Origin of the sequence: Pedobacter sp. Hv1, from assembly GCF_001412215.1 — a bacterium.
In the GTDB taxonomy this organism is placed as follows: Bacteria; Bacteroidota; Bacteroidia; order Sphingobacteriales; family Sphingobacteriaceae; genus Pedobacter.
The window spans coordinates 346,029-403,699 of sequence record NZ_LLWP01000008.1; the positions used below are offsets into that span (position 1 = coordinate 346,029).

Consider the following 57,671-nt stretch of genomic DNA (forward strand, 5'->3'; position numbering starts at 1 on the left):
TATCTTCACCTGTTACTGCATTTCTATAGGTTTCCAGATCAACATCGGTGGTTTTGCCTACGTTAACCAAGTCTTCCCAATAATCTACACCTTCAATTTTATTGAGTGTATAAATTTTAATAGGGTGGTTTAAGTCTTTGGCCACCGTTTTTACTTTATTGTAAATGGCCTCATCGCTCACAAAAACAATAGTGATCTCCGCATTTTCGATGATAAACTTTATATCGTGCTCTCCCAAGGTTGGGTACAGTGGAATTTGATAGGCTCCTAATTGCATAATGGCATAGTCGCAGATATTCCATTCTGGCCTATTGTGCGACATGACGGCAATTCTTGAACCTTTGCCAATACCCAATGTGGTTAAACCTTTGCTCAATTGATCGGTTACCTCACAAAATTCTTGTGTGCTGTATTTTTTCCATTCGCCATTTACCTTACCACTGATAAATTCTGTTTTCGGAAATTGCTCGAGATTGTATTTTAGAAGATCGAATACTCTGCTGATGGTTGTAGACATGGCTTAACTATTTAATTTGGCTGGGCAATGATACAACGATATAGCTTTTGCCATAATTGTTGTTTCTCAAATCTAACAAATTATCTTTTCTACTCAAACCAAAATTAAATTTATTCTGCATGCATAGTAATTTATTGCTTTATGATGAAGGAGTTGAAAGCGCAAAGCTGAAGGCAGAAAGCCGAAAGCTGAAAACGCAAAACTTAAGGCGGGAAGCGAAGAAGTTTAAAGCTGAAAGCAGAAGGCTCAAAGCACAAAGCGAAAAAGTGTACAACTTGTGCGAATCAATAAAAACTTTACTTTTGTTACAACCGGTAAAATATTTTCTGTTGTTATGTTTGATTCTCTAAAAAAAAGCATCAATGCAATTCAGCCCCTAACTGATGAAGAATTGGCTATTCTTTATGCAGCATTGTCTTTTAAAACACTTAAAAAGTATGAGCTTTTTTTACAGGAAGGCGAAGTTTGTAACCATGTAGTTTTCATTAAAAAGGGGGTATTGAGAATCTACCATCAAAGAGATGGAAAGCAACATACCACTCATTTTTGTTTGGATGGGCAATGGACCAGCAATTATGCCAGCTTTTTACAAAAGATTCCTTCTAATTATATCATTGAGGCACACCAAGAGACAGAACTTTTTTTAATTAGTCATGATAGTCTACAGAAACTTTATGCCCAAATTCCGTCTTTAGAACGTTTCGGCAGGCTCTTGGCCGAACGCCTATTTATCACGATCGTTAACCGTAACGAATCGTTAATTTTACTTACTCCAGAACAACGTTACCTCCGTTTATTAAAAGAGCAACCACAGATTTTTCAGATCGCTCCCTTGAAACAAATTGCCTCTTTACTTTGCATTGAACCCGAAAGCCTCAGTCGCATCAGGAAAAGATTGAGCACGGTTTCTTAACCCAAGTCAAGAAAAAAAAAGTATTTCATAACCGAAGTCAAGTGCTATCGGTAAATGTAATTGCAGATTTGCCTACCTAAAATCGAATTACCATATGAAGTTTTTATTTGCTTTTTTATTTGCATCAATTACAGGCAATATGCTGTACGCACAATCGCCATCAACACAAACCGTTAGAGGCCAGGTATTGGATGATATTACCAAATCTCCTATACGTTCTGTTTCTGTTTATCTGGGCACTAATCTGGCCAACATTGGCACCACAACAGATAGCTTAGGCTATTTTATTTTAAGAAACGTACCTATTGGTCGTCAAACCATCTATATCCGTAGTGTAGGTTATGAAGAACAGCTCCTACAAGAAGTATTGGTAACTCAAGGCAAAGAAGTAGTACTGAATATTGCCTTAGTAGAAAAAGTAGGGAGTTTAAAAGAAGTGATTGTTAAAGCCCCGAACCGTCAAACTGCCAATAATGAAATGGCAACGGTAAGCATGCGCTCTTTTAATCCGGATGACACCAGAAAGTTCGCAGGTACATTTGGAGACCCCTCCAGAATGATTGCCAGTGGTGCTGGGGTGGTAAGTGGCAACGATTCGCGAAACGACATTGTTGTTCGTGGAAACTCGCCCAGCGGTGTACTATGGCAAATGGAAGGGATTGATATTCCTAACCCTAATCATTATGGCTCTTTGGCAAGTACAGGCGGCCCCATTAGTATGTTAAATAACAATAACCTAGGGAGATCTGATTTCTTTACGGGTGCATTTGCAGCTCAATATGGGAATGCACTATCTAGCGTTTTTGATCTGCGCTTGAGAAATGGCAATACAGAAAAATCGGAATATATAGCAGAAATGAGCTTTACAGGTTTTGAATTGGGGGCAGAAGGGCCCTTATCTAAAAAATCGAAGGCTTCTTATATCTTTAATTACCGTTATTCTACGGTGGGCATTTTGAGTTCTTTAGGCTTAGATGTTGGTGTAGGCACCGCTGTTCCAAAATACCAAGACCTCAATTTTAAGTTCAACATCCCTGTTTCCAGAAAAAGCAAATTAGCGATATGGGGCTTGGGCGGGCCTAGTAAAATTAACCTGATGGGCAATGATGTAGATACCACCAATATTGTAGCTGCAGATGGTGACGAGAATGAGAACGTAAGAACCAATTTTTTTAAAGGCACCGGTGGTGTTACCTACGAAACCAATTTTTCTGCAAAGACCTACGGAAAACTAAGTCTCGGTTACAGCTATACCTCAGAAAAGGTAAGTACCGATTCGATTAGCAACCCTCAAAGGATAGCCTTTGCCAAAGAGACACGCCGTTATCGCTCTGAAAGAACAGCCTTAGCTTATAATTTATCGCATAAATTTAATGCAAAAAATAGCCTCGCAACGGGTGTAAATATCGCAGCTATTGATTTTGACCTCTACAACAAAGAATTTTTTGGAGCCGGGAGTAGTGAAAAAATCAACATTAATCAACAAGAAAGTACCATTTTGACACAGGCATATGCTCAATGGAAACATCGTTTTACAGACAAACTTTCCTTAAATACAGGTCTGCACTTTCAAACCTTAAGTTTAAATTCTTCTACCGCTGTTGAACCTCGAATTGGATTAAAATATAGTGCCAGTAACAAGCATAGCTTTTCTTTTGGCTATGGGATCCATTCGCAAATGCAAAGCCCATTGGTGTATTTTTACCAGACCCATCAAAACAACCAAACCATTTACACCAATAAAGAACTCGATTTTACCAAAAGTCATCATTTAGTACTTGGCTATAATTATGCCATGAGCAATACCTGGAATCTAAAAACTGAAGTGTATTACCAACATATTTTCAATGTACCTATAGAAACGAAAGCCTCAGGTTTTTCATTGTTGAATGAGGGAGCCGACTTTAGCATGCTTTACCGCGACAGTTTGGTAAACAAAGGAACAGGTAGAAATTATGGATTGGAACTGACTTTAGAAAAAAGTTTTAGCAAGGGGTATTATATGATGATCAATACCAGTTTTTTCCAATCAAAATATAAAGGAAGCGACAAAGTGGAAAGAAATACAGCCTTCAACAATAAATATGTAGTGAATATCCTTGCTGGTAAAGAATTTAAGATCAAAGACAAAAACACACTTTCTATCAACTTCAAATTGGCTACTATGGGTGGAAGATATAGCTCACCAATAGACATCGCGGCTTCACGATCAAATTATACTACTGTTTATGATGAGATTGTTGATCCTTATTCCATTAAACAAAAGGCTTATTTTAGGGCAGATCTCAAAGTAGGTTATCGAGCTAACTTTAAGAGATCGACCTTAGAATTTGGAGTTGACCTTCAAAATATCAGCAACAACAAAAACATATTTATTCAAAAATACAATCACAGAACCAATGCTTTGACCTATGAGTACCAACAGGAATTTTTACCTATCCCCTACTTAAGGTTTACTTTTTAGGTTGATTTTAAACGGGAAGAATGTTTAGGCAAATAGACTGAATTGTTATTGCTTAGCTTCTTTCCGTTTTAGCTTGCTTATATTACAGCTTGTTATTTTGACAATAAAGCATCAAGAAAAAGATGGATTTTGTTCGCCAAGAAGATTGATTCATTTACTATAATTAAGCTTAATTTAATGGTGTAATCTTTTTAGCTTGGCCTTGACTTGCAACCATTGGCTTCTCCGCAATATCATAACGAACAATCTTTAGTGGCTCACCATTAACAGACTGCAGCAATAACCTTTCGTAACTAGTTTGTAATGATCTTTTAACCGTATAAAATATTACTGCTGTTAGGGTGCTGTTATTGCTGTTTACTGCTTTGGTTTCGCATTTTAAAAATTCGACAGCATCGATCGTACCCATTCTATCTTCATAGGTTTTATAAAACCTGTTCAGCTTACTGGTATCTGTTACTTTTAAAAAAGTATCGGCCAAAAAAGGATACGTTTTAGCATATGTTTTTGTTTTTAACGCTTTGTAAAATGATTCGGCAACCTGCCTAGTCTGATCTTGGTCTTTTTTGTCATTTAATCTGGTGGTGCTAAAGGTGCAGGCACCTAAACAGAGTGAAAAAAGGAATATATAGATAGCAGTACGATTCATTAACTTAAAATTATTTGTGATCATTTTCAAAAACAATAGATTATTCTTTTAACTCACTCTCTTAGTCTGCATCAACAAATTCAATGCTTCTTTAAACGAGCCTGCCCTAATTACCTCACCTGCGTTAACAAAAAAGATTTCATCTGCATTTTCGATGGTATTTAAACGGTGTGCAATAATGACCAAGGTTGTTTCTTGAGGCAATTTTTCTAAAATTTTCTCTAACAACTGTTCGGTTATGGTATCTATGTTCGCCGTGGCTTCGTCTAAGATGAGTAATGCGGGCTTACGTAAAAAGGCACGCATAAAAGCGATCAGTTGTTTTTGACCCAAGCTCAATTGTGCACCACCTGCTTTTACCTCAGTCTCCAGACCCTCATCAAATACATATAATAGTTCAGCCAAACCAGCTTGGTTGATCTCTGCTAAAAACTCATCGCTTGTTAAACCTACATACAAGTCGTTCCCATACAGGATATTTTCTTTTACCGTACCTGTAAAAAGCAAAGGTTCTTGTAAAATGAATCCGATCTGTTGGCTCCGTTCTGCTGCGCTATAAGTTCTGATGTCTCTACCATTCAAAAACACCTCTCCCTGCAGCGGATCATATAACCTGGCCATTAAAGAAGCGGTAGTGGTTTTACCACCACCAGTTGGCCCCACAAAAGCATAGATTTTACCGGGTTGTAAAGAAAAACTGATGCGGTGTAAAATCTCTTTCCCATTAGGATAACCAAAATGAACATCACGAAACTCCAATAATGGAGCTGAAGGATTGTCTTTTACTTTCGATTCTAAAATGGTGAGGTTGTTCTCTTGTGCCAACATTTGCGAGATTCTATCCCATGAGGCCAAAGCAGTTTGTAAACTTGTCCACAAGGTGGCCAATTGCCTGATAGGATTGTAAAAATTGGTGGCATAGGCAATGTAACTGATCAATAGCCCTACGGTTAAATTACCCTGCCCAATTAAATACACTCCATAACTTAGTACCAACAACTGGGCAATATTAGAGAAAAGACTAAATACAGGCATGAATATCGTGCCCGCTATACCTGCACCAATTGCGGTTTGATAGTTCTGCTGGTTGGCTGTTTCAAAGCGTTTCCTAAAATAATCGCGACGGTTAAAAGCCACTACCACCTTAAAATTATTGAGACTCTCTTGGATCTCTGCACTTAACAAGCCTACACTTTTTAAACTGGCTGCATTTTTTTTGCGTACCCAAGGCGAAAGCCTATTCACAAACAGCCAAATGACCAATGCAGGCAAAATGGTAACCACACCCAGTTTAAAGTTAATGATCAACATGAAAGAGCCTGCTGCCAACAACATAAAAATACTGCTCAAAAACTGCAATAAAGCTTGAGAAAAGAATTGGTTCAAACGATCGGTATCTGAGTTGATCCTAGAGATCAAATCGCCAGCCTTGTTCTGGTTAAAAAAGGCTACTGGCAACTGTTGCACTTTATGAAATACAGCATTGCGCAAACCAAATACAATGCGTTGGGCTACCCCACCCATTAAACGGGTCTGGGTATAACCTCCCACAAAAACCACTGCATACATGGCCAACAAAATACCCGAAAACAAGAGCACCCCATTAAACTGCTTGGTGACGATATAATGGTCAATGGTATAACCAATAATTAATGGCCCTGATAAGTTGATCCCCGTATTTAACAGCATGATCAATAAAGCCAGTACCAGATTACGTTTTTCGGCCCCAGCTACCGCCAACAAGGTTTTCAGCTCTTGCCAAATTGGCTTTTTCTCTGCCGACTTGCCTGTGTTATTGAGGTTATAATTCATAACTGCTGGTACTCAATTGAGATTGATATAATTGGATATATTCTGGACTTCTACTCATCAATTCTTGATGTGTTCCTTTGTCCAATAGTTCGCCCTGCATCATTAAAATGATCTGATCATAATCTTCAACAGCGGCTATTTTCTGGGTAACCGAAATCAAGGTCAATGCAGGGTAATTATGCTGAATATTTTCTAGAATTTTCTTTTCTGTTTGTTGGTCTACCCGAGCGGTAAAATCGTCTAACAACAAAATTTTTGGATCAATGGCCAATGCCCTTGCCAACATGATCCGTTGTTGCTGACCACCAGAGAGGTTGAGACCTCGTTCAGAAACATCGGTATTTAGCCCTTCGGGCAAGGTAGCAATAAATTCCGTTAAGGCTGCACTTGCAATTGCTTTTTGCAACGATTCGTCGGTTACCAAAGTAGAGAAAGCCATGTTCTCTTTAAGGCTCATGTTAAACATTACGCTGTCTTGAAATACAAAAGCTAGCTGTCTGTAAAAAGCATCTTGTTTAAGGTCTTGGATCAAATGTCCATCAAACCTGATCTCTCCACTATCGGCCTTTGCCATACCTGCCAATAAACTTAACAAAGTTGTTTTGCCCGCTACGGTTGGTCCTACAATAGCTACTTTGGAACCTGCTTGTACTTCGAAACTGATATTTTTGAGTACATTTTTTCCTCCATAGCTCAAGTTCACCTCAGCTACCGTTAGTGCTCCGCTCAATGCAACATCAACTGTGCCTAGATCTAAACTATCGGGCGCATCCAATACCTTTGCAATACGCCCATAAGAAACTGTGGCTTGTACAATCACATTGCTCATGAAACCGATCACCAGAATTGGGAAGATGAGCATAGCGAGATAACTGTTAAATGCGGCCAGATCGCCGATACTCATTTGGCCATAAATTACCAAATGACCACCATAAGCCAAAATAACCAATGCAGCTATACTTGCCGTAAAAGTAATGATAGGAATGAGCCAGGCAAATAGTCTAAGAATCGACAAGCCTAGGTCTCTTCCTTTGATGCTTGATTCTAGAAATTTATCATATTCTAAACTTTGTGAGTTGACCACCCTGACCAAAAAGGCGGCAAGAATGCTTTCGCTAATCACCTTATTTAAGCGATCTATCACTTCTCTACTTTTCTTGTACAGTGCTTTTACTTGTTTAAGTACCAAGTAAAAAGTAACACCAATGGTAGCCGTAATACAAATCACGATGAGACCCAACTCCCAATCGATGCTGAATAACAAAATAGCAGCCCCGATAATAATCACCAGAGAAGAAACGATGGAAACAATAGCCTGCGATACAAAGGTTCTAATGGCGTCTACATCTGAAGTAAGATTAGTCAATAATTTTGCGGGGTCTTGTTGGGCAATAAAACCAGTACTTTGTTTAGAGATTTTAGTAGCCAATTGAGTACGCAGGTCTCTTGCCACCTTCTCTGATGCGTAGATTTGAATAATACTCTGAAAATAGCCTAATATAAATACCATTGCGGTAATTCCCGAAAATTGCCACATGGCTTTTTCTAGTGTAAACTGCTGATGGGATAGGCCATCTATTACCCCACCAATAATTTTGGGCAGGAGCAAACTTAGTCCATTACCTACAAGGGCCAAAAGCAGCAATAAGACGATAAGACCAGCATAAGGTCTAAGTAGTTTAAGCATAAAGCTAAGGTATCAACAAAGCTGCATCTTCAAAAGATTTTTTTGATTTAAAATGGAAAGCGGAAAGCTCAAAGCTTAAAGTGGAAAGCACAAGGCTTAAAGCATGGCATCCACTTAACAAAAAAAGGTTCCGATAGTAAGCTACCGGAACCTTTTTAAAAGTTTGAATTGATAAGTTAATTTAATTTACACCCATCCATTTTTTACGAACAGTCATTTGCAATGGAGTTGCATCTTCTTTTAATGTCGCTTTTAAGCGAAGGCTAGGGTTTGCCGTTAAGGTTAAAGAAAGTTCCTTTTCTAAACCATCACGTTTAACTTTAACCACCAATACTTCGCCAATTTGTTTTTTAGCAAACACTGGTAAAGTTTCGAAAGACAAGGCAGGAGTTACCCTAATGTCTTTCATCGCGTCGGCAGTGCTGACCCCATCAATACTCAAAATTTCATCATTTACATTTAATCCACCAACCCAAGCAGCAGAATTTCTGCTTACCGAACTTACAGTTAAGCCCTTGGCAAATGCCAATGCAGCCCCTACTGATGGTTTATTTGGTGTTGCATTTTCCGTAGAGATGTTGATACCTGCATAATCGAAATATTTAGCATATTCTACATCATTAGTACCATTTACATATTTAGCCCAGAAATTGGTAAAGCTAATGCCACTGATCTTTTCTACCATTGCTTTAAATTCTGCATCGGTATAACCACGTTTCAATGTTTTGCACTGCAAGTACATGGCTCTCATTACATCATCTAAGCTTTTGGCTCCTTTGGTAGCATTGGTAATTTCTAAATCCATCAATAAACCCACTACTTCACCTTTGCTGTAATAAGAGATGAAAGTATTTTTTGAGTTTTCGTTAGGACGATAAGCACCGTTAATCCAAGCATCGAAACTTGAGGCCGCTGCCGAATTGATCTTGGCACCTTGCGAATTCACAATCGTACCTACTGCTCCTGTTAAGTCGGTTGCAAAACCCTCTGGAGTTACAAAACCTGCTCTTAACATGAACTTATTTTCATAGTATGAAGTAAAACCTTCAGCAATCCATAAGTTAGTGGTGTAATTTTCATTATCGTAATCGAATGGACCTAAAGCAATTGGACGCAATCTTTTCACATTCCATAAGTGGTGATACTCATGTGCTACCAAGCTTAAAAAGCCTTTGTAACCTCTTTCTGTACCATAGGCATTACGAGAAGCACCTAAAACTGTAGAGTTTAAATGCTCCAAACCACCACCACCTTGTGCGTAGTTGTGTACAATGAAAGTATAATGTTTGTTAGGGTTTTCGCCATATACAGCAGTTGCCTGCTCTACAATCTTAGCCATGTCAACCTTTAAACGTTCTTTATCGTAATTGCCACCACCATACATGGCCACTTCATGTTTTACACCAGCAGCCATAAAGTCAAATACCTCTTGGGTACCTACTTCAATTGGGCTATCGAATAAAATATCAAAATCGGCTGCTCTATAGGTAAATTTTTGTCCAGCAACTGGCTCTAAACCTGTGCTTACTTGGTTCCATGTTCCGAAAGGCACAATCTTTACCGTACTTGGCGTTTTAATCATCCCAGCTGGATACATAAAGATATTGGCCGATGATAAAAATGCATGAGAAGCATCGATAAATGCTGTACGTACCGAAATTTCGAAAGCATATACCCTATAATTTACTTTAATGGCATTCGCTTTGGCATTGTACACCCTCCAAGTATTTTTGGTTACTTTTTCTACTTTCACTGCTTTTCCACCAGCAGTAGCACTAAAGCTCTCCACACTTTTGGCAAACTCACGTACCAAGTAAGAACCTGGTGTCCAAACTGGCATTTTTAGATCGACATAGTTTTTGGTGGCAATGCCGGCCATGTTCATTTCTACTTCTGCATAATGAGCCTGAGGTTCTTTAAAGCTAATTTCGAAATCTATTTTAACTTGAGATTTTGCTGCCATAGTAACTGATAGTAGAATTACTAATCCTAAAATTGTTTTTTTCATTCGTATAATTATTTTTTGGTTATTCAAAGCTTATCAAAGCGTTGTTTATGATCAAGTTGTAGTTGATTTTACAAACATAACCATAAATGTTTTGTGGCAAATTTATAATTTCTAACTTTTCTTTGGCCGTAATTTATTAAATATGCTGTAACATACTTAGTACATCAAAAGATAAGACAAACAAATAAATAATTTTGTGCGTTAACCTAATCATATTCACTCTAATGAAAATCAGGTATATTGTTTACATACTACTTCTTATAGGTATTGCCTATTTAGTTTACTATAGAATTTCTGAAAACAAAAAAATAGAGGCCGAAGGAGCCGGAGGCAAAGGCGGCCCAGGTGCTAAAGGCGCAAAGGGTGGTAAAGATGGCAAGGGTGGAGCACCCGGCATGACTGTAGAAGGTATTGTAGTAGAAACTACTTCTTTTAATAGCGACCTAGAAATTTCTGGCAGCATAGAGGCTAACGAATCGGTAGTTTTAAGAAGCGAAGTTTCTGGCTTGGTTACAGGCATCTTTTTTAAAGAAGGCAGCAATGTAAACAAAGGAGCAGTACTGGTTAAAATAAATGATAGAGATATACAGGCACAATTACGAGATGCCTTAACCAAACAAGAATTATCAGCCACCAACGAAAATAGAGCTAAACAACTTTTACAAAAAGATGCCATTAGCCAAGAAGAATACGATACCGCTTTAGCAGGGCTCAAATCTTTACAGGCACAAGCAGCCTTGATCAGGGCACAATTGGCAAAAACATCGTTAATTGCTCCGTTTAGTGGCAAAATTGGACTAAGATCAATTTCTGTGGGCGATTACCTCACTTCATCAACTGTAATTGCAAACTTGTTAAGTACCAACCCTATCAAAGTGAACTTCTCCGTACCTGAAAGATATGTTGGGCAGATTAAAATGAACTCTGAAATCTCCTTTACTACTGATGCTTCGGGAAAAGTTTATAAGGGAAAAGTTTTTGCCATAGAACCCGGCATTAACCAACAGACCCGTACCTTACAAATTAAAGCGCTGGCTCCAAATGCAAGTGGCGAACTGATCCCTGGTTCTTTTGCCAAGATCAAATTGGCTTTAAGCACTTTGCCTAATGCTATACTCATCCCTACACAAGCGATCATTCCTGTGCTTAAAGGTAAAATGGTTTACATTAGCAAGGATGGGAAAGCCAAACAGGTTAAAGTAGAGGCTGGCACGAGAACAGCTGACCGGATTGTGATTACTTCGGGTTTAAGTGTAGGCGATACGGTTTTAACCACTGGCGCCATGTCATTAAAACCTGATGCTCCTGTAAAAGTAAAATTGCCAAAAACTAAGGAATGAGCATTTCAACCACCAGTATTAAACGCCCGGTTCTTGCCATTGTAATGAACCTTGTGATTATCCTTTTTGGGGTAATTGGCTATAACTTTTTAGGCATCCGCGAATATCCATCCATCGATCCGACTGTGGTATCGGTACGGACTTCGTATCCTGGGGCCAACTCAGATATCATCGAATCGCAGATTACAGAACCGCTAGAGAAATCGATCAACTCTATCGATGGGATCAGAAATATTTCCTCGTCAAGTAACCAGGGAACAAGTAACATCACCATCGAGTTTAACTTGGATAAAAATATTGATGAAGCTGCAAACGATGTTCGTGATAAAGTATCGCAAGCTGCACGTAGTTTACCTAAAGATATTGATGGTTTACCCACGGTAAGCAAGGCCGATGCCAACTCTGATGCGATTATCTCCATGACCATCCAGAGTGATAAAAGAGGGGTAACCGATTTAAGTGATTTTGCCGAAAACGTAATTGCCGATCGAATCCAGACCATTCCGGGAGTAAGTAGCGTACAAATTCAAGGGCAAAGAAAATATGCCATGCGTATCCGTATCGACCCTAATAAATTGGCTGCTTACGGTTTAACTTCACAAGACATTGTCTCTGCACTAAATACAGAAAACGTAGAGCTTCCTTCGGGTAAATTAACTGGAGCCGCTACAGAATTGACCGTTAAAACCTTAGGAAAACTAAGCACTTCCGAACAATTCAATAACCTGATCATTAAAAGCGACAGCAATAATGTAGTTAAACTTCAAGATGTTGCGCTAACCGAAATGGGTTCTGAGAACGAAGAAACGGTATTGAGAGAATCTGGAAAACCAATGGTAGCCGTGGGCATTATTCCACAACCTGGTGCCAATTACCTAGATATTAGCAAAGAGTTTTACAAACGTTATGATAAGTTGGTGGCCGATATGCCGCAAGACATTAAACTGAACGTTTCGTTAGATAGCACCCTATTTATTAAAAAATCGGTTACCGAGGTGGCAGAAACCATTCTCCTTTCTTTGGTATTGGTAATTTTGATCATCTACCTTTTCTTTAGAGATTGGGCCATTGCTTTTAGACCCTTGATCGATATTCCGGTATCATTGATTGCCACATTTTTTATCATGTACATTTTTGGGTTTTCTATCAATGTATTGACCTTATTGGCTATTGTACTGGCTACTGGTTTGGTGGTAGATGATGGAATTGTAGTAACCGAAAATATCTTTAAAAAAGTAGAGGAAGGTTATTCTCCTATTGAGGCTGCAATTAAAGGATCAAACGAAATCTTTTTTGCGGTAATCTCCATTTCCATTACGCTTGCGGCTGTATTTTTACCCGTTATTTTCTTACAAGGATTTGTTGGACGGCTCTTTCGAGAGTTTGGGGTAGTAATCGGTGCCGCCGTACTCATTTCGGCATTTGTGTCGTTAACCTTAACGCCAATGTTGAATGCCTATTTGATGAAAAAAGGCGGACACACTCCTTCTAGGTTCTACAATTTTACAGAGCCTTATTTCGTAAAGCTGAACGAATCTTACAAAGAAAACCTGAATAAATTCTTAGGCAGAAGATGGCTGGCTGCACCTATTATTATTATTTGCGTAGGCTTAATTGTGCTCTTTTGGAAACTCTTACCCAAAGAAACGGCTCCTTACGATGATAGAAGTGCCATTAACATGAACGTAAGTACACCAGAAGGTTCGTCGTTTACGTATACTGATGGTTTTATTTCTACACTGAACAAAATGATCATCGATTCGGTGCCCGAAAAAAATGTATTGATTACCATTACCTCGCCAGGTTTTGGTGGTGCCGGCGCTACCAATTCGGGCTTTTTACGAATGGGGTTAACTGATCCTAGTCAACGTGAACGCAGTCAAAAACAGATTGCGGATAAACTGACCAAGATCACCAAAAAATATTCTGAAGGAAAAGTAACCGTTACCCAACAACCTACTATTTCTGTGGGCAGACGTGGTGGCTTACCGATCAGTTACATTCTACAAGCACAAAACTTTGAGAAACTGAGAGAAAAAGTGCCTTTGTTTATGGACGAGGTATCGAAAGATCCTACTTTCACTACTTCTGATGTGAACCTTAAGTTTAACAAACCAGAGATCAACCTTACCATTGATAGAGACAAGGCTAAAAACCTAGGCGTGTCTATTGTAGACATTGCCCAAACCTTACAATTAGGGCTAAGTGGACAGCGTTTCTCTTATTTCTTTATGAATGGTAAACAGTACCAAGTAATTGGACAGTATGATGTGAGCGACCGTAAAGATCCTTTAGACCTCAGTTCTGTTTATGTAAGGAACAATAAAAATCAATTGATCCAATTAGACAATCTGGTTTCGGCCAAAGAAGAAAGTAGTCCGCCACAGCTCTATCGAAATAACCGTTTCATTTCTGCTACCGTTTCTGCAGGTTTGGCTCCGGGTAAAAGTATTGGCGATGGGATTAAAGCTATGGACGACATTGCCGCCAAAGTTTTGGACGAAAGTTTCTCAACCGATCTTAGTGGTGAGTCGAGAGATTTTCAAGAAAGTTCTTCTAATACCATGTTTGCTTTTGGTTTAGCGTTACTATTAGTTTATCTGATCTTATCGGCGCAGTTCGAAAGTTTTAAAGACCCTATCATTATCATTTTAACTGTACCAATGGCGGTAGCCGGTGCCTTTTTATCGCTCTGGTTATGTGGTCAAAGCTGGAATATCTTTAGCCAAATTGGAACGATTATGTTAATTGGTTTGGTAACGAAGAATGGTATCTTGATTGTAGAATTTGCCAATCAATTGAAAGAACAAGGGAAACCTGTACAAGAAGCCATTAGAGAGGCGGCTGTTTCTAGGCTTCGTCCAATTTTAATGACAAGTATGGCCATTGCCATTGGTGCATTACCTATTGCCATGGCTTTAGGTGCAGCAGCAAAAAGTAGGATGAGTATGGGTACCGTAATTATTGGAGGTACATTGTTCTCATTGGTATTAACCTTGTTTGTAATTCCTGCCATCTACTCTTATTGGAGTAAAGAACACAAAGAGAATAAGGATTTAAAAGAATCATTAGCGGCAGCAGAAGCTGATGAAGCGCAGTCAAAAAAATTAAATGATTAAGATGAAGACCAAGTACATGATATGCTTTATCGCCCTATGGCTGGCAGCTACAAACCAGCTAGCCTTTGCGCAAGAAAGATTAAGCCTACAAGATGCCATTGGTATTGCTTTAAAAAACAATTACGATATCAAACTGGTAAACAATGAGGTTGCCATTGCTAAGAACAATGTAAACCTGGGCAATTCGGGTATGCTACCTGTTGCAGTAGGTAGTTTTAGTACTGGCGGAAGCAGACAGAACACTGTACAAACCCAGTCTACAGGTACAGAAAGAGTAACAGATGGTGCCAGAAGTACCAACATGTCTTATGGGCTAGGTTTAGATTGGACAGTTTTTGATGGTTTTAGGATGTTTGCCAATTACGACCGACTAAAGGCGCTAGAACAACAGGGCAAAACAGTTGCCAAAGCACAAATATTAACCACCATCTCTGATGTAGTTACCGCTTATTACAACTTGGCCAAGCAACAGCAGTTAGTAGCCGCAGCAGATAGTGCCATTGATATTTCTAATTTGAGGTTAAGAATTGCCAATAACAAATTAGACTTAGGTCGCGGTTCTAAACTCGATGTGCTTTCTGCCAAAGTAGATTACAATACAGATACTTCTGCTTATTTACAACAGAAAAACCTACTGGCTACCTACGCGGTTACCTTAAACCAATTATTGGCCAGAGATGTGAATACCAAGTTTGTGGTAGCAGACCAGATTGATGTTGATCAGGCCCTTAATTATGCTACACTAACTGAGCAAATGGCTTCGTTAAATCCAGATCTACAAAATGCTTTCATCAGTAAAAAAATTGCCGACTTAAATTTAAAACAGGTAAAAGCCGGTCGTTATCCTCAAATTAGTTTAAACAGCGGATACGATTTTAACAGAAGCACCAGTCCTACTGGCTTTAACACCAAGTTTAGAGCCAATGGTTTAACGTATGGAGTAACGGCAAGCATCAATATCTTTAATGGCTTTTTACAGCGCCAGAATGAGCGAAATGCTAAAATCGCCATTAACTCGTCTGAAATAACCTATGATAAAGTAAAACAAGATATCAGTGCCCAGTTGGCGAGTGCCTATCAAAACTACAGCACTTATCTAGAACTGGTAAAATTGGAAAGAGGCAATGTTGATATTGCCAAACAGAACTTAGACATTACTTTAGAAAAATATCGTTTGGGAAGCATTGCCCCATTAGAACTCAGAGAGGCGCAAAGAAATGCCATCAATGCCAATAACAGGTATTTAGAAGTGCAATACCAATCTAAATTGTCAGAAATTATATTAAAAGAGCTTAGCGGAACGCTAAATATTCAATAAATTCCTATTTTTAGTCCATGATTTTAGTTGCAGATAGCGGGTCGTCCAAAACAGACTGGATGGCATACAGTCCAAACCATACACTTTCTTTTAGCACGCAAGGCATTAATCCATATTTTGTAAACGCACATGATGTGGTGAGGATTCTAAGTAAAAACCGAGATCTTTCTGCCTATGCCACTGCCATTAAAGAAGTTTATTTCTTTGGTTCGGGCTGCTCCACTCCTGATAAACATGAAATCATTTCTAATGGACTTTCTTCTTTTTTTACCAATGCCTTTATCAGTGTAGACCACGATCTAATTGGTTCGGCTTATGCTACCTGTGGCGATAAAAAAGGGTTGACCTGTATTTTAGGTACTGGCTCTAACATTTCTTATTTTGATGGGGTAAATGTGCACAGTGGTAAACATGGCTTAGGTTATGTGTTGGGCGATGAAGGTTCTGGTACCTTTTTTGGCAGAAAGGTATTAACCTCCTATTTATACCACACCATGCCTGCTGAGTTGAGCGAAGTTTTTGCCAAAACTTTTGAAGTGAACAAAGATATCGTGATCAATAACATTTATCAAAAGCCTTTCCCTAACTCATACTTGGCTACTTTTAGCCGTTTCATGATTGCCCATAAAGCACATCCATTTATTCAACAAATGCTCAAAGAAGGCTTTCAAGAATTTATAGACACCAATGTAAAAGATTATAAGGCCTATAAAACTTTAGAATGCAATTTTGTAGGCTCTATTGCCTACTATTATCGCGATGAATTGAGAGCTGTATTTGCCGAAAACAACATTAAAGTGGGTAAAATCTTACAAAAACCCATCGAAGGCATTTATGATTATATTCTCAAAAGAGAAGGCATAACTGCCTAATCTGAGCTTAAAAACTCCCTTTTAACTACTCCTTAAATCAACTGAAAACAGTTGGTTTTCAGCTCCATTTTAACACGGTCAATTTTGGCTATTCCTAGCCTTTTGCTGCGTTCAAAACACCTTCCATCATCTTACTAATAGATACGTAATAAAATTGGTTTTTTCTTGACCATTTTATTCATTTTACGCTCTTAGCACAACTATAATGAATAAAATGAATGGGCATTAGGGCCTAAACAATAATTAGTTTTACTGATAACAATAGCGGTTTAAACCCGCCTGCGTTGCTTTAAATTAAATTTTCGCTCCCTCTTGTTCACGATTAAAGCTCCATATCGCCTGTTCATTTTGATACTGTTCACAGTATTGATGTTCGCTCTGAACAAGGAGGTGAATGGGCAGACTAAGACCTACCTTACTGGGCAAAAAACTGGGAATAAAGTACAAGCAGGTAGTTTGATCGGACTGGGTACTGGCAGTGCTGGCTTATCGGCACCAATGTCAACAGAAGCATGGGGCTGTGGCCTATTAGGTGCTCAAACAAATGAATTCAGGTTTTATTATGCTGATCAAACTATTTTAACAGGTTCAACCTCAAATTCTACGACAATTACCGCATCTCGAAATTTTGGTTTAGCGGGGCTACTTGGCTCTGGAGCAGACACTTACCTGCAATTCAGAAATACAGCCAATGCAACAATTACAGCAAATACTCCAACTTATTTCAAACTGGGAGGACGCCCAACTAATACTGGAATAACTTTGGCCGTTGGCGGATTACTTGGTATTGTAGAGTTAAACAGCATTACAGGTACAGCTTATTCAGGTGCCAGCAATTATAAATTGAATACGGCAACCACCAACGCACTTTGCAGCAATCCTTATAATGGTCTTGAAAATAACGGTTCGGTGGCGGGCACTTCAACTACAAAATTATTGTTAGATGCTGCTGGTGATTGGTATGCGAAGGTAACACCTAATGCAGCCTATAATGCCGTAAGGTTAAATGTAGCCTTTCCAACAGATTTAAGCCTTGCCAATGTTGCTGCAGAAATCAATGTCAATGTATATCATGCATTTACCGAAACAGATGGCGGCATTTGTAATACCAGTCCACAATTTACCAGCCCAGGAGAAGCCCTTGGAGGCATTACCCTGAACACAGCCGGAGTAGGCGGTCTACAATTAAGTCAGTTGGTGGCCAACCCACAACAGGCCATTAATGGAAACGCTGGCGACTATTCTTCATTTTCTTCTGGATTAGCCAGCGTTGGGGTAGCCAACCAAGTAGCTCAAAGTTTCTATTTTGACCATAAGGCGACTACAGAAGATGGGGTAAGACTGCAACTCGGTATCCAAGGTAGTTTGATCAATTTAGGTCTCCTTAAGCTCACTACCATTAAATTTAATGCCTACAACGGTACTTCAACTACACCCGTTTACCAAAGCAACTTAAATGATTTGGCCACCTTGTTACAATTAAACCTGTTAAACCTGGTCGTAATCAACGGAAGTCCAAGTCATAAAAAACTGGACTTTGTCTTTAAACCAGGTGTTCAGTTTGATCGACTGGAAGTTGTATTTGATCAAGGAGTAGCTGCTGTTGGGGTATTGGGCGATGCCTTGCGCATCTATGAAGTTAATTTGGCTCCTGCCCTTCCCACAATTACACTTCAACCTACCACTGCCAATTCTACCAATATCTGCGAGGGAAGTAACGCAGGTTTTAATGTTACGGCAACAGCTGCTACCAGCGGTGTAATTACGGGTTACCAATGGCAATACCTTAATGCAGCAGACAGTACCTGGGTTGATGCTCCTTCTGGTACTACCAGCGCTTTAACTGTTACGGCAGTAACCAATGCCATGAACAACAGGTGGTATCGGGCTAAAATACTTGGCGGCAATGCTTCCTGTCCGGGAGAAATCTACTCTAATGAAGTTAAATTGACAGTAACCCCAAGAGCTGTAGCAAGCGATATTACAGCTTTAGGAACCACCGTTTGCCCCGGCATTTCATCAACCTTAACGGCCAGTACATTAACAGTAGCCAGTCCTTCCTTTAAATGGTACAGCAATGCGGCATTAACCGGAAGTCCCTTATCCTCAACCAATCAGCTCACCGCTGCCCCCACCATAACCACATCTTATTGGGTTACCGTGCAGGGCACAGGCAAGTGCGAGAATGCCCCCAATACGGCAAAACAGGTTACAATAACAGTTAATTCGCTACAACCGCCACCAGTTTTAACCATCTCTTCGAACTAATTAATCTCTAAATATCTAACACTTAAAAAACAAACAACATGGAAACAAAATCTACTCTTTTAAAATCAAGCTTGTTAGCTTTGCTTTTATTCATTTCAACTTCTGCCTTTTCAGCAACTTATTATGTGTGTGTTGGAGCCACCTTAAATTTAAGTGCACCTGTTGTAGGTGGTACAACTTACATGTGGGATGTTAAACAAGGAGGGGTATCACTTGGTGGATATCCGAGTGCCACTGCCCCAACAAGTTTACCAGCTGTGGGTACTTATCAGGTTATTTTATTAACCACATTGGCTGATCCATTGCTTTGTGCGCCTAATAACGTAGTGAACGATTTTATTGTGCTACCTGCCTTAACGCTTACCATTGCTGCACCAAGCAACCCTAGTTATTGCGGCTCTTCGTCTACTGTTAACACTTCGGTAATTACACCAACTTTAGGGGCATTTCCAACTGGAGCACCATATACTACAGATTTAGATGCAGATTATACTTACAGTGTAGTTAAAGATGGTGGTGCCCCTGTAAACGGGACAACTATTGGTACTATTAATGCTACTACTGGTGCATATACCCTTACAACTGCAGTAGCAGGTACTTATGTAATTACCGGCACAGTAAAGTACAAACAAAAAGTAGGTTTTACAGGAACGCTATTAGGTACTTCAGGCTGTCCAACAACTTCTACATCTCGAACAGTGATTGTAACCGGCGCACCAGCAGCACCAGTAATTACCATCAGTGCGAGTTAGTTAACTATTGATCATCCATGTTTAGCATAAGAATAAGTATTGTAGCAGGTCTGCTGTCGCTTTTAGCGGCAGCATGCTTTGCGCAATCTGGTTCTTCGCAAACGGTAACGATCACACCAGGCTCGTCCATAAAATTTAAGGCCAATGCTGTGAATGTGAGCACTTACCAATGGCTCAAAGATGGAGTGATGATGCCAGATGGCAAATCTGCAACCTATATCGTTTCAACCGCAGGCAAATACACCGTAATTACCTATAACAATGAAGGTTGTGCATCACCGCCTTCAGATCCGGTGATTGTAGTTGTAGACCAACCAAACTCTTCTATTACTGCCGATATGGCCATTACCAAAGTGTCAGAATTGAGAGCTGTAAGCACCAATGACCCATTTGAATACACCTTGAATGTCAAAAACTATGGACCAAAAACAGCCAACATGGTGAAGGTTCAAGATATACTACCCATTGGTTTAACATTTGAGAGTCTAATCAATCCATTGGTAGGTACAGCAACCTACAATCTCGATACCAGAACAGTTACCTGGAACATTCTACAAATGGATAGCAGTGCCACTGCTGATCTAAAAATCAAAGTCAAAACCAATAAATATGGGATCTATAGAAATACAGCTACAGTTGCTGCAAATGAGATTGACCCCAATTTGGCCAATAATACGGCTACTGATGTGAAACCCGTACTTGGCATTACCATACCCAATGTTTTTACACCAAACGGCGATGGTAAGAACGATACCTTCGAAATTGTTGGCCTAAATCTTTATGAAACCAACGAAATTAAGATCATCAACCGTTGGCAAAGTCCCGTTTATGAGAAAAAAGGGTACCAAAATGATTGGAGAGCCGATGGGTTAAGTGATGGCACCTACTTCTATGTGCTTAAAATAAAAACACCTACTAACACTTGGCAAGAATTTAAGGGTTACGTTACTGTAATTCGTTAATGATCGGCCAATTTTAACCTGGGAATTATGAAAAGGATTGTTTTAACTTGTCTATTTTACCTGCTGCTGCTCCCCTTATTCGGGCAGCAAAATGCACAATATGGTCAATACATTTTTAATGGGTTATATATCAATCCGGCTTATGCAGGTTATAAGGATGAAATCTATATACAAGCGTTTTTCAGGTCGCAATGGACAGGCATAAAGGGTGGTCCACAAAGTTTGTCGGTTTCTATGGATGCTCCAGCACATAAAGGGAAAATTGGACTGGGCGTTATTGTAACTAAAGATAAAATAGGTGCTCAAAGCTCACTCAATGCCGTGGGCAGTTTTGCCTACCGGATCAAACTTGACCGCGAAGAGACCAAGACACTTGCCTTTGGACTGGGCGTGGGGGTAACACAAATCGGCTTAAATGGCGAACTACTTGACCCAACTGATATTGGTGATCTCCGCATTCCTATTGGCTATGAGAAAAGAACTGCACCCGATGTAAGGATAGGCGTCCAATATACCTCAGACCGCTTTTTCTTAGGTTTTTCTGCTAACAACCTCGTTTCGCAATATTTAAATGCGGCCAAAGACTTCAATATTTTGAACATGAAGATCCAACCTCATTTTTACCTCACTTCTTCTACTTTCTTTAAACTCAATGCAGACCTGATCTTCAAACCTGCTGTTTTGATCAAAGACGATCTGCATGGACCAACTTCTATGGACCTGAATGCCTTTTTATTGTTTAAAGAAAAGGTATGGGTGGGAGCTTTGTACCGTACTTCTGTTAAACTCTATCCTAAAAAGAACCTTCAAAATGACTTGTCGAACCAAAGTGCCGTTGGCTTTATTACAGAGTTTTTCGTCAAACGGAACTTTAGGATTGGCTATGGCTACGATTACAGTTTGAACAAATTGGCCAATTACGACAATGGCTCTCATGAAATTTCTATAGGTTATTATTTGAATACCATCAGAAGCCAAAAGAAATTGTGCAACTGTTTTTAAGCTAATAAAAAGCCTTATAATTAATGGTAATCGGGAAGGTTACAACTTGAGCAGTTTTCACTTCAAAAGCGTTAATTTCACCATTGCCCTCAAACAGATTTGCAAATAACTTCCCTTCCTCTTCTACTGTAAAAACGGAATATTTACCAGGTTTTAATTTGCACTGGAAATAACCTTCTTTATTGGTTTTTATAGTAGCTATTAACTTTGTTTTGATATGGGTAAACAAAGGAGCTTGTCCTTCGGCCTCATTTAAATGTGTAATTTCATAAATATGAAGGGTTTGTTCTATAGGTTTACCAGTACCTCTATTAGGTGCATCGGGTGATGGCATCACATTGCCTTGAACCCATAAAACTCGTCCAAAAACACCTTGTTTAATACTTGGTTTTCCATCTTTAATGGTTAAGCAAGCGGTTAAAAACAAACTAAGCCCTGCAAATAAAAATATTATTGTATATTTCATATCAAATTATAATGCCATCTACTTAATCCTAAACGCACTCTATGGTAAAAAACATCTACCTAAAGCTATGTTTTCTTACATTTCTCTCTCTATTCTTTATAGCGTACTCCAATTCTTATGCCCAAATTGTTAACAAAGAAACCAATGTAAGTTTTTTAAGCCAAAATGCACTTAGCTTACAGCAAAAATTAGACAACAACAGGCAAATGGCCTTTTCTGTTGCAAAAGACAAGGGCTGGGAAACTTTAAGAGTGACCAAAAAGGGTGATATCATTGCCCTACAAGGAATTGACGATTTAGGCCTTCCGATTTATTACATTACCTACAACAACAGTATAGCCGCTGCTACCACTGGAACCAACAAATTATATGCAGGTGGCTCATTGGGTTTAAATTTAAGTGGCAGCACTATTGGCAATGGTAAGGTTGCCATTTGGGATGGTGGTGCTGTGCTTCTGACCCATGTTGAGCTGATCAATCGTGTAGTTACCAAAGACAATGCCACCACTACCTCTACACACTCAACCCATGTGGCGGGTACCGTAATGGCTACCGGACTTTATGCTGCTGCTAAAGGAATGGCTTTTGCCCTACCTCAATTGTATTCTTTTGAATTTAATAACGATGCTGCCGAGATGTCGGCCAATGCCGCTACTTTACTCATTTCCAACCACTCTTATGGGTCAATTTCTGGTTGGAACTACAACGACGATGTTACCCCTGCCCGCTGGGAGTTTTGGGGCGCTGCCGATGCCAATGAAGATTATAAATTTGGCTATTATAGCAACTCTGCTAAAGATTGGGATCTGATCTGTTACAATGCCCCTTATTACTTACCTGTAAAATCTGCCGGGAACAATAGAAACGAGAATGGCCCAGCAGTTGGCTCTCCTTATTACCGTTACAACACCTCTGGAGTTATGGCCGATGCCGGAAATAGACCTGCAGGCATCAGTTCTAACAATGGTTATGATATTATTGCAACCACAGGTACTGCTAAAAATATTTTAACCGTTGGCGCTGTTAATCCATTACCTTTCGGACCAACTTCTCCTTCCAGCATTCAAATCTCCTCTTTTAGCAGTTGGGGTCCAACAGACGATGGAAGAATTAAACCAGACATTGTTGGCGATGGCGTAAGCGTAACTTCTACCAGCAATGCCAGTACTACCGCTTATACTACCTTATCCGGAACATCAATGGCTGCTCCAAATGTAAGTGGTTCTTTAGTGTTGTTACAGGAGTTATATAGTCAGAAAAATAGTGGGGCTTACATGAAATCGGCTACTTTAAAAGCATTGGTTATAGGTACGGCTACAGAAGCAGGCAATAATCCAGGCCCAGATTACATTTATGGATGGGGGCTACTGAACATGGAAGATGCCGCTAAAGCCATCTTAAATAAAGGCGATAAAAGTATCATTGCCGAAAATACCATTGCGCAGGGAACCACTCAAACAATTAGTATAGTGGCTTCTGGTAATGGCCCATTGATCGCTACTATCTGTTGGACAGATCCTGAGGCTACACCAGTTCCAACTTCGGCAGCTTTAAACAACAATGCCGCTCGTTTGGTTAACGATCTTGATCTGAAGGCCACTCAAGGTGCTACAACCTATAGACCTTGGGTACTTAACCCTGCCAATCCTGCTGCTGCTGCAACCACAGGAGACAATTTTAGAGACAATGTAGAACAAGTATATATTGCCAATGCAACACCAGGCAAAAGTTATACTTTTACCGTAACACACAAGGGCACTTTACAACGTGGTCCACAGGCTTTTTCTTTGGTAGTAACTGGTACTGGAGGCACTGCTTATTGTACATCTGCTCCAAACAGCACAGCTGATTCTAAAATCAATAATTTTAAATTGGCCAATATAGACAATACTACGCCAAATACAACTTGCACCAGTTATTCTGATTTTACGGCACAAACCATCGAACTAGAAAAAGGGAAAACTTACCCACTTAACCTGATACTGGGCACTTGTGGTGCCAATGCCGATAAAATTGCCAAAGTATTTATAGACTGGAACAATGATGGCACTTTTAATACTACCGACGAATTGGTTGCCACTAGCAATGTGATTAATGGCACAGGAAATTTCACAACCAATATTACAGTTCCGCAAACGGTTACCATTAATAATTTCTCTTTATTGAGAGTGGTTTTAACAGAAACAAATGTAGCCGCCAATGTATTGGCTTGCGGATCTTATGCAAAAGGTGAAACACAAGATTATAGGGTTAAGTTTTTGAATCCTTCAATTGATGTCGCACTGAAAGCCATTGTAGATCCAACTGCCATGGGCTGCGCAAACCCAACACAAAACGTAAAGGTTACCATTAAGAACCTGGGTACACAAAGTATTACCAATGTACCTATTACAGTAACCATTACCGAAAATACCACTACTGTAGCTACCTTAAATACTATTTATACTGGCACACTTAGCGCATTAGGCGAAACAGATGTAATGTTATCGGGCAGCTTTAATGCCCAAGCTGGAAAAACCTACACCATGGTGGCCAAAACAACGCTTAGTACCGACCCCATATCGGCCAATGACCAATTGAGTGCTACACTACAAACCAGCACGCCTCCTGTAGTAACCGAAAGTAATGCCTATTTATGTAGTACCTTAAATACTTATGGCTTAAAAGCCAGCACTAGTGGCACTGCGTTTTGGTATAAAAACAATACAGACCTCAACCCTGTGGCATTTGGCAATGCAGCTATTGCAACAACGCAACCAGATAACAATACTTATGCTGTTGGCGTAAATGACTTTAGGGCTAATATTGGAGCTAAAAACAAAAATGACATTGGCGATGGTGGATACAATCAGTTCTCTCCGGGCATTATGGTAAATGTACTTGCTCCCATGACCATTGAAAGCGCCAAGCTTTATGTAGGCAATTCGGGACAGGTGAGGTTTACCGTAGTCAATGCCTCTGGGATTGCCCTTTCCTCAACTTTATTAAGTGTAACAGCTACCAAAGCGGTTCCAGGTCCTGATGCTACCGCTAATGATCTTGCCGACCAGGGACAAACCTACCCACTCAACCTTAATTTTCCGAGTGCCGGGGCTTATACCATTAACGTTGAATATCTAGGAGGAGCAACACTTTTTAGAAACAATGTATCCAATACCACCTATCCTTATCAAACCGCATTAAATATTTTCAGCATTACTGGAAATACGGCTACACAAGATGGCAATGCCAATTATTTTAAAACTTTCTATTATTACCTGTATGATATCAAAGTGAAATCTGGAGGATGTTTAGGTGGGGCAAGGGTACCTGTACCATTGAGTAGTGCTGTAATTACACAAAATGGGAACCAATTGTCATCAAGCGCAACAAGTAATAACCAATGGTACCTCAATGGAAAAGCAATTACTGGGGCTACCAACCCATTATATACTGCTGTTCAGAATGGCACCTATTATGTAGAAATTACCCTTGCAAGTGGTTGCACCTTAAAGTCGCAAGAAATTAGCATCTTCAACATCACTGTACCTACAGGTGACAATGAAATTAACCTCAAGACCTATCCTGTACCTACAAATGGCGAGTTAAATGTCTATTTCGAGGTGACACAAAAAAACAATGTGTCTATTATCTTGAGCAATTTATTGGGGCAAGTTGCCTTTAAAGAAGAAAAGGTAAACTATAGTGGCATTTACACCAACAAAATCAATCTTAATTCGTTTGCCCCTGGAGTATATGTATTAAAAGTGAAGGTTGGCAACAAGGTTTATAACAGAAAAGTATCCTTAATTAAGTAAGCTAAAACGGATACTTTAAAAGATACGAGTGCACAAAAAAGCCCATCCTTAAAATAAGGATGGGCTTTTTTTATCATTCTATTTGACTATAACTTGAAGGTTACACCAAATCTACCACCACTTAAGTTACTACCACCACCAAACTCTAAATTCACACCGAATTTATCAGTAAAGAAGTATCTACCACCAGCTTGAGCATCAAAGCCAATACCTGATGAGTAAGTATCTGGATAGCTAGTACCATTACCATCTTTATAGCTAAAGTTGTAATAGTTTAAACCTAAACCAGCATATAGATCCCATTTCTTGTCAATGTTTAAGATTCTATTGAAATGGTAATTTCCTTTTGCAGATACACCAATTGCAGATAACTTATAGAAGCTATAGCTTTTTGATTGGTAAGAAACTTCTCCAGCAACCGAGATATCCTCGTGTACACCAAATTCAACTCCTACATAAACTGGCGTTGCAAAAGAGCTAAAGCCTAATCCAGCATTTAATACTGTTTCACCCTTTTTGATCGGGTTTTGTGCGAAAGCTACAACTGTAGCTAAGCAAAGTGTTGTTAAAATAAAAATTTTCTTCATAGCATTGTTTTTTTTAAGTAAAGGACAAATATATTATTTTATAGTAATATTAAAAACGTTAAACAATTTTCATGCCTAATATCAATTATTTAAGATAAACAATTAAATTTCAATACATCGAAACATTTTAACCCTAAACCTTACTATCCGCTTCGTAGGCTATTAAATTCCAATTTCCTTTTGCATCTTTCTCATAATCAACCCTATAATTTGATGATGGCGGAATAGTAAAATGAAAGCTAAAATTTTTTGCTTCCGCATTTTTAGGAATAAAATGATCCTTAATTGCATTAGCTGTTGCTTCAATCTGTTCTTTTGAATGTGTTTTCATCCTTAATCTTTGTATTGTCCAAATTGATGTTCAACAAACTCACTTTCATTACCTGTTCTATCAACCGCACTTACTGCATAGGCAGATAAGAGAGTCTTGTCCTTTCCTGTTGTTCCTTTATTAATAGCCATCAAGATATCTAAAACAGCGTCGTTGCGGTTCATGATCTTATAGCTCCATTTTTCGCCATATTTAAAATAAACCACCCACTTAAATACATCCTTAGCTTCTGGATGGCTCCACTTGATCTGGAGTAAAGAATCTTTGGGCGCTACTGTTACAATTGGTTTTAACGGTGCTTTATTATCTAGCCATTCGCTACTCGGTACAAGTGCTTGTTTTTGGTAAGGCCCGTCTAGCAAACCTTGTCTTAATTTTTCGTGTTTTACCAAGGCTGCAATGCTCCAATGTAAGGCGCCTTTGCTTTGAGGAGTTATCCCTCTGGTAATCATAATCTGGTTGATCACCTCATCCACATTTTTATCATCACCTCCCAGTCCAACATTCATTCCTGGCCATAAATGTCTGCTTTTGGTATTTTCAGATTGCCACCAGCCTAATAAAACCGGAAAGCTTAGTTTTTGAGCATTCACTGTCCAATACAACTGCGGACTAAAATAATCTATCCACCCTTTGTTTAACCAAAGTTTGGCATCGGCATACAATTTATCATATTGGTCCATTCCTTCAATAGATTCTGGATAACCTGGACGCCAGATTCCAAAAGGGCTCAATCCAAATTTTACATATTTCTTTTCGGCCTTAATTTCTTTATATACTCTTTCTATAAATTTATTTACACTTTCTCTTCTCCAATCGCCTCTGGTTAATTTACCCCCACTTTTCTGATAGGTATTCCAACTTTGATCATCAGGAAAATCTGCACCTCCATTATAAGATTCGTACGGATAAAAATAATCGTCGAAATGCACCCCATCAATATCATAACGTTTTACAATATCTCTAACTACTGCTGCAGAATGGTCTTGAACTTCTTTTTTGGAAGGATCCATCCAATACTGACCATCTTTTAATTTAACTACGAGTTCTGGTTTTGATTTGACAACAGAAGCAGCACTTTCTTCGCCACCAGAGCTATGGTGTGCCCGATAAGGATTTAACCATACATGCAATTCTAAACCACGATCGTGAGCTGCTTCTACCCAAAATTTTAATGGGTCGTAATAAGGCTCTGGGCCTTTGCCCTGTGTACCTGTTAAAAAGTACGACCAAGGCTCTAAACTACTTTTATATAAAGCATCTGCTTGAGGTCTGATCTGTAAAATGGCTGCATTAAAATTTAATCGTTGTAAAAGGTTAAGCAGGTCTATGGCTTCCTGTTGTTGCTCAGCACTGCTCAGACCTGGTTTGCTGGGCCAATTGATATTGGCTACACTTGCAATCCAAGCTGCCCTAAATTCTTGCATGGCCTTTGGTGGCCTACTCTTTAATTCATCGGGTTTTTGTGCTTTTGTAAATTGGCAAAAAACTAAGCTGAAGAGCGCAATAACTAATGTGGTTCTTTTTAACATAAGGATCAATTTATAAAAAAAGCATCTCGATCAATTGAGATGCTTTAGCTATTTATTTAAAATATTTTAGTTTACTCCGCCTTTGCGGGTAGCCTTTGTTGGTACTGGCCATTTGCCTGGCTCACCATTTCTTGGGTTTGGAGGCAAAACGCTTCTTACTTTTGAAGTTGTTGCAGGATCTTCGCAAGCCATGTAAACCAATATGGCGGTTAAGATGGCGTTACTTCTAACATCATCAAATACAATTTTATCATAAGTATCGCGGTTGGTATGCCAAGTATAGTTTCCATAAGACCAGCTATTTGAGCTTAGCGAAAAAGCAGGTGCACCAGCAGCTACAAATGAAGCATTGTCTGAGCCACCACCACTTGGAGAACCGGGGAAAGAAGTTTTAATTTCATTTCTAATCTCTGCCGGAACTTTGGCCAACCAACGTGTAAGGTAATCGTAGGCATTTAAAAACCCTTGACCAGAAAGGTTCACTACCCTTCCTGTTCCGTTATCTTGGTTAAATAAGGCCTGGATATTTTGTACAATTTCAGGATGATCTTCTACAAAAGCCCTTGAACCATTTAAGCCTTGTTCTTCACTTCCCCAATGCCCTACCAAAATGGTTCTTTTAGGATTAGGATAGATCTTTTTAAGGATACGCATGGCTTCCATCATGGTAATTGAACCTGTACCATTATCTGTTGCACCTGTACCACCATCCCACGAGTCGAAGTGGGCAGATAACATCACGTATTCATTTGGTTTTTCTGTTCCTTTAATTTCTGCAAGGGTATTGAAAGTTGGCACCATACCTAATTCTTTTGAATCTGTACGTACGCTGATTTTTGGTTTAATACCCGACTCTGTTAAACGGTAAAGTAGGCCATAATCTTCTAAAGAAATATCTATTGAAGGAATTTTGGTTGTATTTGCACCAAAAATTTTATTTACACCAAAACCAGATGACCAATTGCTAGTTACTACACCTAAAGCACCATTCTGCTCAAATGCCAAGGCCAAAGCTTTTAAATTTAAACCAGTTTTGCTAATACGCGAACGCCATGCATTGGTTTGTGCGGTTCTATCTTTTTTCATTTTCTCAAATGATTCTGGAGTAGCAAACTCTTGCCAGTTATAATCTGGGCGACCAGTTGGCTGGTTCATAGAGAACATTACAAATTTTCCTTTTACATTTTTGATCCAGCTGGTAAAAGCAACCGAATCTGGTAGATCAGGATAAATGATCATTTCGCCTGTTAAGGTTTTACCATTGGTACTTGGGCTCCAACCCAACTGCATACCTTCTAAAGATTTAACTCTTGGATAAACCATGTCGATATGAGAAATACCTCTTTCCCATCCTTTCCACTCGCCCCATTGTTCATTTTTTGCAGGAATGCCCCAAGCTGTATATTTAGCTATAGCCCAATCATTTGCCTGTTTCATTTGTGGTGTACCCACTAAACGCGGCCCGATCTGATCTAAAAGTTCGTGCGCCAATTTTTCTAGTTGAGAGTTTTCAGTTGCTTCTTTTACAATTTTCTCAATAATTGGATCTTTGCTTTGGGTTTGCGCAAAGGTAATGCTGCTGCTCAGCATTGCCGCTACAAAAAAGAGTTTAGTAGCCTGCCCAATTACAGATAGGTTTAGGGAAGTTCGGTTAGTTTTCATTATTTATCTGTTAAATAGTTTAGCCCGAAAGATAAGACTTTGTGCTTGTTTTAACAATAAAACAAAACCCCTAGAGGCCTTTTAACGCTTCTAGGGGTCTACTTATCAAATAAGTTACAAGTGAGCTATGCCCCACGCATTACACCGATTTGCTTTCCGGCCCAATCTGGGAACAGCACTTTATCGTTGTTAATTCCAAGGTGCTTATCTGCAACCTCACTAAATACACTTCTAAAATCGGTGGTTACAGGCAGGTCTCTTCCATCTTCTAAATTTTCTTTGGTTAAAGGATTAACCAAGCCATGTACCAAACCTCCATTTACGCCATTACCTAAAATAAAGTTACAAGAACCACGGCCATGGTCTGTACCACCTGTACCATTTTGTGCTACAGTACGTCCAAATTCAGTCATGGTCATTACAGTTACTTCATCTTGATAACGGCCCATATCTGCCCAAAAGGCCATGATACAGTTACTCAAGTCGTTTACATTACGGGCAAATATTCCTGTTTCTACACCTTGGTTAAAGTGGGTATCCCAACCGCCCGACTCGGTAAAGGCAACTTCCATCCCTACATTCATTTTAATTAATTGGGCAATCTGTTTTAATGAATTGCCTAAAGCTGTATTTGGATAAACCGCTCCATTTTCTGGAGTATAGGTTTTCGGATCTGTTTTTTGCAGCATTTTAATGGCATCGAAACTCTCTTTACCTGTATTTTTTAGCAGGCCAGAAGAAGTCTGATCATATAAGTCTTCAAAACTTTTCGAGGCCATGTTTGCACCAGCTTGGTTACCTTTTAATTGAATGTTAAAGTCTGCCAAATTACTAATTGCAACGGCAGGATTATCGCCATAAAATGATCTTGGCAATGATGAGGTTAAACTTACACCCTGAAAAGGTGTGGCCGCTTCGTGTCCAAGTAAACCAACTGCCCTATTTAACCAACCACTTTCTGTGCCTTTGTTAAACGGGGTGCCCGATTCCATAAAATCTTGTGCATCAAAGTGCGAACGGGTATTGTTGGGAGAGCCTATTCCATGTACAATGGCCATGCGTTTTTCTCTGAACATAGGTTCGAAAGCACTCATTGAAGGATGTAGTCCAAACCTACCATCTAAATCAATCAAAGGCTTGGTCTTTCCACCTTGTGCAGCAGACATAAATAAATTTGGACGGGCCGCTTTTAAATAGTCGTCGGTAAAAGGCGTTACTGCCATTAAGCCATCCATTGCACCCCTTTGAAAGATACAAACCAACACTTTCTTTTTTTGATATAAGCCAGGTGCAACTGTTGCTGCAACGGCATCGGCTAAAAAGCCAGGGATACCACCTAAACTAATTCCGAATAATGCCAAGCCTCCTGCTTTGATAAATCCTCTTCTTGAAGTCATGATAAATTATTATTTACGTTGAAACTCTGGTGAACCTATAATTACACCTACCACTTGCGCTAACATGGTATTTGTACCTGCCTTTTGTTGTGGTGCTGCATTTACCAATGCTTTTTTACCTTTCAATTTGTTGGCCCCTTCTTCCATCATATTGGCATCTTCGTTTGCCATGGTATTCATTTGTTGTGGTGGCGCTGTTTTTTCTGCAGCTTTAGCCACATTGTTTTCTAAATTTGGATCGTTCAGCATCGGTTTTAACCTTGCAATAGTCTCTTCTAACTTACGCTCAGGCATGATCAGCTTGCTATAGATAACCAATGCAGCCTCGGCACTTTCTGGCTCATGGTTTTCGTTCATTGCTGCAAGGTTAAAAGTAACCCCCGGAATACGTTGTGACGCCAAGGCCAGTCCAAAATTCATTCGATTTAACAATGAACCTGTATTGATCCAATATTGGCCCCTATCTGGAAAACCAGTTGGTGCTTGGTAATAATACATTTGCTGGCCCATTTTATTGATCCAAGTATACAACTGATAAGGTTGGTTCACCTTTGCATCTAAACTTCTTACTGCACTAATGGCCAATTCAAATGGCGATTTTGTTTTTTCTCTCAAAGCATTTGCCGACCAAAATTCTGGTGCACTAACCATGGTCATCATTACACTTTTAATATCGCCCTTGCTACTTAAAAAGGTTTTGGCCATTTTATCAATCAAGCTTTGTGGTGGGTTATCGCTTACAAAGCGAATGGCCAATTTTTTAGAAATAAATTTTGCAGTAGACTTATGGTGTGCCAACATTTCTAAAAGCTCAACTCCTTCTTCATAACCACCACCAGCAGCAAATTTTTTACCCAACACTACTTTTTCACCATTGTCATGTCTATTCATGGCGAACAGAAAATCGCCATCGTGTACAAAGCCTCTTTTACTTAGGTTCTCATCACCTATCCTTTCCAATACCTTTTTCATTGGTGCTCCATAACCATTATCGCTCATGGGTGCAATGGTCCACCCGGTTAAAATGCGTGCAGCTTGGGTCACATCGCTTTGCGTATATCCACCATCTACGCCTAAAGTATGAAGTTCCATTACCTCTCGGGCATAATTTTCGTTTAACCCTGTTTTTTTGTTGTTCTGTTGATTTTGTACCCTTGCTTTCTGAATAGCCAACTGCACTGGTCTATTTTTTCGTTGCCCAGGTTTATCCATCATCATATCGTTAGTAGCTACTGGCATGGTCACATTATTTCCAGAGCTGCTAAAATTATCAAGGTACATCAACATTGCTGGAGATTTTGCCGTACTCAACAATAGCGTTTCGAATTTCCCAAATACATTAGGCCGAATCACATCACGCTCATACGCTGGCACATAAGAAGCACATTGGTTTTTACTTAAGGACACATTAAAATGGTTGAACCAAAAATCGGTCATCAGTTCTTTTAACTGGTTATTGCTATATACTGCCCTTAATATTTTTTGATTGATCAACTGGCGATACAATTCTTGCTGAGGTTTGTATCCTTTTTCTTTCATATAGGCTGTTAATGTTGCCCTATATTCTTTATTATTTGCTTGGTTAACCGAGTCTTTATGGATATAGCCATCTTTTACAGCAAAACGAATTACCTGTGCATTGCGTGGAAAAACATTTTCTACTTCTGTATTGCTCAGGTTAATTGCATCATACTTACTCAATTGTTGGTTTAAAGTTGCATCATCTAAATTACCGTCCAATTGTTGTTCAACCCATTTTTCAAGACCCGTTTTTAAAACAACATCAATGTCTCCTTCTTTTGCACCATAGGTAAAACGACTTAACAAATGTGCCGCAGCTTGTTTTTCTGTTAAACCCGCTTGTTTATAAGGCAATACAAATTTTTCTTTCTGCAATTCATTTCTTGCAAATGAAGAAAAAACGATAGCACAGCTAAATGCGATAACTGTAAGGTAAAAACTATGGATTTTAATTTTCATCAGATTTAGTATTGGTTATGAACTTGATTTTTGGCTGTATAATTAATGCTATGACAAGAGAAAAACAATAAAGATTAATTAGATGTGTTAATTATTAATAATTTAAAAAACAAAAGGTTAATATTTTTTCCTTTAAGTTAAATATCACGCATATCATTTCTTAAAATTAATTAAGTTTCTTAAATAGAATTATTATTTTCTACTTTTACATCAGCAATAGTTTTAAGCTAAAACAATGGTTATTTGCAAGTTAATTCTTGTTTAAAAGATTTTAAAAAATAATATTTGTTATAACTTTTAACTATATTGTAATATAATCTAGGTATTTACTTGGTATTTCTACTTTAATGTTAACAAAAAAACGATCACTTCAATTCAAAGCGTATGTCAGTTAGAATAAATCGGTTACTCAAAATTGGTTTTGTCTTTTTTCTGATTGCTGCTACATTTTACCCAAAACAAGCGCTTTCGCAAAATTCTTTTGAAAAGGATCTAAAAAAGAAAATGGATTCATTGATCTCTGAAAAAGGTCTCATTATCATTAGTCAGACCATGTTACCCAACAATAGTGTAGCCAGCATCATGACCCCATCTGGTTGGGGAAGTTATGGTACATTTATTTTTGGTGTATTGGGAGGGATCTATCCAGCTGGTTATACCAACAAACCAGATTTAATTGGTTCTGCAGGTATTACATTTGGTAATCCATCAAAGTTTGTGAATGTTTCGGCCAGTGTAAACATAACGAGGGTAAGTGAGCTTAAAGATTTTTCTTACAACCTCGTATTAAGTAAAGAAATTTTTAAAAGCAGTAGTATCTCTGTTGGGGCATTACAACTTTTTGCAGATGCCAGTATTTCTGATGCACCATACCATACCTATTACGTAGCATTTAGTCATGCGGTACAAACAGTACCTTCTAAAAGACCTGGTTTTGCCGCATTGGGCTATACCATTGGTTTTGGTACAGGTAGGTTTTTATACAAAAGCCCTTATGATATTGACAGAGGAAAGGGCAAATACGGAACCGGTATTTTTGCCAGCGTTTCTTACGAAGTATTTAAACAAGTTAACATCAATGCAGAGTGGTCTGGCTTAAACCTAGGCTTCTCTACAGGTTTTAGACCAATAAAAAACTCTAATCTTACAATAGGGTTAGGAGTCTATAACTTAACCAAATACACTGGCGATAGACCAGGATTTATTGCCACATTAGGTTTACCAATATCTTTAGAAAGAAGAAATAATTATAAATGAGAAAATTCATTTTCATGATGCTGTTATGCACAGCATTTGGCGTAAAATACGCAAGCGCTCAAGGCGGAGGATTAAATAACAATTCAGATTTAAGGGTACCAGTACCTGGAAGTGTAAATACAACAGCCCCATATATTAGGGTAATTGTACCAACACCGCCAGCAATGCCACCAATGCCAGGAGTACCTGCCATTTCTCCAGTACCAACTTTACCTTCTGGAGGATTATTGCCAGCTGTACCTCAATCTCCTGCCTTACCAGCAGGCCCAAGTGCGGGATCAGCAGGTGGAGCACCAACAGGACCAGCGGCAGGCGGACCACCAGCTGCTATAGGCGGTATTTTACCAAACCTACCTATACTACCACCGGTACCTCCTATTCCACCACTTCCGGAAGTAAGGTTACCATCCGCTTAATCTTTAATCAATCATAAACTTTTAGATATAGCGCAATCTATATCTTCACTATACCGAAACAATGCATGAATAACGAAACAAAGTTTAACCTAAAAAACACCTTATTACTCTTACTGCTCTTGGTTACCTTTACGGTAAATGCACAAGACAAACGTCGTGTATTTGCGTTAAAGCAAGGTGACGAATTTCAAAGAGAGATTTTAACAAATTCTAAAGCTGTTATCCAAAGGGGTAAACAAACTTTAAGTGTAAATTCTGTTTCTTCTCTTACAAAATCATATGTAGTTACATCTACTTCGGCAAATGGTAATGTAATGAATGTTAAGATTAAGAAAATGGACAACCTAATTGACGCATTAGGTCAACGTTTACAATATAATTCTGAATCTAGAAAGGATTCTAGCTCAATTATTGAAAGAGCATTAAACCACATGGTAAACAAACCTGTAGAGGTTACCGTTGATAAAAATGGTGTAATTCTTTACTCCAATTCTTACAAATCTGAAATGGCTACCGATACCCTTGTTGCTTTTGCAGGCATTGAGCCCGAGATTTTTGAGAGAGGAACCTTGTTAAACCTATTTGCAGATGTAACCTATAATCCAAGTATTAAAAAAGGTTTTACTTGGACTGATTCTGTTCAAATCAACGGTCAGAAATTAAATACCAAATTCTGGGTGGAAGATATTACGCCTAAAAACACCATCATTAAATTTAGCACCAAGATTGTAAGTCAATTGATCAACAGCAACTCTAATGGTACTTATATTGTTGACAATGAAAGCGGATTAATTATAGAGAAATTAGTGTATACCATTTCTACTGGTTACCAAATATCTGCTGGCAGGGTAATTTATGCGGTTTCTAGGTCTACCAGTTTATCCGAGAAGATCAAAAAGGTCACGCGATAGCAAACAATAATTAAAATATTTCATAAAGCCCTTGTTCGTTCATTCGTTAACAAGGGCTTTTTTGTGGAGTTATTTATAGCAATGCAGGATAATTAAAAATATTAACTATTTATTTAGTTAATATTCAAAATAAGTTTATCTTTAAATTATAATTTTAAACTTATGCGGTACTATAGCTTATTATTGTTGATCGGTGTAGTGGTGGCTTTTTGCATCTGGCAACAAACAAAAGATCCTGAGGTATCTCCTGCCGTAATGGCTCTTAAAAAAAAGAAAGAAAATACAGGCATCAAATGGAATGATTCTTTAATGAAACAGCTGCCCAAAGGGATGGACACCTCTATTATTGTTAAAGATTTAAATGGCACCCCATTAAAATTTGCTCAATACATCAAACCTGTATTCAATCACAAAGCCATTATTTATCAAGACAGAGGAGAATGGAGATTACATCGTTTAACAGAGACATCTCAAGATTCTCTCAAAAAAGACGATTATGCTGTTGCAAGCTCAGAGCGATGGGATGCTTACAGAAATCCCGATACCATTACAGATTGGCGGGTAAAATTAAATGCGATTGCCCATACCCTTGCTCAGGCAGATTATGTATTGGTATTAAAAGGCCAACGCAAAATGTTAATCAAACGCAAAGGTCGGCTGATTAAAACATTCAACATCAACATGGGCTGGGCACCAGTAGGCCATAAAGAAAGGGAGGGTGATGGAAAAACGCCTGAAGGGCTTTATCATTTGGACAGTAAATACGACCGTAGCGATAAATTTTATAAAAGTTATTCTATCTCTTATCCCAGTATCAAAGAAAGAGCGGCTGCAAAAAGAAAAGGCATCAACCCTGGCTTTGGCGTTTCTATCCACGGTACCAAGCCTGGTAAAACCAAAGCCAAAGACTGGACAGCAGGTTGTATTGCACTACAAAATAAAGACATGGACACGCTATTTGCCTACATCGCTGATGGCACTTTAATCGAAATCAGAAAATAGGCTAGCGCTCTCCTTCTGCTTTTACCCAAATGTCTTCAAACTCTTGTGGATGCCTTTTAAATTGGGCATGTACAAAAGGACAAAGTGGAACAACTTTAAGTTGGTGTGCACGAGCATAAGCCACCATTGCTTGGAGTAAAATTTTGGCCAAGCCTTGTCCCTCTGCTTTAGATGATACTTCGGTATGGTAAACGGTAAGTTCAGTTCCTGAGATGGACAATACCATTTCTCCCAACTGCTCTTCTCCATCCATAATTACAAAAGCGCCCTCGTTTTGTTCGTTCAGTTTTAATATTGCCTCTGGCATAATCAATTTTTTAAACAAGTTAGTAAATATTAATTGAACTCCATTAATCAAAAAATATCAATTAAAAGATGGGATTTCTGAAGAACGATTGGGCATGTACATTGTAGAAAACGAGGGTATTATTGACGTTATTAAACAGGCTTATCGTACTAAAAATGTAAACTAGCCTACCTTTTAACTAATGTACCTACAATTTGATCTACCTCTTCGGCAGTAGGATCAACAGCTAAGATCGTTCCCTTTGTGTCTACCAATACCTGAATACCTGCGCCATTGCTGATAGAGTATTTGTTCCAGATGCCATTCTTGTCATCCATTTCTACCAAATTCAACCAAGTAAACTGTTCCTTTTTTAACCTGCTTAACAAGGCATTGGTGTTTTTAAACTCTCTGGCAATGCCGATAACGGTAAAACCTTTGTCTTTATATTTTTTGTAAATGGGCACAATATGTTGGGCTTTGGCAATACATGGCCCACACCAAGAACCCCACAAATTGATCAGGGCAACCTTTCCTTTAATTGCCTGCGAAAGCGTAACCTGTTTACCTTTTAAATCTGCTGCCGTAAAATCTACAAATTGGTTTCCCGGAAATATTTTGATAATGCCAGCAATAGCATCTCCAACTATTTTGGTATAGAGATGATTTGGAAATTTGATAGCGTAATTTTTATACGTTTCATTTACAAGCATGGTCAAATACCTATTTTCTTTGGCATTATACTGCATATCTTGAAACATGAGATAATAATTGCTGATATTTATATTTTGGTTAAAAAAGGCATATTGCCATTTGTATCTTGCATTAGAAAGGCTATCAAATCTTAACTTCAATTGTTGGCCAGCCGGCGAAAGATCATTACCTGTCTTTCTTAGTTCATCTAGCTTTTGATAAAACGGTTGTGCCTCAATTCCATCTTTGGTCTTCCTCACTTCAGCCATTACATTTTCAAACGCTTGACTATAGTAGTTCTTGGCTTCATATAGTCGCTCTCTTTCCTTACTTAAAGTTTGGGTTATCGTTTGGTAACGGTTTTCTGAAAGATGCATAAATGCATAATAGGCTTTGTTGATTGATCCTCCCTTGATCACATTTTGATCATGTTTTTCCATCGTATTCAAAGTCAATTCAATTACCTGCTGATCTGGAAAAACGATTACTGGTCGCCAAGCACCCTTCTCATATTCATCTTCAAATACCAACTGATATGCTGCTACTTCTTTTGCCGTAAAAGTATACTCAAATGCATTATTTACGATGGGTATAGTCGGTTTATCTTCCGCTCTCAATGAAGTTGTACCAGGAATAATAATGATGGTCTTGCTAGCCCTGCCTATTACTTTACCTTTTAACGTTACTGCGGTTTGTGCCTTTGCCTGAAGGATACTTAATCCTAAAACAAAAACTACACTAAGCTTAATTAAGATTTTCATACAGAACAAGTTACGAATTTTCACAAAAAGATAAAGGTTTATCCTTTTCTGCGCTACGAGTAGGAACAGAAAAGGAAAACCAAGGTAGGGAAATAGTTTGTTTTGTTTAATTTCGGCTTTTTGCAGGGGCTTCTTCCGTTCTACTACTGGTATTTAAGGTTTTCAATTGGATGTATTTGTCCAGATCTTTTAAATCAAAACCTTTCTTTTTCATATCAGCCACAAATTCTGGGGTTACATTATGGTACCTTAAAGTCATGATCTGATTGATAGAGACATTCACAAAACCCATTTTTTGGAATCCTTTGATAAAATCTGCGGTAACCCCACGTGTTTTAAGCGAATAATATTGGTTGTAAGAAATATCCTTAAACCCAATGTCCTTAAAACTTTTAATGTATTCTGGGGTAACTCCTTGCGATTTTAAGCTATACAATGTGTTAAAAGGAATATTCTTTAGACCTACATCTTCAAAGCTCTTGATATATTCTGGAGTTATGTTCTGCGACCTTAATGTTAAGAGTGTATTTAGTGAAAGATCTTTAAGCCCGATACCTTGATAACCTCTGATAAATTCTGGTGTGATTTTCTGCGATTTTAGGCTATAAAATGTACTTAACGGAACATCTTTGAACCCAATTTGTTGAAATGATTTGATAAATTCGGCCGTAATGTTTTGGTTTTTTAAGGTGAGCAGGTTACTTGTTGTTAAGTTTTTTAGACCAATATCCTGAAAGCTTTTGATAAATTCGGCCGTTACTCCTTGCGATTTAAAGGTGCTAATGGTTTGGCTACTCAAATCTGGATAACCTGTATCACGCACCGCAGCGATATAATTGGTATCCACTTTCAGGGACTTACTTCTGATGATTTCTGTTGGTGTTGGTTTTTCTTCAGGAAGATTGTCGCTGCTAGGTATTTTAAGTTTCGCTTTGCGTAGGCTATTGATATAGTCGCCAGTAATGCGCTGCGATTTAAAGCTGATGAGCTGTTGTAAAGTAAGGTCTGTATAACCTGCCTTACGGATATCGTTTACATAAACACTATCAATCTTTAAAGATTTTAACGACACCAGGTTATTTGGGGTAAGATTGGTAAAGCCTATTTTTTTCCAATACCTCAAATCGTCTGCATTTACTTTAAAGGCCGACATAGAAATGATCTGGTTTTTAGTAAGGTCTTTGAAACCATTGTCATTTAAAAACTGTACATAAGAACGTTTAACATCCATCATAAAGAAGGCAAAGTATTCTTCATCTTCCATGTCTTTGATGTTTTTAAAGGCAGCAAATTCTTTAAAATCTTTGTTTACGGTAAATTTGTAACGGCCATAACCTTGGTCTTCGTCAAACTTTCCGTTAAACACTATCGTTCCTGCTTCTCGGGTAATGGTAAAATCTGCTTTTTCGTTTCTTGGCAGGGCAGAGAATTCGCTCATATTAAAAGTGGCACTATTAGACCATCTGTGGTTTTCATCACTATCGTCACTTTTAAATTCGACATTGATCTTGTCATTTTTAATGGTAGCAAACCACAAACCTTTAGATTGGTTCACTTCATTTCTGCTTCCCATTTTATCAAGGTCTGGAGTGGTGTTTGGCTCCACGTTTGCAAAGGCTACAGGTTTGTTTAGGCCTGCCAATAATACTACCAACATAGGTAGCATTACAAAGTATTTCCACATAATGTGAACATTTGATTTTTTTGCGCTCATCATAACAATTCGTTTTTTTAAGAGGGATTGATTATAGTTTGTTGTAATATTCATTGACCAGTTTGGAACGGCAACCTTTAACAGGTTTAACTGATACGATTCTATTTCTACTTGGTGATCATTCAATACGGCATGGTCTGCTAAAAACTCTAAATTACTTTCCAGTTCTTTTCGGTATAACCAGGCAAAGGGATTAAACCATTGTACAATTACCACCAATTCTGTTAACATCAGATCGAAGCTATGCCCTTGTTGGATATGTACTTTCTCATGGATGATGATCTGGTTATACGTTTCCCAGTCGTATTTGCTTGGGTTGATAAAAATGGTATTGCCAAAAGAACATGGTGCTTTGTCGTTGTCTAATTCAACAATCCTAAATATGCCATCTTTCATTACAGGTTTACTATAGGCCTGATAAAGCAGTACCAATACCTGTACCAATAGGTTGGCTCCCAATATGGCAACGCCACACCAATAGCCCCAAAAAGCCCATTTGATCAACCGTTCTGTCAAAGGTGCTTCTTCGGCTTTTACAGTGGTTACTGGTTGAACAGTTGTTGGTACAGGCTTAGCCGTTGCAAGTTGAGCTGTTGCACTCACCTGTTGTGGTTCCAGCACATTTACCTCAACAGGAGTAGCAATTGATGTACCCGTTCTGAAAGAAAACTGTGCCGGAACAGGCACAAGCGGCAACACAAAAGCTAAAACCAAGCAGCCCAATAAAACTACTCTATTGAGGCGGTAATAGGTTTCTTTTTGCAAAAGCAGTTTATAAAAAATAAACCAAATTGCAAGGATAATGGCTACATGTAGGCTATATGGTATCATTTTTTCTTGCTTTAATAATTTGCATAATATCGTTCAGTTCTTTTTCAGATAACTTTTGGTCTTTGGCAAAAAAGGCAAGCATGTTGGGGTACGAGTTGTCAAAGTATTGACTTACGATATCTTTCATCGCATGTTTCTGATACGCTTCTTTAGAAACGATAGGAAAATAGCGATAGATATTACCCACTACTTCGTGCGATAAAAAACCTTTGTCTTCTAGAATTTTTACCATGGTAGCCACCGAGTTGTAATGTGGTGTAGGATCTGGAAGTTCGGGAATAACTTCTTTAATAAAAGCTTTTTCAAGTGTCCAAAACACTTGCATGATCTGTTCTTCTCTTTTGGCCAGCTTTTGCATATCAGTAATTTTAAAACTAATTTAATACTAATGCATTAGTATAACAACTAATGCATTAGTATTATTTATAATAAACTGATAATCAATATGATAATTTTCAAGTCACTTAAAACAAGCTCATTGATAAAGTTTACGTGATCAGGATAGCTCAAATAAGGTAAAAACACCCTCTTTTTTAAAGCCTGCTTTAATCTTAAAATGATGTTATAACATTTATTGAGCGATTTGATGGTTAAAAAAAGGTGATATCCATTATTGAAGTTTGGCAAGATAGGGTGTTTTTACGGTATAGCTTAAGGTAAAAAACCCAGAAAAGTCAGCCGTTTTATTCAGCAACTTAGTGGTTAGTAATCAATTATATCATTATATTTATTAAACCAAACAACAATGAAAAAACAAAGATTAACAAGAGGGTACACCATGAATGGGATACCTTTTGGAGAAGCAGAAAAAATGGTATTGGAATTTCTGGATAACAGAAACAGTTCGCACACCACAACATCGATATGGTTCCCCACAGCATTTGTGAGCCAAATTCTAACCGCTGTAGAAAAAGATGGGATAGATGGGGTGAGGTTTTATTTTGCGAAAGACCAGCTCAAAAATACCGTAGTACCTGTGGCAACAAAAGAGGGAGCCAATATGAGTACTAGACACCAAAGGCAAGTTCATATTGATTTCTTTGAGCTTTCTGAAACACTTACTCGTTTCAATGCAGAAGCTTCTTATAAACCTGTAGGATTATATGATATGAAGTGTAGTGGAGAAAACTGTGATACAACTGCAAGTTCTATTCCATGTACTACTGCTGTTGAATGGGCCAAATCTTTCAAAAGAGACCATGCGGATAGTGATGAAATCATTAACACAACTAGTGTTTGGTATCCTTTTAGTTTTTTTGAGAGATTAGCATATAAGCTAGATGCCGCAGCTAGAGACGGCAAGTTAAAACCAGATGGAATTAGGTTATATTTCATTAGAAATAAACAACATAGAGATGGGTTTGTATTTTTCACTACACATGAAGAGGGCAATTTCCACATAGATGATGTTAAATGTTATAATGCAGATCCAAATAATGTAGATCCAAGACTTTTTCTAAAATTCATAACTGTTGGAGGAACACCGGATGACCGCGGTGAAGAATGCCCTATTTTTTGTCCTGGAACCACTTGGAGTGATTGTGAACTACCTTAAAAATGCCAAATTATTTAACCTACAACACCGGAATAGAGCTCATTTGTTTGATCGTTGCACTTTTCTCTTTAACCAAAGATAAAAGTTGGGCTTGGCGCAGTGTGATTTTTTACCTACTCATTGTCTGCATCGTTGAATTCTCGGGCATCTACGTTAAAGAAGTGCTTCGTGAACGCAATAGTTGGTTATACAACATCTTATTTGTATTCGAAATCGCTTTTTTCTCACTCATGTTCCAAAATTTATTGGCAAAATATTTCAATAGCAAGCCCCTCATTTATACGGGGCTTGCTATTTTGTTGCTTAGTTATAGTATTGAGTTAGGCACACAGGGTATTTTTAAGCGAACCCACATTACCCTTATTATACAAGGCGTTGTGTTTGTAACCTACAGTTTGATTTATTTTTATGGTTTGATTAAAGACGAGCGTTACATAGACCTCAAATACTCGGCTGAGTTTTGGTGGGTAGCGGCCGTATTGGTCTGTTATTTTGCCTTAACTAGCCTCAATGTATTTTACAAAGAGCTCAGCAAAGTTTTAGCAAAACCCAATGAAGCCTTCCGCTTTATCATTATTGCCTCTAACTTTTTTTTATATGCACTATGGGCTTATTCATTTATCTGTAGAAAATGGTTAACAACGAAGTCAAAGATTTAGTAGTTATCAGCACCCTTATTTTTTCAATTGTGCCCATTGCATTATTGGCTTATGTCTCTTTGTACAACATCCGTAAGAAAAAACATTTGGAAGAAAGAGAAAAATTGAGACAGGCCAATGAAGAACTGATCAAAGCACAACATGAGATTAGAGAACAGACCATGCAGACCATTGGTAGTGATCTACACGACAATATTGGCCAAATTTTGAGCCTTACTGCTTTAACACTAAAATCGATCAAAGCAGAAGAACCCAATAAGGTTCTACCTAAAGTAAATACCGCGGTAGAGCTGGTCTCTAGATCCATCCAAGAGATGCGTTTGTTGGGCAAGCTTTTACAAGGCGATCAACTGGTGGCCAAAGGACTTGATGAAGCCATTAAACAAGAAGTTAATTGGATAGAAAAATCTGGCAGTTATAGTGTTAAATATGCAAAAATTGGAGATGCTCCGGTTCACATAGATAGCAATAAAGACCTTATCCTTTTTAGAATTGTACAAGAAAGCCTAAATAACATCATCAAGCACGCACAAGCCACCAAAATCAAGCTCACATTAAGTTACCTACCTGAACAGGTACAATTGTCTATTGTAGACAATGGACTTGGCTTTGATATAGATAACCTTGCCTTCACCCAAAATGGAATGGGTTTACAGAACATCCAAAAACGTACGGCCTTACTTGGAGGCGAAGCCACCATCAAATCTAACTTAAACAAGGGCACTACGGTAACTATTGTTATACCTTACCTTTAATGATAATGGAAGAACAGATTAAAATAGCCATTGTTGATGACCATACCTTATTTAGAAATGGCCTAAGTGTTTTATTGAAAGAATTTGATGGTATCCAAGTTGTTTTTGAAGCCAATAATGGGCTGAACATGCAAGAAATGTTGAAAAAGCATGCCTTACCCGATGTAATTTTAATGGACATTAACATGCCCATAATGGATGGTTATGCTGCTACCAAATGGTTAAAAGAAAACTATCCGCAACTTAAGGTTTTGGCATTAAGTATGTTTGAAGAGGATAAGGCGGTAATAGGGATGATCAAAAATGGAGCCTGTGGTTATGTTTTAAAAGAATCTAAACCTAGCGAGGTAATGGCTGCTATCTTAAGCATTTATAAAAAAGGTTCTTATATCAACGAATTGGTATCTGGCAAATTGATCCACTCTATTGCTAACCATATTGCAGATACACATTTCTCTAAAAATGAACTAGAGTTCTTAAAACTGTGCTGTTCAGAGCATACCTACAAAGAAATTGCCGACCTGATGTTTGTGAGCCCACGTACCGTAGACAATTACCGTGAGGCTTTATTCAGTAAATTGAACATCAAATCGAGAACTGGGTTAGTGCTATATGCCATTAAAAATGGATTAATTAAGCTCTAGCGCAGCATCCTTCTAAATAAAAAAAGCATCAACCATGAGATTGATGCTTTTCAGCTTTATGCTATGAATTTAACTACTTTTTATATTCTTCATCAATCAGTTTATTGATGCGATCAATATTCTTGATGCATGCATTATATTGAGCTACAATAGCCTTGGTATCTCTAAGTTCTGCTCCTACATTATATACTTCTTCAGTCTTTAAAAGTGCAATAAAGTTATTGGTCGAGTCGGTATTTCTTTTCAAATTTTTATTAATGTAATCTTTCGACTTTTGCTTTTCTACATTATAATAATTGGTTAACGCTATTACAAAAGGGATGTTTTCTTGATAGAGATCCATAATTTCATTTTGCAGCTTTTTGTTTTCAATCGTACCAATTTTTCCAGCAGATTTAAATCCTTCGAACCTTCCATCATTTGGTATTAAACCTGTCGAATTAAAAAGCACCTCATCATAAATCTTAAGACTGTCTTTGCTAATCGCTTCATTCAATTTAAGATTTCTTAAATAAGAATAAGCTTTTCCACTCAACACAAATCGTTCTCTATCTGCATTCATTTCTGATCGGTCGTTTTTCAAATCTGCTTGTAGGCCCAATAAAAAGTCTTTCACATCTTTTTGTTGGTGGGCATGTTCGCTTTGTCCGTGCAACCAGATAGAAAGGGTAACTGCAAACACAATGATCAGAATTTCCAATACAAATTCTTTCACCTTTGCCCAAAAGCTATGCTCTTTGCTGTTCCAGACTTTATAGATTTTTTTAGTATGCTTGATTACTTCCTGTTCGGCCATATTTTATCAAATGTGCTGGGATACTTCCTGTTTACCTTCCAAATTTATCAGAATTATTTAGGTTCTGCATAAAAATCTTTTAGCGAATGGGTGTACACGCAATAATCGACTTTTGAATTCCAGAAGGCAATTTTTGTAAGGTTTGGTGCACCCACAGGTACCAACATTAAAGAGCGTTTACCTTCTAGTTTATATCTTTCAGCTTCTGAAATTTGGCGTCCATCTAGTGCGGTATCAAAATAGTACAAATAATCATATACAAAATCGGTATAGTCTCTTTTCGATACCTTGTCTCTGCTGGTAAATACTACCTGATCATAGTTTTTGCTCAATGCCTGTTGAAACTCTACGGCGTTTAATGGTTTGCCATTTAAAGTAGGCATTACGTTAAACTGTCCGTCAATAAAAGCCCATTTCTTTTGGTCGTTTAGGTACACTTCTGTAGCCACATGGCCTGGCGATCCTTTTCTGGTTTCGGCATCTTTTGTTTTAAGGTACAATACCCTAGCCTTAAGACCTTGTGCAATCAGTTGGTCTCGAAGCACAATGGCATAAGCAAAACAAGGGAAACGTCCACCTGCTTTTACTTCATTTAAAATAGAAATGGCATCATTGCCTTTTGGAGAATTATTTCCATCATGTTTCCATTGGTGGTGTGTCCAATTTAAGATCGACAACACTTTTTGCATGTCGTTACGGTCTTTTTTAATCAATTGGGCAACTGGGTACTTGCTTCTAAGTTCGTCAAAATAAGGTGTATTTGCTTTTGCGTAATGTAGCTGAAGGTCATTTCTTTTGGTCGTTTGACCATAAGCTACCTTATCCCATACAAAAGCCTTTGCAGCAATAATGGTATGTGCTGGTGCAGCATCGCCCATCTTCACATAAAAAGATTTGGTTTCTCCGGGCTTGATCATAAAACCAATGCTGTCTTTATCGGTTTTAAAGCCAACGTATTCGCTTTTACTATAAAGCTGAACATTCAAGGTATCGTTTGCAATTTCTGGCGAAATCCGCCATCTATTTTCGGTCCATACCTTACCATAGGCAGTGGCTGCCCGTTCGCTATTCGCTAAAATTAAAGGTTTGTTTTTGTACAATTTTTGGGCAATTGCTGGTGTAGCCAATAGGCTACATACCAACACACTAAGTAAGGAGTTCGGTTTCATGTTTCAATTTGTGTTTAAAAGTATCACTAAACTACCATAAATGATATTATTTATTGGCAATTGAGCTCATTTAAAAGACGATTAAGGCTATACAATGGTTGCATAGCCTTATTTTTACAAAACAAGTAGTACCGTAATACCCAAAAAATTTACTTTCCTTCTCTAATGTACTTTATTGCTCTTTCTACTTGTGCATCAGCAGTTCCGATCAGCTCTTTAACAGATGGGCTAAAATAAATAGCTGGTTTGATGCCAATTCTTTGGGTCTCACGTCCATCTGGATAAAAGATTCCGTTTCCTGTGAAGCTAAAGCGAAAAGCACCTGGTAGGGTCAACCTTTTTAAATCGCCATCGGCTCCAGCAGTTTGACTGCCAATAATGGTAGTATTGTTGTTCAATTGACTTAACATCATGGTATACCATTCGCCCATACTTTGTGTTTCTTCATTGGTTAAGATAATGATTTTACCGGTATACAATTCTCCCATAGGTTTAAACCCGCCATTAGGTGTAGCCATATAGTTTTCAATTCCTTCTCTATGGATAAAAGCACCAGGATCTTTCAAATCTACTGCATAATAACGGGCAAAGATAAATGGGGCCTTACCTAACATTAAAGGTAAAAAGTAGTTAAAAAAACCTGGAGCCTGTGGGTATTTTCTCATGTCTAAAATAATGGCTTTCTTGCTTTTCAACTCAGCAGATAATTGTGGAAGATCTTTCTCTGCTGGCAGGTCTTTTTCAAAAAGATGGCCCGCCCTGAACAGCACAATATCATCGCCAATATTTTCTCTGTCTTTGATCTTTTTTTGTTCTACTCGTTTTTGGATCACATCATTTACAATGAGTTGGGTGTGTTGTCTGTTCTGACGGTCTAATAGCTCTAGCTTTAGGTTCAGATCAGTCTTACCTCTTCGCACTTTCACATTTAAATTACCTGTTTGGAGGTTACTAAAGGCTAAAGCATCTGCCCTATCGTTATTAGTGGTACTCAATTCTCTGTATTTAACTGCATTGTTAGAGGCAGGAAGCAGTGCAGCTCTTTCTTTAAGCCATTTCGCTATTTTGGTTCCGTTAATGGCCACAATCCGATCGCCGATTTGCACTTCGCTATGTTTGGCCAAAGAATCGTTCAGAAATTTTTTAACGATGATCCCATTAGCTCCCGCTTGATAATCGAAAGGAGGATTATAGCGTACATTAAAAATAGCCTGAGCCATTTTCATATTTCCTGGCTCCATAATTTCCCCAGCATGCGTATCGTTAATGGCTGCTGCCAACATCAGAACACTTTTCTCATAACTGGTTCTGTTGTTGATCTTCCTAAAAACAGGCACCATCTCTTTCAACATTTCTTTCCAGGGTTGATCCATCATATATTTTGCAGGGAACAAATATTCAATTACATTCCAGGCCTTGGCCAAGGCTAATAAATTCATAGGCTCTTGGTTAAAAGTATAAGTTGCATAAGGAGCTTCATTGGGCATGTCGCCCTCGTACCACACCGTTGGAATATATTGGTGTTTGCCTGTTAAATTAACCTGATTAGACAATGCCGTTAATTGTGCTTTTAAAGCTCCAGCATATGCTTTGTTTTTGATCCAGCTGTAATCTATATTTTGCAGCAGGTGCTGATAGCTGTTCTGCTTTTTCCTTTCATAATTTTGGGCAACAGCTGATAAAGATGGGTTTATTTCACCAACCATCTCCAACATCAATTGATTGAACTGGTTGGCATCTGCATTTTTAACTGAGTCGATTAAAGCCAAAAAAACTTTGTCGGCATCAAATTGACCAGTAATGCTCTTTTGCGATTTGTATTTAACCAAACCCCATACTTGTATAAACTGCTGGATGTTTTGATTTTGCGTTTTCGCATTTTTTTGTTGCGCCTGTAATTGAGGTATATTTAACCCTACAATAGCTAAAAGGAAAAGGAAGTAATATTTAATTTTTTTCATGATCTTTTGTTTAATGGCTCAAATATCTAGGTCCAGAATTAATGAACAGAAAGTGATTGACCAACGCCAAACTTCTGTTGACAAGAAGCAAAAAGCCCTAAAACCAATCATGTGTAGCCATTAGCCAATCTTGTCAATAAAATTGGCCATTTGGTGTAATCTTTTCCTCAACAGCATTATTTTAAACTACTTTTAAACCATGAACAAACGATTATTATTCTATTTACATATTGGCTATTGGTTGTTGGTATTAACGCAGGTCTTGCTGGTCGCTTTTGGCACAGGAGTTTTAGGCACCCAGTTCGATTGGCCCATCTTCCTCTCTATTGTATTACCCGTTAAGGCTTTGCAGGTTACTTGTTCGGCCTTGTTTTTCTATGTCAACTATCTTTTGTTGGTTCCCTATGTTTTAAAAAGGGGCAGTATCTTCAAATACATCCTGTCTTTATTGGGTTGTATCTTGGTATTTAGTCCACTTTATTACTTAATGGAGCAGATTGTGTATCCATTAATTGGTTGGAAAAGCTATAGCCTAGACCTCGACTTCTTTTTCGCTTTTATTGTTGCACTTGGCGCTAACTTTTTGAACATATTTTTAGGTTTGTTGCTAAGTTATTTAATGGATTGGCGTACCATCCGTGCCGAGAAAGAAGTGGTAGAGAAAGAACAACTCAAAACAGAATTGGCCTTTTTAAAATCACAAGTTAACCCTCATTATTTGTTCAACACCATTAACGACATCTATTCGCTTACCCAACAACAATCTGAAGAGGCACCAGAGGCTTTGCTCAAACTTTCTGAATTGTTGCGTTACATGTTAAGAGAAAGCGACGATCCTTATGTACCTCTAACCAATGAAATAGATTACCTGAACAATGTTATTGCGCTGCAAAAAATTGGGCAGAAGGGCTTTTCGCATATCAACTTTAAGGTAATAGGTACAGTAGCACAGCAAAAGATTGCTCCCTTAATTTTAATTAATTTTATAGAAAATGCGTTTAAACATGGTATTTTTAAAAACAGTGAAGAACCCATCCAGATTTTGATTGCTATTGATGGGCAATCTTTTCACCTCCATTTGCGCAATAAAATTAATACGGCAAAGAAGGATAAAACTGGCGGAATAGGTTTGGTAAACGTACAAAGGCGTTTGGCCCTGATCTATCCGAACAGGCATGAGCTTTTAATTGACCAGCAAACTGATACCTTTATTGTTGATTTAAAAATTGACCTTTATGATTAGATGCATAGTTGTAGATGATAAACCTTTAGCCATTGATGTTTTAAAACATTATATCTCTAAAGTGCCATCTTTAACGCTAAGTTTTAGTACTGTTAACCCCCTTGAGGCCCTAAACAAAGTAATTGAAGGCGAAGTAGATCTCGTTTTCTTAGACATACAGATGCCCGAGCTGAGTGGTTTACAATTTATGAAGATTGTAAAAGGAAAATGTTTGGTGGTTTTAACCACCGCCTATGCCGAATATGCATTAGAAGGTTTTGAAAATGATGCCGTAGATTATTTATTAAAACCCGTTTCTTTTGAACGTTTTTACAAAGCGGTAGAAAAGGTACAACTGATTTTAAAAGGTTTAGCCGAAACCAAAAACCCAAGTACCGCAGCAGTGGTAAAGGAAAAAGAGGTGACCCACATTTTTGTAAAAACAGAGTACAAATTGATAAGGATTAATGTAGCTGATATCTTATTTATTGAGGGCTTACAAAACTATGTGATCATCCATACCGCTACAGAAAAGATTACCAGTTTACAGACCATGAAAAAAACTGAAGAGCAGTTACCTGCTGATCAGTTTATGCGTATCCATAAGTCGTTTATTGTAGCCCTCCATAAGATTACCAGTATTGAACGGAACAGGGTAATTATAGGCGATCAAACTATTGCGCTAGGAGAGGTTTACCGTGATGCTTTTTATAAGGCAATAGCTCACAATTAAGCTATTTTAATACCAATTCAACTCTTCTGTTTTTGGCTTTGCCCTCTTCGTTGGCATTGCTGGCAACTGGGGCTAAAGAGGCCACACCTTGTGCGTTGATCTGGGTTTTGTTTACCCCATATTTAGTGGCCAGTTCTGTAGCTACGGCATTGGCCCTATTCTTTGAAAGAATCAAATTCTGGTTAAAATCGCCCACATTATCGGTATGCCCTACAACGTATACCTGCATATTTGGATTAAGCTTTAAAAATTTGGCCATCTCTGTTAAGGTTGCTGCCGACTCGGGCAAAAGAACGGCCTGCCCTGTATTGAAAAGGATACCATAAAAAACAGCTTTGCCCTCTTCTTGGATATTCCCTTTAATCTCATCAGCACTGGCCACAACATCTTGTTTCATCTTTTCTTCCTTAATGCTGGTTACCGAATAATAACCAGATCCATCTGTATATACTCCTACCCAATAAAGGTCATTTCCTTTTTTAAGTTTACCATACAAATAATTATCTGCCCGATATAAGATTTCTCCACCTGCTTTTTCAATGGCATTTACATAGTTTTGGCAAATCTGTACACCTGATGGACGGCTCTGAAAGTCGCCATTAAACTTATAACTGACCATAAACTTAGGGCCTTGTTTGATAAAATCTATCCGACCTTTAACCTTATCTTTTTGGTAGATTTCCATTTGGTCGTACTCTTTTTCTACACACTCGGTTACAGTATGGTTGGCCAAGCTACTGGCAAATAAGGGATGTCCTTTACAAGGTGCATTTTGGGCGTCAGCAAATTTGCTCGCCAACAGGAACATGAAGATCAAGGCAATGTTTTTCATCTGTATTTTTTCAATAGGATAATGGCCAACCAACCATTGGCCAGCCTTATATTTAGATAGCTAAAAATACTAAAATGTTACTAAATACGCCACTATTTTTGCTTAAACATCTTGTACGAGAAGCCTTTATCCCCATCGCCCAATACAGCCACAAAAAGCGTGGTATCATTCAGCTTGGTGTATTGTATTTTTTTGGGAAAATCGTGCTTCGGGTTTTCAAATGAAAATTTGCCCTGCACTTCTTTATTCAATACAAAAGCTATTGGTTGTGCATTATTTTGGTTCAGCACTCTGGCCGTGTAAATAATTTTTTCTGCACTCATTTTGATGGATAACTCTTCTTCAACCTGTTTGTTGCCTGTTTTAATTTTGTACGAACTGCCTTCCAGTAAATTGTCCTTGTTCAGTTTCCAGGTTTCATAGGTTTCTTTTTTCTCTACCTTCCAAGTTCCTGCTAAAAAATAAAGGTCTTTCATGTTGTGGCTAGCCATTAAGCTGCTGATCACTACTACTGTAAATAGGCTGGTTATACTTTTCATGTACTTATTTTTTAAAATGTGTTTGTTTATTTCACAAAAGTGGAGCTATTTTAAAACTCGAAATTGTAAAAATGCGACAGCTTATTCGAAAGTTGCAAACAACGTAGACATGGTGAGGTTACCTGCATAAAACTTTTTAGGAGTTACCCCTGTAAACTCCTTAAAATCTTTAATAAAATGTGCTTGATCAAAATAATCGCCGGTATAAGCGATCACGGTAAGGCTAGGTGCTTGTCCTTTGAGCAATAATGTTTTTAAAGTAGCCTGCAACCTAAATATCTTGGCCAATTGTTTAGGGCTTAAACCTACCAGTGTAGCAAATTTGCGTTCTAATTGACGCCTATTGATGGCCAACTCTTTCGATAATGCTGCAACACTCATTTGGCCGTTTAAGGTTAACATGGTTTCAATACTCGATTTAATTAAACGGTCTACAGCTTCCTCGTTCACCAAACAATTGATCAGAAATGTTTCGAGCAGTTTGATTCGCTCTACTGTGGTTGCAGCTGCAAGGATTTCTTTTTCCAGCTGCTCTCCTTTAGCTCCAAACAGTTCTGGTAAAGGAACCGCCCTATTTTCCATCGTACTTGCTGGTACAGAGATAAAAGGGACGAAGCCATGGGGGTGAAAACGAATGGCAAAAATAGCTGTTTTGCCGGTCTGCCTAATTTCTAATGGTTTAGTAATCTGTCCAAACACAAAAGCTTTGGGCTGTACAATATGGCTTCCATCTTCAAAATATTGCTCGTACAAGTCGCCACAATGAAATATCATTTCCATGCAACCATCAGGCACAATCCTTTGTTTTTCAGGATTGGGGTACGCTGGGCCCTCCAATGTCCAATAACATTTAACAAAAGAATCGAGATCTGCACTTGGCAGAATGGTGTTATAGTTCATTGGATCAGCTTTGCTATAAAAATAGTGCTCCTGCAGGTTTTTTGCAAATGGATGATGTTATCATTTTGTTCAAACACAAAAAAGCACCAACCTTTTCAGATTGATGCTTGGCATATTTCGTTCAAAAAATTTATGAAGCTGTTTTTAAATTGCGCATACTTTTTGTGCTGGTACCCAATAACCTACCTGCTACAATGCAGATCAGCATGGCCGAAACAAAATATATAGTAAGTTGATTATCACTAGTTCTAAAACTGTCTGCCCTCATACCTACAATGGTTTCTAAGCTAACTCCAAGTGCACAAAAGAAAAAGATGTATTTGTTAACCTTTCCTCCTTTATTATAAAATGCAATTAAAAAGCTAGCCATAAAATATACCATTCCAAATATGGCGGCATTTAACATTATTGACCCTGTCTGCATGATTCTTGTAGATGCTGCAAAGAGTTCAATGACAAAGCCAAAACAGATGAGTGCTACAATTGAGGGTTTTTCAAATAATGCCTTAAGATTAAGACCTTCATTTTTATGGATACTAAAAACTAAACTTAATATAGCCAGCAGGATATTAATAATGGCAAACAACTGGCTAAATTCGGCTAGTAAACTTGAGAATTTATGCCCAGGATAAACTAAGGCGTAATAAATATTCCATCTGAGCAGTTTGGGCAACAAGAATGCAAATACGACCATTGGCACAAAAGAAATCAGCACAATACGGCTCATATTTTCATTCATCTGTTTCTCAATAAATTTGGAGATCTTGTTTTTTTGCTTCACAAAGTACCAGACAAAACAAGTGAACAGCAGATGGAATGTGGTAATGATGATGGTAGAGGTGGTAGAGACTTCATAAAACTTATATACGGTTAAATAAACCGAGCAAATACCTATCAATAAAATTGCCGGAACAGAGTAAATGAGATTAAAACCTAAAAATAAATAAGCCCATGTTTTATTTATCGTTACCGTGGTATTTACCTTGGCATATTCTTCGGTAAGTATTTCTGCATGCCCCAATCGTTTACGTGCAATTAAAAATGCTTCTTCTTCTGTAAGGTTATTCCGCTGCAATGCTTCGGTCGCATCGTGTAAATGAGCAGTTAATTCTATAACATCTGCATTGGTTAGGCTTCCTTGGCTTTTGATCACTGAGATATAGTCATCAACAGACTGTTGGAGGTTGAAAGTGGATGGTTCCATAGTTTATGTATTAGGTCGTTTATAAAATTCCATTGCGAATATTGTTGTTCAAGCTCCTGTTTACCCTTATCGGTAAGGGCATAATATCTTCTTTCTCTACCTGATTCTGCTTTTTTCCAGTTCCCTTCAATCCACTCCTTAGCTTCCATTTTTTTTAAAACTGGATACAGTGTACCCTCTGCCACATTTAATTGTCCTTTGGTCTTATCCCTAAGTTCTTGAATAATCTGATATCCATAACTCTCTTGGCCCCTTAAGATCAATAATACAATTGGCGCTAATGAGCTTGCCATCAATTCTTTATTTAGCTCTTTCATTCCACAATTATACATAGAAGTTCTAAGTATGCAAAACTTTTCAAAAAAAATTGTTTCCAAAAACAAAAAAGCACCAACCTTTTCAGATTGATGCTTTAACTGTACGTTTTTTCTTAAGCCAGAAATGACTTAGATTCTACGCTTAAACTTTTTTAGGTGGCAGATCAAAAGCAACAGCTTCATGCTCAAAATGGCCATTGTGCGACCCATCGCAAAAAGGTTTGTTTTTAGAAAGACCACATCTGCAGATCGAAAGAACTGTTCTTCCTTGTAATCCGTATGCATCTCCATTTCTATCTACGATTTCAAAATCGCCCTCTATCTTCACCGATCCGTTATTGTTAATTGTAAGTTTTGTTTTCGACATTTGTTTTTGTTTTCGACAAAACTAACCAATGTATGCCCACGGCTGAAATCTCATTTCTATTTAGAAACATTCTCTGGTTTAGTTGGTCCTTTTGCGTTCTTCTTCATTACCAAAACCTCTATTTTTGACATTGATCTTTGTATTTCCGAAATTATAGGCTAACGATAGTCTAAAGAACCTACTGCTGTTGTTTTCGCTATAGACTTGTTTAATTCCATTTACTACTGAAGTATAATTTTTAAGGTAAGCGGTATTGAAAATATCGTTCGCTAATATTGATACCTGCATCTTATTTTTGATCAGGTCTTGTCTTAGCCCAACATTCAATCCATACATATTTCCAACTTCATACAAGCCTCTTTTAACTTTAGAAGTAAAAAAGAAATCGGCCTGTAGCTTGGTTGTTTTACCTATAGCAAAAGTATGATTTGTGCTCAAGTACAATTGTATTCCATTTTTTGGCGTGGCATTAATGGCATTGGTGAAATTGGTTTTTGAACCCAATAGGTAAACCATGTTCTGGCTCTGCCACCAGTTTCCTACATTAATGTTATAAGTTTCGCCTATGCCATAGTAATATTCTCTAAAGTAGTTCTGTCTGCTAATTACCTGTGTATTGGTGTTGGCGTCTGAAGTAAAGATGACCCCAAAACCATCAGTGGTTACATTAAAGAAAATATTGGTTCTTAAGTTTCCTTTATACACATGTGTAAATTCGAAATTGTCGTTAAATGAGGGTTGTAAAAAGGGATTCCCCTCAGAGTAGCTGGTGCTATTTAAGTAAGAACGAAAAGGATTGAGGTTGGCAAAACTAGGTCTGTTTATCCTTCTACCATAACTAAAAGCAAAATTGTGGTTTTCGTTTTTTTGGTAAGAGAGGTAAACCGTTGGAAACAGTTTCAGGTAGGTATTGGTATTTTTTTGGTTGATGGTGAAAGAATAACCCTCAGTCTGTGTATTTTCTAACCTTAAGCCCAATTGCAAACTCAGTTTGGTACCCAACTGCTTCACCCCATTCAGATAAAATGCTTGGTTGCGCTCTTTATAATCAAATTCATTGGACCGATTTGGGTCAAAAGCAGGTGTACCACCAATGGTATTGTAATATTTTACATCGGCCTTGCTGTTTACAAAACTGAACCTAACGCCATAAGAAAGGTTGAAAAATTTAAAGGGGTGCTCCATGTCTATTTTAAGGCCAAAATTGTTGATGTTTTGGTTAGAGATATTTCTGGCCGACTGGTTGGTATTTAAAAATTCGCCACTAGGTAAAAAGGTATTCGATACAAAGTTGTTGTCTATTTTGGCACCATAGCTGAAATAATCGAGGTCTACCGAAATCTTTCTATTTAGTGTATCTAAAGTAGATACCAGATGTGCATTGTAAGTATTGCTTTTATTATTGAGGTCGTTTGCGGCGTTGGTAACCAATACAGATTGCAGGCGATGATTAACATCATTCATCTCTATGCTAGTGTGGTCTGCACGATCTGGGTTGTTAAAACTACCCAAATACTGTACGCCAATGGTGGTTTTACGGCTAAGATCATAATCTAAAGCCATACCCGTAGTTACATTGTCTTGTTTGCCTTTGCCTTCGCTCTTCAATTTCCATACACCATTGGGATAAAAGGTATCCAAATCTTCTCTCGATTTGATATTGCCCACTTTACCTCCAGCATTAAAAGAGAACTTTAACCTGTCTTTATTGTAAAAGAAACTATTGTTCAAGCTTAAGAAACCATATCTACTTTGATCGTAAGCAAGGTTGGTTGAGTTTTTCCAAGCATTGATTGCCCCTTTTTTGAGCACAATGTTAATCAGTCCACCATCGCCACTGGCCTCATATTTGGCAGGTGGATTATTGATTACCTCAATACTTTTAATGTCACTTGCAGCAATTGAACTCAAATAATTGATCAATTCTTGGCCAGTCAGTTCAAGCATTCGTCCGTTGATCATTACACGAGCCGAGCCTTTACCCAACAAACTGATGTTGTCATTTTGAAGCAGTACACCCGGTGCCGAACCTATGGCATTGATAGCATTACCTCCACTGGCCATTACACTCTGCTCTACATTAAAGATCAAACGATCGGCTTTATATTCGATCATTTTCTTTTTGGCTACCACAACCACCTCGTTCAAATTATTGCCTTGAGCCTTTAATTGAAGGGTACCTAAATCTGTATCTTTTTCTATAACAAGTTGTTTTTCCAATGTCTCGTAACCTACAAAACTGATCTTGAGTTTATAAATACCAGTTTTGATCTTTAATTGAAAAGAGCCATCTTCTTTAGTCAGATCGCCGGTTGCTGGTTTTCCATCGGTATTTAATAAAATTACATTGGCCCAACCAATAGCTTCTTGGTTATTTTTTACGTTTCCTTTCAATTGCACTTGTGCATTTACCCACATAGACAAGCTGCTTAATAAAGCAATTACAATAAGTCTTTTCATGTTTTTTCTATTTGTTGAGACAAAGTTGCTCGACAAATGGGGCAATAACGTCCGACAAAAAAAGTCGTACCTTTTTTTCAGAAAGAAAATGGTTCGACCTTTTAAAATGGCACGTACGACTTTTTACAACAACCTGATTAGGAACCGTTACGGTATTGAGTTGGCGTTAAATCGGTGTACTTTTTAAATGCGGTATTAAAGGAGGATTTAGAATTGAAACCGATATAATATAAAATTTCCTGTACGGTTAAC

Annotated in this window: 48 protein-coding genes (2 of these 48 cut by a window edge); 21 read left to right on the plus strand and 27 right to left on the minus strand. The window is 38.2% G+C overall.

Annotated features, from left to right (window positions below):
* Positions 1 to 517 carry the beginning of a long-chain fatty acid--CoA ligase gene (locus tag AQF98_RS15810; protein ID WP_055132921.1) on the minus strand. Its footprint begins 1,253 nt before the window's first position, so the window shows 517 of its 1,770 coding nt (coding positions 1–517); it begins with the start codon at positions 515 to 517; the stop codon falls past the left edge of the window.
* 334 nt (positions 518 to 851) lie between these two features.
* Here AQF98_RS15810 and AQF98_RS15820 point away from each other — a divergent pair, with 334 nt between their 5' ends.
* Positions 852 to 1,430, plus strand: a complete 579-nt coding sequence (locus AQF98_RS15820; RefSeq protein ID WP_055132923.1) for a Crp/Fnr family transcriptional regulator — start codon at positions 852 to 854, stop codon at positions 1,428 to 1,430.
* A gap of 94 nt (positions 1,431 to 1,524) precedes the next feature.
* Complete coding sequence (locus tag AQF98_RS15825) at positions 1,525 to 3,894, plus strand: TonB-dependent receptor (RefSeq protein WP_055132924.1); 2,370 nt, start codon at positions 1,525 to 1,527, stop codon at positions 3,892 to 3,894.
* Between the two features lie 169 nt (positions 3,895 to 4,063).
* Here AQF98_RS15825 and AQF98_RS15830 read toward each other — a convergent pair whose 3' ends face one another.
* From AQF98_RS15830 to AQF98_RS15845, 4 genes are all read right to left on the minus strand, one after another.
* Positions 4,064 to 4,543, minus strand: a complete 480-nt coding sequence (locus tag AQF98_RS15830) for a hypothetical protein (protein ID WP_055132925.1) — start codon at positions 4,541 to 4,543, stop codon at positions 4,064 to 4,066.
* A gap of 48 nt (positions 4,544 to 4,591) precedes the next feature.
* Positions 4,592 to 6,355 (minus strand): ABC transporter ATP-binding protein, encoded by a 1,764-nt coding sequence (locus tag AQF98_RS15835; protein WP_055132926.1) that lies wholly within the window; start codon positions 6,353 to 6,355, stop codon positions 4,592 to 4,594.
* Complete coding sequence (locus tag AQF98_RS15840; RefSeq protein ID WP_055132927.1) at positions 6,345 to 8,042, minus strand: ABC transporter ATP-binding protein; 1,698 nt, start codon at positions 8,040 to 8,042, stop codon at positions 6,345 to 6,347. Before AQF98_RS15840 ends, AQF98_RS15835 begins: the two co-directional genes overlap by 11 nt.
* A 181-nt stretch (positions 8,043 to 8,223) precedes the next feature.
* Positions 8,224 to 10,050, minus strand: a complete 1,827-nt coding sequence (locus tag AQF98_RS15845) for a M61 family metallopeptidase (RefSeq protein WP_055132928.1) — start codon at positions 10,048 to 10,050, stop codon at positions 8,224 to 8,226.
* A 224-nt stretch (positions 10,051 to 10,274) separates the two neighbouring features.
* On the opposite strand from AQF98_RS15845, the gene AQF98_RS15850 reads away from it, so the two are divergent.
* The 8 genes from AQF98_RS15850 (at position 10,275) to AQF98_RS15885 (ending at position 21,683) form a co-directional block, all read left to right on the plus strand.
* Positions 10,275 to 11,390, plus strand: a complete 1,116-nt coding sequence (locus AQF98_RS15850; protein WP_055132929.1) for an efflux RND transporter periplasmic adaptor subunit — start codon at positions 10,275 to 10,277, stop codon at positions 11,388 to 11,390.
* The gene (locus AQF98_RS15855) at positions 11,387 to 14,509 is read left to right on the plus strand and encodes an efflux RND transporter permease subunit (protein ID WP_055132930.1); all 3,123 of its coding nucleotides are present in this window, start codon (positions 11,387 to 11,389) and stop codon (positions 14,507 to 14,509) included. Before AQF98_RS15850 ends, AQF98_RS15855 begins: the two co-directional genes overlap by 4 nt.
* 1 nt (position 14,510) lies before the next feature.
* The gene (locus AQF98_RS15860) at positions 14,511 to 15,827 is read left to right on the plus strand and encodes a TolC family protein (protein WP_055132931.1); all 1,317 of its coding nucleotides are present in this window, start codon (positions 14,511 to 14,513) and stop codon (positions 15,825 to 15,827) included.
* Positions 15,828 to 15,844: 17 nt separating this feature from the next.
* Complete coding sequence (locus AQF98_RS15865) at positions 15,845 to 16,699, plus strand: N-acetylglucosamine kinase (protein WP_235524244.1); 855 nt, start codon at positions 15,845 to 15,847, stop codon at positions 16,697 to 16,699.
* Positions 16,700 to 17,047: 348 nt separating this feature from the next.
* Positions 17,048 to 18,967 carry a hypothetical protein gene (locus tag AQF98_RS15870; protein ID WP_235524245.1) on the plus strand — a complete coding sequence of 640 codons (1,920 nt, stop codon included), beginning with the start codon at positions 17,048 to 17,050 and terminating at the stop codon, positions 18,965 to 18,967.
* 38 nt (positions 18,968 to 19,005) lie between these two features.
* Positions 19,006 to 19,719 carry a hypothetical protein gene (locus AQF98_RS15875; RefSeq protein ID WP_055132933.1) on the plus strand — a complete coding sequence of 238 codons (714 nt, stop codon included), beginning with the start codon at positions 19,006 to 19,008 and terminating at the stop codon, positions 19,717 to 19,719.
* Between the two features lie 17 nt (positions 19,720 to 19,736).
* Entirely contained in the window at positions 19,737 to 20,681 is a 945-nt protein-coding gene (locus tag AQF98_RS15880; RefSeq protein ID WP_055132934.1) for a gliding motility-associated C-terminal domain-containing protein, read from the plus strand.
* A gap of 27 nt (positions 20,682 to 20,708) precedes the next feature.
* Positions 20,709 to 21,683 carry a type IX secretion system membrane protein PorP/SprF gene (locus AQF98_RS15885; RefSeq protein ID WP_055132935.1) on the plus strand — a complete coding sequence of 325 codons (975 nt, stop codon included), beginning with the start codon at positions 20,709 to 20,711 and terminating at the stop codon, positions 21,681 to 21,683.
* A gap of 1 nt (position 21,684) precedes the next feature.
* Here the strand turns inward: AQF98_RS15885 and AQF98_RS15890 are convergent, their stop codons facing one another.
* Positions 21,685 to 22,149 (minus strand): hypothetical protein, encoded by a 465-nt coding sequence (locus tag AQF98_RS15890; protein ID WP_055132936.1) that lies wholly within the window; start codon positions 22,147 to 22,149, stop codon positions 21,685 to 21,687.
* 41 nt (positions 22,150 to 22,190) lie between these two features.
* Between AQF98_RS15890 and AQF98_RS15895 the strand changes: the two genes are divergently transcribed.
* Positions 22,191 to 25,946: a S8 family serine peptidase gene (locus AQF98_RS15895; RefSeq protein ID WP_055132937.1), complete on the plus strand. Its 3,756-nt coding sequence runs from the start codon at positions 22,191 to 22,193 to the stop codon at positions 25,944 to 25,946.
* Between the two features lie 86 nt (positions 25,947 to 26,032).
* Here AQF98_RS15895 and AQF98_RS15900 read toward each other — a convergent pair whose 3' ends face one another.
* The 6 genes from AQF98_RS15900 to AQF98_RS15925 all read right to left on the minus strand — a co-directional run bounded on the left by AQF98_RS15900 (position 26,033) and on the right by AQF98_RS15925 (position 33,435).
* On the minus strand, positions 26,033 to 26,533 hold the full coding sequence (locus tag AQF98_RS15900; RefSeq protein WP_055132938.1) for an outer membrane beta-barrel protein: 501 nt from the start codon (positions 26,531 to 26,533) through the stop codon (positions 26,033 to 26,035).
* A gap of 133 nt (positions 26,534 to 26,666) precedes the next feature.
* The gene (locus tag AQF98_RS15905) at positions 26,667 to 26,864 is read right to left on the minus strand and encodes a hypothetical protein (protein WP_055132939.1); all 198 of its coding nucleotides are present in this window, start codon (positions 26,862 to 26,864) and stop codon (positions 26,667 to 26,669) included.
* Positions 26,865 to 26,866: 2 nt separating this feature from the next.
* The gene (locus tag AQF98_RS15910; protein WP_055132940.1) at positions 26,867 to 28,396 is read right to left on the minus strand and encodes a glycoside hydrolase family 10 protein; all 1,530 of its coding nucleotides are present in this window, start codon (positions 28,394 to 28,396) and stop codon (positions 26,867 to 26,869) included.
* 66 nt (positions 28,397 to 28,462) lie between these two features.
* Positions 28,463 to 30,058, minus strand: coding sequence for a M20/M25/M40 family metallo-hydrolase (locus AQF98_RS15915; protein ID WP_082435112.1), 1,596 nt, complete (start codon positions 30,056 to 30,058; stop codon positions 28,463 to 28,465).
* Between the two features lie 125 nt (positions 30,059 to 30,183).
* A complete protein-coding gene (locus tag AQF98_RS15920; RefSeq protein ID WP_055132941.1) occupies positions 30,184 to 31,455 on the minus strand; it encodes a DUF1501 domain-containing protein in 1,272 nt (423 codons plus the stop codon).
* Between the two features lie 9 nt (positions 31,456 to 31,464).
* On the minus strand, positions 31,465 to 33,435 hold the full coding sequence (locus AQF98_RS15925) for a DUF1800 domain-containing protein (protein ID WP_055132942.1): 1,971 nt from the start codon (positions 33,433 to 33,435) through the stop codon (positions 31,465 to 31,467).
* A gap of 384 nt (positions 33,436 to 33,819) precedes the next feature.
* Between AQF98_RS15925 and AQF98_RS15930 the strand changes: the two genes are divergently transcribed.
* The 4 genes from AQF98_RS15930 (at position 33,820) to AQF98_RS15945 (ending at position 37,021) form a co-directional block, all read left to right on the plus strand.
* The gene (locus tag AQF98_RS15930; RefSeq protein ID WP_055132943.1) at positions 33,820 to 34,692 is read left to right on the plus strand and encodes a hypothetical protein; all 873 of its coding nucleotides are present in this window, start codon (positions 33,820 to 33,822) and stop codon (positions 34,690 to 34,692) included.
* Positions 34,689 to 35,108 carry a hypothetical protein gene (locus AQF98_RS15935; RefSeq protein WP_055132944.1) on the plus strand — a complete coding sequence of 140 codons (420 nt, stop codon included), beginning with the start codon at positions 34,689 to 34,691 and terminating at the stop codon, positions 35,106 to 35,108. Before AQF98_RS15930 ends, AQF98_RS15935 begins: the two co-directional genes overlap by 4 nt.
* A 65-nt stretch (positions 35,109 to 35,173) precedes the next feature.
* Positions 35,174 to 36,019: a DUF6263 family protein gene (locus AQF98_RS15940; RefSeq protein WP_055132945.1), complete on the plus strand. Its 846-nt coding sequence runs from the start codon at positions 35,174 to 35,176 to the stop codon at positions 36,017 to 36,019.
* Between the two features lie 162 nt (positions 36,020 to 36,181).
* Complete coding sequence (locus AQF98_RS15945; RefSeq protein ID WP_055132946.1) at positions 36,182 to 37,021, plus strand: murein L,D-transpeptidase family protein; 840 nt, start codon at positions 36,182 to 36,184, stop codon at positions 37,019 to 37,021.
* 1 nt (position 37,022) lies between these two features.
* Here the strand turns inward: AQF98_RS15945 and AQF98_RS15950 are convergent, their stop codons facing one another.
* The 4 genes from AQF98_RS15950 to AQF98_RS15965 all read right to left on the minus strand — a co-directional run bounded on the left by AQF98_RS15950 (position 37,023) and on the right by AQF98_RS15965 (position 41,664).
* Positions 37,023 to 37,328, minus strand: coding sequence for a GNAT family N-acetyltransferase (locus AQF98_RS15950; protein WP_055132947.1), 306 nt, complete (start codon positions 37,326 to 37,328; stop codon positions 37,023 to 37,025).
* A gap of 167 nt (positions 37,329 to 37,495) precedes the next feature.
* A complete protein-coding gene (locus AQF98_RS15955; RefSeq protein WP_055132948.1) occupies positions 37,496 to 38,761 on the minus strand; it encodes a TlpA disulfide reductase family protein in 1,266 nt (421 codons plus the stop codon).
* 106 nt (positions 38,762 to 38,867) lie between these two features.
* Complete coding sequence (locus AQF98_RS15960) at positions 38,868 to 41,306, minus strand: M56 family metallopeptidase (RefSeq protein ID WP_055132949.1); 2,439 nt, start codon at positions 41,304 to 41,306, stop codon at positions 38,868 to 38,870.
* Positions 41,293 to 41,664: a BlaI/MecI/CopY family transcriptional regulator gene (locus AQF98_RS15965; protein ID WP_055132950.1), complete on the minus strand. Its 372-nt coding sequence runs from the start codon at positions 41,662 to 41,664 to the stop codon at positions 41,293 to 41,295. The genes AQF98_RS15960 and AQF98_RS15965 overlap by 14 nt, the downstream gene beginning before the upstream one ends.
* A gap of 387 nt (positions 41,665 to 42,051) precedes the next feature.
* On the opposite strand from AQF98_RS15965, the gene AQF98_RS15975 reads away from it, so the two are divergent.
* From AQF98_RS15975 to AQF98_RS15990, 4 genes are read left to right on the plus strand one after another with little or no spacing between them, the layout of a single operon-like run.
* A complete protein-coding gene (locus tag AQF98_RS15975; RefSeq protein WP_055132952.1) occupies positions 42,052 to 42,861 on the plus strand; it encodes a hypothetical protein in 810 nt (269 codons plus the stop codon).
* Positions 42,862 to 42,863: 2 nt separating this feature from the next.
* A complete protein-coding gene (locus AQF98_RS22055; protein WP_055132953.1) occupies positions 42,864 to 43,520 on the plus strand; it encodes a hypothetical protein in 657 nt (218 codons plus the stop codon).
* Positions 43,493 to 44,275: a sensor histidine kinase gene (locus AQF98_RS15985; protein ID WP_082435113.1), complete on the plus strand. Its 783-nt coding sequence runs from the start codon at positions 43,493 to 43,495 to the stop codon at positions 44,273 to 44,275. The genes AQF98_RS22055 and AQF98_RS15985 overlap by 28 nt, the downstream gene beginning before the upstream one ends.
* A gap of 5 nt (positions 44,276 to 44,280) precedes the next feature.
* Entirely contained in the window at positions 44,281 to 44,919 is a 639-nt protein-coding gene (locus tag AQF98_RS15990) for a response regulator transcription factor (RefSeq protein ID WP_055133011.1), read from the plus strand.
* 73 nt (positions 44,920 to 44,992) lie between these two features.
* On the opposite strand, the gene AQF98_RS15995 is transcribed toward AQF98_RS15990, so the two are convergent.
* From AQF98_RS15995 to AQF98_RS16005, 3 genes are all read right to left on the minus strand, one after another.
* A complete protein-coding gene (locus AQF98_RS15995) occupies positions 44,993 to 45,715 on the minus strand; it encodes a hypothetical protein (RefSeq protein WP_055132955.1) in 723 nt (240 codons plus the stop codon).
* A 53-nt stretch (positions 45,716 to 45,768) separates the two neighbouring features.
* Positions 45,769 to 46,884, minus strand: a complete 1,116-nt coding sequence (locus AQF98_RS16000; protein ID WP_055132956.1) for a transglutaminase domain-containing protein — start codon at positions 46,882 to 46,884, stop codon at positions 45,769 to 45,771.
* 149 nt (positions 46,885 to 47,033) lie between these two features.
* Positions 47,034 to 48,845 (minus strand): S41 family peptidase, encoded by a 1,812-nt coding sequence (locus AQF98_RS16005; RefSeq protein WP_055132957.1) that lies wholly within the window; start codon positions 48,843 to 48,845, stop codon positions 47,034 to 47,036.
* 199 nt (positions 48,846 to 49,044) lie between these two features.
* Here AQF98_RS16005 and AQF98_RS16010 point away from each other — a divergent pair, with 199 nt between their 5' ends.
* Positions 49,045 to 50,088: a sensor histidine kinase gene (locus AQF98_RS16010; protein ID WP_055132958.1), complete on the plus strand. Its 1,044-nt coding sequence runs from the start codon at positions 49,045 to 49,047 to the stop codon at positions 50,086 to 50,088.
* On the plus strand, positions 50,081 to 50,800 hold the full coding sequence (locus AQF98_RS16015; protein ID WP_055132959.1) for a LytTR family DNA-binding domain-containing protein: 720 nt from the start codon (positions 50,081 to 50,083) through the stop codon (positions 50,798 to 50,800). Before AQF98_RS16010 ends, AQF98_RS16015 begins: the two co-directional genes overlap by 8 nt.
* Position 50,801: 1 nt before the next feature.
* Here AQF98_RS16015 and AQF98_RS16020 read toward each other — a convergent pair whose 3' ends face one another.
* The 8 genes from AQF98_RS16020 to AQF98_RS16055 form a co-directional block, all read right to left on the minus strand.
* Positions 50,802 to 51,632 (minus strand): OmpA family protein, encoded by an 831-nt coding sequence (locus AQF98_RS16020; protein WP_055132960.1) that lies wholly within the window; start codon positions 51,630 to 51,632, stop codon positions 50,802 to 50,804.
* Between the two features lie 92 nt (positions 51,633 to 51,724).
* Positions 51,725 to 52,171 (minus strand): DUF6265 family protein, encoded by a 447-nt coding sequence (locus AQF98_RS16025; protein ID WP_055132961.1) that lies wholly within the window; start codon positions 52,169 to 52,171, stop codon positions 51,725 to 51,727.
* An 81-nt stretch (positions 52,172 to 52,252) separates the two neighbouring features.
* Positions 52,253 to 53,071, minus strand: a complete 819-nt coding sequence (locus tag AQF98_RS16030) for a helix-turn-helix domain-containing protein (RefSeq protein ID WP_055132962.1) — start codon at positions 53,069 to 53,071, stop codon at positions 52,253 to 52,255.
* Positions 53,072 to 53,201: 130 nt separating this feature from the next.
* On the minus strand, positions 53,202 to 54,275 hold the full coding sequence (locus tag AQF98_RS16035; protein WP_152969739.1) for a permease prefix domain 1-containing protein: 1,074 nt from the start codon (positions 54,273 to 54,275) through the stop codon (positions 53,202 to 53,204).
* Positions 54,221 to 54,592: a PadR family transcriptional regulator gene (locus AQF98_RS16040; RefSeq protein WP_055132964.1), complete on the minus strand. Its 372-nt coding sequence runs from the start codon at positions 54,590 to 54,592 to the stop codon at positions 54,221 to 54,223. The genes AQF98_RS16035 and AQF98_RS16040 overlap by 55 nt, the downstream gene beginning before the upstream one ends.
* Before the next feature lie 142 nt (positions 54,593 to 54,734).
* On the minus strand, positions 54,735 to 54,959 hold the full coding sequence (locus AQF98_RS16045; protein WP_055132965.1) for a CDGSH iron-sulfur domain-containing protein: 225 nt from the start codon (positions 54,957 to 54,959) through the stop codon (positions 54,735 to 54,737).
* A 78-nt stretch (positions 54,960 to 55,037) separates the two neighbouring features.
* Positions 55,038 to 57,419: an outer membrane beta-barrel family protein gene (locus AQF98_RS16050; RefSeq protein ID WP_055132966.1), complete on the minus strand. Its 2,382-nt coding sequence runs from the start codon at positions 57,417 to 57,419 to the stop codon at positions 55,038 to 55,040.
* A 137-nt stretch (positions 57,420 to 57,556) separates the two neighbouring features.
* Positions 57,557 to 57,671 carry the final stretch of an AraC family transcriptional regulator gene (locus AQF98_RS16055; protein WP_055132967.1) on the minus strand. It continues 1,028 nt past the right edge of the window, so the window shows 115 of its 1,143 coding nt (coding positions 1,029–1,143); its start codon lies beyond the right edge, outside the window; it ends in the stop codon at positions 57,557 to 57,559.

Excerpts from the sequence above, each read along its gene's own strand:
- AQF98_RS15820 (WP_055132923.1), top strand. The coding sequence starts at position 852 with ATGTTTGATTCTCTAAAAAAAAGCATCAATGCAATTCAGCCCCTAACT.
- AQF98_RS15825 (WP_055132924.1), top strand. The coding sequence starts at position 1,525 with ATGAAGTTTTTATTTGCTTTTTTATTTGCATCAATTACAGGCAATATG.
- AQF98_RS15830 (WP_055132925.1), bottom strand. The coding sequence starts at position 4,543 with ATGAATCGTACTGCTATCTATATATTCCTTTTTTCACTCTGTTTAGGT.
- AQF98_RS15835 (WP_055132926.1), bottom strand. The coding sequence starts at position 6,355 with ATGAATTATAACCTCAATAACACAGGCAAGTCGGCAGAGAAAAAGCCA.
- AQF98_RS15840 (WP_055132927.1), bottom strand. The coding sequence starts at position 8,042 with ATGCTTAAACTACTTAGACCTTATGCTGGTCTTATCGTCTTATTGCTG.
- AQF98_RS15845 (WP_055132928.1), bottom strand. The coding sequence starts at position 10,050 with ATGAAAAAAACAATTTTAGGATTAGTAATTCTACTATCAGTTACTATG.
- AQF98_RS15850 (WP_055132929.1), top strand. The coding sequence starts at position 10,275 with ATGAAAATCAGGTATATTGTTTACATACTACTTCTTATAGGTATTGCC.
- AQF98_RS15855 (WP_055132930.1), top strand. The coding sequence starts at position 11,387 with ATGAGCATTTCAACCACCAGTATTAAACGCCCGGTTCTTGCCATTGTA.
- AQF98_RS15860 (WP_055132931.1), top strand. The coding sequence starts at position 14,511 with ATGAAGACCAAGTACATGATATGCTTTATCGCCCTATGGCTGGCAGCT.
- AQF98_RS15865 (WP_235524244.1), top strand. The coding sequence starts at position 15,845 with ATGATTTTAGTTGCAGATAGCGGGTCGTCCAAAACAGACTGGATGGCA.
- AQF98_RS15875 (WP_055132933.1), top strand. The coding sequence starts at position 19,006 with ATGGAAACAAAATCTACTCTTTTAAAATCAAGCTTGTTAGCTTTGCTT.
- AQF98_RS15880 (WP_055132934.1), top strand. The coding sequence starts at position 19,737 with ATGTTTAGCATAAGAATAAGTATTGTAGCAGGTCTGCTGTCGCTTTTA.
- AQF98_RS15885 (WP_055132935.1), top strand. The coding sequence starts at position 20,709 with ATGAAAAGGATTGTTTTAACTTGTCTATTTTACCTGCTGCTGCTCCCC.
- AQF98_RS15890 (WP_055132936.1), bottom strand. The coding sequence starts at position 22,149 with ATGAAATATACAATAATATTTTTATTTGCAGGGCTTAGTTTGTTTTTA.
- AQF98_RS15895 (WP_055132937.1), top strand. The coding sequence starts at position 22,191 with ATGGTAAAAAACATCTACCTAAAGCTATGTTTTCTTACATTTCTCTCT.
- AQF98_RS15900 (WP_055132938.1), bottom strand. The coding sequence starts at position 26,533 with ATGAAGAAAATTTTTATTTTAACAACACTTTGCTTAGCTACAGTTGTA.
- AQF98_RS15905 (WP_055132939.1), bottom strand. The coding sequence starts at position 26,864 with ATGAAAACACATTCAAAAGAACAGATTGAAGCAACAGCTAATGCAATT.
- AQF98_RS15910 (WP_055132940.1), bottom strand. The coding sequence starts at position 28,396 with ATGTTAAAAAGAACCACATTAGTTATTGCGCTCTTCAGCTTAGTTTTT.
- AQF98_RS15915 (WP_082435112.1), bottom strand. The coding sequence starts at position 30,058 with ATGAAAACTAACCGAACTTCCCTAAACCTATCTGTAATTGGGCAGGCT.
- AQF98_RS15920 (WP_055132941.1), bottom strand. The coding sequence starts at position 31,455 with ATGACTTCAAGAAGAGGATTTATCAAAGCAGGAGGCTTGGCATTATTC.
- AQF98_RS15925 (WP_055132942.1), bottom strand. The coding sequence starts at position 33,435 with ATGAAAATTAAAATCCATAGTTTTTACCTTACAGTTATCGCATTTAGC.
- AQF98_RS15930 (WP_055132943.1), top strand. The coding sequence starts at position 33,820 with ATGTCAGTTAGAATAAATCGGTTACTCAAAATTGGTTTTGTCTTTTTT.
- AQF98_RS15935 (WP_055132944.1), top strand. The coding sequence starts at position 34,689 with ATGAGAAAATTCATTTTCATGATGCTGTTATGCACAGCATTTGGCGTA.
- AQF98_RS15940 (WP_055132945.1), top strand. The coding sequence starts at position 35,174 with ATGAATAACGAAACAAAGTTTAACCTAAAAAACACCTTATTACTCTTA.
- AQF98_RS15945 (WP_055132946.1), top strand. The coding sequence starts at position 36,182 with ATGCGGTACTATAGCTTATTATTGTTGATCGGTGTAGTGGTGGCTTTT.
- AQF98_RS15950 (WP_055132947.1), bottom strand. The coding sequence starts at position 37,328 with ATGCCAGAGGCAATATTAAAACTGAACGAACAAAACGAGGGCGCTTTT.
- AQF98_RS15955 (WP_055132948.1), bottom strand. The coding sequence starts at position 38,761 with ATGAAAATCTTAATTAAGCTTAGTGTAGTTTTTGTTTTAGGATTAAGT.
- AQF98_RS15960 (WP_055132949.1), bottom strand. The coding sequence starts at position 41,306 with ATGATACCATATAGCCTACATGTAGCCATTATCCTTGCAATTTGGTTT.
- AQF98_RS15965 (WP_055132950.1), bottom strand. The coding sequence starts at position 41,664 with ATGCAAAAGCTGGCCAAAAGAGAAGAACAGATCATGCAAGTGTTTTGG.
- AQF98_RS15975 (WP_055132952.1), top strand. The coding sequence starts at position 42,052 with ATGAAAAAACAAAGATTAACAAGAGGGTACACCATGAATGGGATACCT.
- AQF98_RS22055 (WP_055132953.1), top strand. The coding sequence starts at position 42,864 with ATGCCAAATTATTTAACCTACAACACCGGAATAGAGCTCATTTGTTTG.
- AQF98_RS15985 (WP_082435113.1), top strand. The coding sequence starts at position 43,493 with ATGGTTAACAACGAAGTCAAAGATTTAGTAGTTATCAGCACCCTTATT.
- AQF98_RS15990 (WP_055133011.1), top strand. The coding sequence starts at position 44,281 with ATGGAAGAACAGATTAAAATAGCCATTGTTGATGACCATACCTTATTT.
- AQF98_RS15995 (WP_055132955.1), bottom strand. The coding sequence starts at position 45,715 with ATGGCCGAACAGGAAGTAATCAAGCATACTAAAAAAATCTATAAAGTC.
- AQF98_RS16000 (WP_055132956.1), bottom strand. The coding sequence starts at position 46,884 with ATGAAACCGAACTCCTTACTTAGTGTGTTGGTATGTAGCCTATTGGCT.
- AQF98_RS16005 (WP_055132957.1), bottom strand. The coding sequence starts at position 48,845 with ATGAAAAAAATTAAATATTACTTCCTTTTCCTTTTAGCTATTGTAGGG.
- AQF98_RS16010 (WP_055132958.1), top strand. The coding sequence starts at position 49,045 with ATGAACAAACGATTATTATTCTATTTACATATTGGCTATTGGTTGTTG.
- AQF98_RS16015 (WP_055132959.1), top strand. The coding sequence starts at position 50,081 with ATGATTAGATGCATAGTTGTAGATGATAAACCTTTAGCCATTGATGTT.
- AQF98_RS16020 (WP_055132960.1), bottom strand. The coding sequence starts at position 51,632 with ATGAAAAACATTGCCTTGATCTTCATGTTCCTGTTGGCGAGCAAATTT.
- AQF98_RS16025 (WP_055132961.1), bottom strand. The coding sequence starts at position 52,171 with ATGAAAAGTATAACCAGCCTATTTACAGTAGTAGTGATCAGCAGCTTA.
- AQF98_RS16030 (WP_055132962.1), bottom strand. The coding sequence starts at position 53,071 with ATGAACTATAACACCATTCTGCCAAGTGCAGATCTCGATTCTTTTGTT.
- AQF98_RS16035 (WP_152969739.1), bottom strand. The coding sequence starts at position 54,275 with ATGGAACCATCCACTTTCAACCTCCAACAGTCTGTTGATGACTATATC.
- AQF98_RS16040 (WP_055132964.1), bottom strand. The coding sequence starts at position 54,592 with ATGAAAGAGCTAAATAAAGAATTGATGGCAAGCTCATTAGCGCCAATT.
- AQF98_RS16045 (WP_055132965.1), bottom strand. The coding sequence starts at position 54,959 with ATGTCGAAAACAAAACTTACAATTAACAATAACGGATCGGTGAAGATA.
- AQF98_RS16050 (WP_055132966.1), bottom strand. The coding sequence starts at position 57,419 with ATGAAAAGACTTATTGTAATTGCTTTATTAAGCAGCTTGTCTATGTGG.